Below are 57671 nucleotides of genomic sequence, written 5' to 3'. Positions count from 1 at the left end.
CCGCCGGGCCGTACTGATCATGAATCCGCGGTCGGGCGGCGGAAAGGTGGGCGAACACGGGCTGGTGGAGCGGGCCGAGAAGCTCGGCGCGCGGGTGATCCTGCTCGACCTGGACGCCGATCCCGACCCGGTGGCGCTGGCCCGCCAGGCCGTGGCCGAGGGCGCGGATCTGCTCGGAGTGGCCGGAGGGGACGGCACCCAGGCGCTGGTGGCGCAGGTGGCCGTCGAGCACGGTCTGCCGTTCATGGTCGTGACCGCCGGAACCCGCAACCATTTCGCCATGGATCTCGGCCTGGACCGAGAGGACCCGGCGAGAAGCCTGGACGCCCTCACGGACGGAGTCGAACTCCGCGTGGATCTGGGCGAGGTGGGCGGCCTGCCGTTCGTCAACACGGCGTCCTTCGGGGCGTACGCGGAGATCGTCCAGAGCCCCGAATACCGGGACGCCAAAGCGTCCACCGCCCTGGACCAACTGCCGGACCTGCTGGCGGGCGCCGCGGGCGCCCCGCTGACCGCGCGGGCCGACGAGGAGCCCCTGGAGGAGCCGCAGGCACTGCTGGTCAGCAACAACCCCTACGTACGGGCGGATCCGCTCGGCGGCGGGCGCAGGCCGCGGCTGGACACCGGCACGCTCGGCGTGATCGGGGTCAAGGTGGGCGGCGCCGCGCAGGCCGCCGAAGTCGCTCTGCTGGGCGAACGGGCCAGCGGTATCACGTCGTTGACGTGCCGTCGCGTCGTGATCGAGTCCGACGAGGAGCGGATACCCGTGGCCGTGGACGGCGAGGCACTCACCCTTCCCACGCCCGTCGTCTGCACGGTGCGGCCGGGCGTCCTGCGGGTACGGGTGCCCAAACACCGTCCGGGTGCGCCGTACGTGGCACCGTCGGTCGACTGGCGCCGCATCGTCCGGCTCGCCTTCGCCAAGACACCCGGCCCGCACAAGAAGAACCAGACCCCCGGCGACAAGCACCAGACCCCCGGCGACAAGCACCAGACCCCCGGCGACAAGCACCAGACCCCCATCGACAAGAACCAGGAGCACAGCGATGACTGACGGCTCGCCGCGCAACCAGCGGGTCCCACGAGGTCTGATGCACGATCTCACCGCCCTCGACCAGGCGCTCTACGAGGCCGTGACGGTCACCAGCACCCCCACGCTGGACTCCGCGCTGCGACGGCTGTCCGCAGCGGCGGACCACTCGAAGATCTCGTTCGCGGTCGCCGGTGCCCTGGCGGTGTGGCCGGGGCGATCACGCCGGGCCGCCGCTCTCGGTGTCGCGGCGATCGGTGTCGCCTCGGCGACGGCCAACCTGCTCGGCAAGCGTCTCGTACGACGGCCACGCCCGCACCGCGCCGTCGACTCGCCCTTTCCGGGACGCCACGTTCCCATGCCGGAATCGGCCTCGTTCCCCTCCGGCCATACGGCTTCGGCAGTGGCCTTCGCCGCGGCCGTCGGCCCCGCTTTCCCGGCGGCCACGGTGCCCCTCGGCCTGCTGGCCTGCGCCGTGGGCTACTCACGGGTCCACACCGGCGTGCACTACCCGGGCGACGTCATCGCGGGCGCCGTACTCGGAACAGGCGCCGCGGCCACGGTACTTGCGGCAGCCGGCTGGAGCGGCCTGAACGGCACGGTGTTCCGCCCCTCGGGTGCGAGGCAGTAACTCCTGCAGTTCCTGGCCGATTTCACACGCGCGTTGGCTGCTTCCCACCCTCCGGACGGTCCAGTTCCGACTTCCACCGGGATCATGAAGATTCTGTGCGGAAAAGATGTTTAAGATCTGGATTCTGTACGGAGAGGAGCGCGCGTGAGCGAACTGGCAGGCCCCAGCTGTCCGGAGTGCGGCAAGCCCCGAGCGGCCGACGGCACCCCGACCTGCTCCTGCGCTCGCCGCGCCTCCGACGTCCACCGGAAGTCCCGTACGGCGGAGGCGGCAGCCGCGGAGGACTTCGATCCGGTGCGCATACGGCCGTTCGTCGACATCGATGCCAACTCCGGTGCGGGGGTGGCCTCTACGGACACAGTCGGGGCCGTAGGCGCGTCCCCGGAGACGGAGACGGAGACGGAGACGGAGACGGCGACGGCGACGGAGGCCGAGACCGAAACGGCCGCCACGTCGAAGTCCGGCGCAGAGTCCCAACAGCCGGACAGCGCAGGAGAATTGCCCGAAGGCACTTCGGCCCGACGCCGACGCCCCAGAGCGCTGGTGGTGACCGGCGTGGGAGCCGCGGCGGCCGTCGTGGTGGCCGGCGGCATCGTCGGAGGCCTGTTCTGGTACGACGGACCCTCGCGGGAGGGGTCCGTGTCCGGGGGTGTGCGGGCCGGGCTGCCGCAGGAGCGGCCTTCAGGGCAGGGCCCGTCGTCCAGCCGCGCGTCCCACACCCCGTCATCCTCGGCGCAGTCCTCCGCGACCACGTCCTCCTCGCCCAGCGCGACCTCGGCCGACGGTCGTGTCGCCCCGACGGGGGCCGACGGACCGAGCGGCAGCGCCCCCGCGGCCACGGCCACCACAACTGCCCCTGGCGCGCCGGTGCCCAGCGTCTCGGACGGCAAGGATCCCATCCTCCGCTTCGGCGACAAGGGACCCGAGGTTGTCGAACTCCAGCTGCGGCTACGGCAGATCGGCTACTACCGCGGGGACGCCGACGGCGACTACGACCGCGACGTGGAGAGCGCGGTCCGCGGCTACCAGCTCACCCGCGTCATCCTCAAGGACGAGTCGGGCGTCTACGGCGTGGCCACCCGGGCCTCGCTCGAAGCCGAGACCAAGGAGCCGTGACGCACGGAGTCCTAGCGCGGCCATGACCATGGTGGCCCGGGGCACTCGTAGCCGTATGAAGAGGACAGCGGCAAGGCAGGTGCTGGCAACGACCGTTGCGCTGACCGTGCTTCCGCTCGGTGCGGCGTGCGATGGTCACGGGGGCGAGCGAGCCGATGCCACGGCCCCGTTCGGGGCCGCCGCCCATGAGGTCTCCGGGAAACGCCTCGTCATCACCACCGACAACGGGATGCGGCTCCGACCCGCCGACGGCCACCGGGTCACCGTCGACCGCCACGCCGATGCCGTCTGGTCCCATCACGACGGCACCTGGACGCTCGACCTCTCCTGCTCGGACCGCGCCCGCGACGACGGATCGTGCCCGCGGATGCCGTACGTGTACGTCCCCGACGGCCTGGGCGTCATCGTCAGCGCGCGCAACGCGGGCGTCGACGTGGCCGGCCTCGACGGTGCTCTGGACGTGACGACGGTCAACGGCGATGTGACGGTGACCCATTCGGGACGCGGGGACGCCGCCGTACATCTGCTCACCCGGAACGGCTCGGTCCGCGCGACGGCGCTCGACGCCGGTCGGCTGCACGCGGAGACCACCAATGGCGACGTGACGCTCGCGTGCACCACCGCGCCGTCGAGCATCGCGGCGACGACCACCAACGGCTCGGTGAACGTCACCGTGCCGCACAACGCACCCGCTTACAGGGTCACTACGGGCACCGACAACGGTCGTGCCGCAGTCACCGTCCCCACGCGGGGCGCCCGGCACGACCGCACGATGACGCTGTCCACGGTCAACGGTGACGTCGCGGCGCGCGAGGGCTGAAGCCGGAGGCGTTCTACGCGGACCGCCGGGCGTACACCTCGATTTCGATCTTCATACGGGGGTCCGCCAGTCCGCACACGAGCATCGTGGCCGCCGGCCGGACAGTGCCGAAGCAGCGGCGCAGGACCGGCCAGCAGGGCTCGAAGTCCTCGCGGTCGGGCAGCAGATAGCGCACGCGTACCACGTCCGCGAAGGTGCACTCCGCCTCGGTCAGCGCGGCTTCGACATTGCGCAGGCACTGCTCGGCCTGCTCCACCACATCGTCGGAGATCGTCATGGTGGAGTAGTCGAACCCGGTGGTCCCGGACACATGCACCCAGTCACCGTCGACCACGGCGCGGGCATAGCCGATCTGCTCCTCGAAGGTCGAGCCGCTGAGGATCGCACGTCGCTCTGTCATACCGCGAACGCTAGGTGACCTGGTCCGATACGTCTAATACGGCCACTGGCATCATCTGATACCTCTATGCGTATGGAGCGCCCCGAACTTCCGCTGCAGCAGCTGCACGCCTTCGTCGTGCTCGCCGAGGAACTGCACTTCGGTCGCGCGGCCGCTCGCCTGGGCATCGCGCAACCGCCGCTCAGCCAGCAGATCCGCCGCCTGGAGGACAAGGTCGGCCACGCGCTGTTCAACCGCGACCCAGGAAGCGTCACGCTCACCCCGGCAGGCCTCGAACTGCTGCCTGTCGCACGGCGGGTGCTCGGTGACCTCGCGCACGGACTGGCCGCGGCCCGGGCCGTCGGCAGCGGCCGCGCCGGCACTCTGCGCATCGGATTCGCCGCCTCCCTCGCCCTGACCGTACTGCCCGGGCTACTGCACACGTATCGGCAGCGATTCCCTCAAGTGACCCTGGACATACGGGAGATGACCACCGCGCCGCAGATCGTCGCCCTGCGCGACAACACGATCGACATCGGCCTGCTGCGCGAACCCGCCGCCGAGGCCGACCTCTCCTTCCGCACGGTGCTCGACGAGCCCTTCGTGGCCGTGCTGCCTGCCGCCCACCCCCTGGCCGCCCAACGAACCGTTCAGCTAAGGAAGTTGGCGAACGAGCCCTTCGTGCTGCTGCCCCGTGCGGTCGGCCCTCAGCTGTACGACCGGATCACCGGTCTGTGCGCCACGGCGGGCTTCACCCCACGGACAACCCAGCACGCCGTGGAGTGGCAGACCGTATGCGCACTCGTGGAGACCGGCCTGGGCGTCTCGCTGGCCCCGGCGAGCATCCGGCGCATCCGCCTGAAAGGCGTCGCCTTCCGCAGGATCGAGCCCGGCACGGCCCGCACGCGAGTCGCCGTGGCCTGGCGGACGAACGACCAAAGTCCCCTGGTGGCGCACCTGTTGGCGGTCGTCAGCAAGGATCCGTCACGGCTACCGCCGTCCGGCCGTGCAAGTCAGGTGAGTGACCTGGGATGAAACGCCGAAGAAGGCGCAACGGGCGCGCACCGCCACCCGCCTCAGTGCCTTCCGTGCCGTCCTCGTCCCGCGTCCTTCTCCCTTCCGCACCCGCAGCTGGCTCGGCGCACGACCGTCACGGGGAGCATCACGGAGACGGGCTCGGCGTCGCGTGCGCCGGTCAGGCGTTTGATCAGCAGCTCGACCGCTTCTTCTCCCATGCGGAGCATGGGCTGGCGCACGGTGGTCAGTGCCGGGCGTACCAGGCGGCTGAGCGGAATGCCGTCGAAGCCCGTCACCACCACGTCCTCCGGGACGCGCAGCCCTTGCTGCTGAAGCGCGTGCAGTGCGCCGACGGCCAGCTGGTCGTTGGCGAACACCAGGGCGTCGGGGCGCTCGCCCTCGCGCGCGAGCAGGACGTCCACGGCGCGTTGCCCCTCGGCCTGGGTCATCATCGCCACCCGCAGATCGGGTTCGTCGCTCACCTGCACCCCGCCCGACCGGCACGCGGCGAGGTATCCGCGGAAACGGGCCTCCACGTCCGGTGACTCCTCGGCGGAACCGATGTAGGCGGGGCGACGCAGGCCGTGGTCCTCGATGAGGTGCCGGGTCAGTTCGTGCTGGCCGTCGAAGTTGGCGACCTCGATGTGGTCCAGATGGTCCAGGTGATCGGTGCCTTCGCGAGGTCCGGCGAGCATCACCACGGGCTGCCGGCGGGAGATCACCTCAAGTTCCTGTGTCGGCACGGTCCGGGCCAGCACGGCGAAGCCGTCGACTCGCCCGGCGACCTTGGCCACCAGACTCTCCGGCCCGCCCTCCAGGGACGCGGCGATCAGCAGCGCGTAGCCGTGGCGGCGTGCTGCCCGTTCCATGCCGCGGATGATCTGGTCCGAGTAGAGCGTCGCCGCGTCCTCCTCCTCGGCCTCGATCGCCTCCGCTTCGGCGTCCGGGTCGGAGTAGTCCGGGAAGCAGAGACCCAGGACGCCCGTGGAGCGGCTGGCGAGCCCGCGGGCGTTGCCGCTCGGCACGTAACCGAGTGCGCGCGCCGCCGCCAGTACGCGCTCACGCGTCTCGACGCGGACGGAGTCGGGGTTGCGGTAGACCCGGGACACGGTGGCGATGGAGACCCCGGACTGCTGGGCGACGTCGTACACCGTGGGGGTAGTGCTCACGAAAAGGGACTCCCGAAGCGACGGGTATGCGCAGGCATACGACTGTAAGCGCATTCATTTTAGGTCCCGCCCCTGGGTCGGGCAAGGGACGGGACCCGTGGGACCGTACGCGCCGACCGGTCAGACGCTGAAGCGCTCCTTGCCCAGCAGCGGCCGCACCCGGGAGCGGAACCCGCCTGTGCGGAACGGGCGTTGGAGCAGTCCGGGGGACAGGTGCTGCGCCAGGGCGGCGGTGATCATCCCCTGGTCCAGGGCGAGTACGACATCGCTGACGCGGCCCGTCGTGACGTCGACGGAGTCGCGGAAGCCGTAGCGGTCGTCGAACGCGCCGAAGTCGCGGTCGAGCCCCCTGAGGTTGGCGACGGCCTCGTCCGGTGCCAGGGGCAGGGCCAGGAAGGAGGCGTGGGGGGTGACCACGCCCAGGCTGTTGTAGCCGTCCTCCTGCATGCCGATCGCGTCGACGCCGTACTCGCGGTAGCCGCCCTCGGGGATGCTCGCGGGGGAGAAGCCCCAGTAGCCGTACCTCTCCTCGATCAGACCGTGCTCGATCTGGCTGCGGATGTAGCGCCGGTGCGTGGTGCCCCACGAGTGCGGCGACCACTCCGGTTCGGGCACGAACAGCGGCACCATCAGGGCCTCGAACATCGAGCCGCCCCAGGTGGGGACGAGCTTGCGGCCGCGGTAGGTGTAGTGGCCCTGCCAGACGCGTACGCCGTCCACGGTGACGTAGCCGCCCTCGGGTTCCTGCTCCTGCCCCATGCCGGGCAGGAGGGTGCGGAAGAGGTGCCAGTAGTGGTCGGTGGGCAGGGTGCCGTCGGCCATGCCGTGGTAACTGGCCATGCGGGGTTCGGTGTTGAGGGCGCCGTAGTGGAATCCGGTGGGCTCGCCCTTGCCGGGCTTGTCGGGCCAGTAGCCGCCGAGGAGTTGACCGGGGCCTGCGACAGGGTCGGCCGCGTCGTAGGGGGTGTAGAAGTACGACCAGTCGGCTCCGGCCGGAAGCCGGGCGATGCGCGGGCGCAGGGCGGGGTCGGCGTCGGCGGCGATCCTGAGGCCGGTGACCAGCCAGGCGTTGTCGACGGTGGACAGGAACGGCCGGACGGCGTCCCCGCTCTCCGGCCATGTCGTCAGCACCGAACCGTCGTGGGCGTCGTACCAGTTGAACCAGAAGCCGTGAGCCCGCTCCAGTCTCTCGACGGTCGCCACGGCGCGTCCCAGACGCTCGTGCATGAGCGAGCCGGAGATGACGCCGAGGCCGGCGGCGGCCACCGTGGACCACAGGCCGCAGCCGATGTTGGTCGGGGAGGTCTGCGGCGAGGGGACGGGCGTGCCGCTGCCGCTGACGTCGATCTTGTCGACGGCCAGGCCGAGTTCCGTGGTCATGGCCGTGATCGAACGGTAGGTCGCCTCGAACCAGGTGCGCAGCAGCGCCGTGTCCGAGCCGGTGCGGGCGCCGGAGGCGGTGGCGGCGAAGGCGGAGGGTCCGGTGGCGCCGACGGCCGCTGCCGATGCGGTGGCGGCCGTGAGGAACCGGCGACGGTTCATACGGGATCAACTCCTCGAAGGGGGACGGCGGGACGGGAGCCGGTGGGTGTCAGGGGCCCACCGGCTCCCGGGCACGGGGGAGGCGCGGAGGTGCGTCGGGCGAGGCGGCGCGGTCAGGCGGCGGCGCGCGGGAACAGGCGGGTGCGGCCGAGGCCGCCGAGCCATTCGGCGGACGGTTTGGCCGTGCGCTCGAAGGTCACGGGATCGACCGCGATGAGGCCGAACGTGGCCGCGTAGGAGCCCCATTCGTAGTTGTCCAGGGCGCTCCAGGCCAGATAGCCCCGGACGTCGAGGCCGTCCTCGACGGCGGAGGCGACGGCCGCGAGTGCGCCCGTGTAGTAGTCGACACGACGTGTGTCGTCGTCGGTCGCGATGCCGTTCTCGGTGACGATCAGTGGCATGTCGCGGCCGATGACGTCGGCGGTGTGGCGCAGCGCCTCGCCCACGGCGGCCGGGTAGTACTCCCACCGCGTCAGGGTGCGTTCGGCGTCCTCGGGTGCGGTGACGGGGCCGTCGGGGCCGATCCTGGTGCGGGTGTAGGACTGGACGCCGATGAAGTCGTCGCCGCGGGCCGCTTCGATGAAGACGTCCTCGCGGGGACGGCGATAGGCGGCGGTGACCTCCTCGGCGCCGGGCAGGGCCTGGTAGACCTGGTTGGCGACGGTCCAGCCCACCTGGATGTCCGCGTTGACGGCCCGAACCACCTTGACCGCGGCGTGGTGCGCGGCGATCACCGCTTCGGTGGTCTCCAGGTCGGGGAACGGCAGCCCCGCGGGCGGGAAGCCCTGCTCGCCCCGCTTGGCGAGACCGGCCATGACGGCGATCATGTTGGGCTCGTTGATGGTGCACACATGGCGTACGCCGTCGGCGATGATCGGCGCGCAGTTCTCGACGTAGCGGGCGAACAACTCCACGGCTCCGTCGGCGGTCCAGCCGCCGAGGTCCTCGAACCACTGCGGCACGGTGAAGTGGTGAAGGGTCACCATGGGCCGCAGTCCGCGGGCCAGGGCGCCGTCCACCATACGGCGGTAGTGCGCGATCTCGGCCCGGGAGAAGGCGCCGGGGGCTGGTTCGATGCGGGCCCACTCGACGCTGAAGCGGTAGTCGGTGAAGCCGAGGCGGACCAGCAGGTCCATGTCCTGCTCCCAGCGGTGATAGCTGTCGCAGGCGTCCAGACTCGGTTCGAGGATGCCCGCCGCCGGGTCGTGTTCCTTGCGCCACCAGTCGCTGTTGACGTTGTTCCCCTCGATCTGGTGGGCGGCGGTGGAGGCACCCCAGAGGAAGCCGTCGGGGAAGCGGAGGGAGGTGTGGGTCATCGTCCGTTTCTGTCTGTGTGAGGGGAGCCGGTTCGTGCGGGCGCGTGGTCGCGGCACGGGGGCCGGTACATGTGCGGGTGCGCCGCGGCTATTTCAGGCCGGCGGTGGCGATGCCCTGGGTGAAGTGGCGTTGCAGGACGGCGAACACGGCCAGGACGGGCAGCACCACCAGCAGCGATCCGGCCATGAGCATGCCGTTGCCGCCTGCGACGGTGCGGTTGGGGTCGTTGGCGAACGTCGCCAGCGCGACCGGCAGCGTGTACTTGCCCGGGTCGTTGGTCGCGACCAGCGGCCAGACGAAGTTGTTCCACGAGCCGAGGAAGGTGAAGATCGTCAACGTGGCCAGGGCCGGTCTGACCAGGGGCAGGACGATGCGCCAGAAGATGTACCACTCGCCGGCGCCGTCGATCCTGGCCGCCTCGAGCAGCTCGTCGGGCACCGACTGCATGAACTGCCGCATCAGGAACACCCCGAAGGCGCTCGCGGCGAACGGCAGCACGAGCCCGGCGTAGGTGTCGATCAGGTTCAGCCCGCTCATCAGCACGTACAGCGGCAGGATCAGCAGGTTGCCCGGCACCATCAGGGCGGCGAGCACCGTGCCGAAGACCTTGGTGCGGCCGGTGAATTCGAGCTTGGCGAGCGCATAGCCGAGCATCGAGCAGAACAGCAGATTGCAGACGGTCACGAGGACGGCCACGATCAGCGAGTTCAGGAAGTAGCGCGGCATGTCCAACTGGTCCAGCAGGACACGGAAGTTGCCGAGCGTCCACTGCGTCGGGAGCCACACCGGAGGGCTGGCCGTCAGGTCCTGTCGCGTCTTGAAGGCGGACAGCGCCATCCACAGGAACGGCGCCGCCATCACCAACAGGCCCAGCGAGGCGAGGAGATACAGCGCGGGCCGGCGCACGCGGCCCTCGTGGCGCCGGACGGCGGGCGCGGACTTGACCGGGGCCGAGGCGGTGGGGGCGCTCATCGGGTGTTGTCCTTCAGCAGGCGGAGCTGGAGCACCGTGATAGCCATGATCACCACGAACAGGACGTACGCCATGGCGCTCGCATAGCCCATGTGGAAGAAGTTGAAGCCCTCCCGGTACATGTCCAGGGACACCGTCAACGTGCCGTTGTCCGGCCCTCCTTGCGTCATCACGAAGGGCTCCTCGAAGACGTTCAGATAGCCGATGGTGGTGATGACGGTGGCGTACAGCAGGGTCGGCCGCAGCAACGGCACGGTGATGCGCCGCAGTTCGTGCCAGGGACCGGCGCCGTCGAGCCGCGCGGCCTCGCGCACCTCGGCGGGGATGGCCTGCAGCCCGGCGATGAACAGCACCATGACCGTGCCGAGGTTCCGCCAGACCGCCAGCAGGATCAGCGACGGCATGGCCCAGGTCTGGGAGCCGAGGAAGTCCGGTGCCTTCGTGCCGAGTTCGGCGGCGACACCGGAGACCAGGCCGTCCGACGGGTCGAGCACGAAGCGCCATACGACGGCCACCGCGACGATCGAGGTGACGACCGGGGCGTAGAAGCCGACCCGGAAGAAGGTGCGGGCCCGGTCGATGCCGTTGTTCAGCAACAGCGCGACCAGCAGGCCGAGCACGATGGTCAGGGGCACACCGACGACGACGAAGTAGGCGGTGTTGAACAGGGCCGTGCGGAACGTGTCGTCGGCGAACAGCTTCGTGTAGTTGTCCAGGCCGACGAACTGCGCCTCCAGCGGCTGGCGGACGTCACGCACACCGAAGTCGGTGAAGCTCATCAAGAGCGTCGCCACGATCGGAAACAGCATGAAGACGCCGAACAGCACGAGGAACGGGGTGGAGAACAGCCAGCCGTGCAGATTGCTCCGGCCCAGTGATCGCCGGCGGCCACCGAACCGCCGTTGCGCGCCCGGCGGTTGGGCACTGCCGCCGCGCCCGGTCTTGGTGACGGCCGCGTCGTGCGCGGCCGATCCGGTCACAAGAGACATGCCGACTAACCCACCAGGCTCTCGATCGCGGACTGCGCCTTGTCCAGGGCCGCCTTCGCGGAGGACTTGCCCTGGGTGACCGACCCGATCGCGTCGTCGACCTTCGAGGTGATCTCGGTCAGCTTCGGCTGGGCGGGCAGCGCCTTCGCGGACTCCATCTGCTTGCGGAACACCTTCATGTCCGCGTCCGTGGCGAGCTCACCCGTCTCCCACGCCCGGGTGTTGGCGGGCAGGTCCTTGGAGCGCTTGTACCAGTCGGCCTGTCCCTTGGCACCGGTCAGGTAGCCGACGAAGTCCTTCGCGGCGGCCTTGTGGGAACTGTCCGCCGAGATGGCGAGACTGGACCCGCCGGCCATGGAGACCGAGGACTCGTCGGCCGGTACGGCGGTCACGGCCCACTTTCCCTTGAGTCCGGGGTAGTTGTCGTTCAGCAGGCCCACCATCCATGGTCCGCTGAAGAACATCGGCACGGCGCCGGTGTTGAAGTCCTTCGTGACGTCGTAGCCCGGCCGGAACACCTTGTCGCTGAGGCCCTTGGTGTAGTAACTGCCGTAGTTCGAGAGGGCCTTGACCGCCGCGGGGCTGTTGACGACGGGCTTGCCGTCGTCGTTGAGGATCGCGCCGCCGGCCGAGTAGAGGAAGGGGTAGAAACTCTGCACGGCGTCGAGTCCGCTCGGCTGGATGGAGAGACCCCACTTGGACCCGGCCTTGTCGTGGTACGCCTCGGCCGCCTTCTGGAGGTCCGCCATGGTGGCGGGGGCGCCGTCGACCCCGGCCTTCTTCGCCAGGTCGGTGCGGTAGAAGAGGACGCGGGTGTCGATGTACCAGGGAACGCCGTAGGCCTTGCCGTCGTAGACGCCCTGATCCCAGGCGGACGAGAAGAAGCCGCCCTGCTTGAAGGCCTTGGTGTCGACCGGCTCCAGCGCCCCCATGTCGGCGAACTCGCCCAGGTAGCTGGAGCCCATCTGCGTCACGTCCGGGAGCTTGCCCGCGGCGGCCGCGGCGACCAGCTTCTGGTGCGCCACGTCCCAGCCGACCGGGGTCACCTTCACGGTGACGTTGGGGTGCGCCTTCTCGTACTCCTTGGCGACGTCGCCGAGCTTCTCTCCCTCGGTCCCCATGGCCCACACGGTCAGCGTCTGCTTCGCGTCGGCGCCCACGTCCTTGCCCCCCGAGCCACCGCATGCGGACAGGGTGAGGGCGGACACCGCCACGAGGGCGAGTGAGGCGGTTCCGGCGGCGCGGTGCATAGAGTGCTCCTCGTCGAGCGTGGCTGATGTATGCGCTGTCTGTAAGCGCATACATGACTGTGTTACACGCGTCGGAGGGCTGGCAAGTGGGTCGTTGATTACGCTCTGGTAACGGCTGGGGGGGAGGAGGGGGCGGGGTCAGGGAGGACGCGGGGTCAGGGAGGATGCGTCAGGACGTGTGCAGGCCCAGGTCGGCCGCGACCGAGTCGGCGCGGACGAAGACCGACACCGGGAACTGCTCGTCGCAGTACTTGTTGCCGGACGACACGATGCCGACGACCTTGCCGCCGCTGATCAGCGGTCCGCCGGAATCGCCGGGGCAGATGCTGTCCGTGGTGCCCGGCCGCGGCATACCGCACAGCATCGCCGCCGGGTCGGTCTCGCTGTCGGTGTACGGCTGGCAGTCGGCGACGGGGGAGAGGGCCAGCTCGGCCTGCTTCAGCCGGGTGGCGGTGGTCTCGGGGCCGGTGCGTCCCCAGCCCAGCACGGTGGCCGTCCGGCCGTCTGCGACCAGAGCCGCGTCCTTTGGCCCTGCCACCGGGACGGTGCGATAGGGCATCGGCCGGTCGAGGGTGAGCACGGCGGCGTCGTAGGCGTAGCCGGGCATGCTGTAGCGGGAGTCCAGCCGATAGGAGGCCACCTTGCGCACCGTGCCGCCCGAGCCGTCCACCTTGGTGCGGCCGCCGATGACCCGCAGCGCGGAGACGTCCCCGGCGTTCGTCACGCAGTGGCCGGCGGTGAGCACCTTGGTGGGCGCGACGAGGGTGCCGCCGCAGAACTGGCTGCCGTCGAGTTCGATCAGCATGGCGTACGGCCATGCCTTGGTCGTGGCCGGGCCGCCGCCCTTCACCGCGGAGGCGGGGGCGGCCGCGGCCCAGAGCCCGGCCGCCGTGAGCGCGGCGGTGACGACGGCCGTGGTGCGCGTTGCGGCACGTGCGGATCTGGCGGTACGGAATGAACGAAACGACATGTCGACTTCCCCCTGAAACCTGAACCCTGAACGGCGTGGGGCGAGGCCCGGACGGGCGTCGCATCCCGTGGTCGGTGGTGAGGACGTGCATTGCGCGCTGTTTGGTTTCAGGGCACAAGTACCAGTTGCGGGAAGGGGGTTGGTCGGCTCGCGGTACTCGACGGGCGAGGTCGAAGGCGGACGGCCCCTGGTCACGTCATGTACCTGATGGGTACGCTTGATCGGTTGGCGGTCGGCGAGTGGAACCAGGGTCACCGTCACGACGGCCCGAGAGGCATACGGGGGACAAATGGGTTACGTGCTACTCGCCGTCGCGGCCGTGGCAGCCGTTCTCAGCGCTGCGATCACCGTGCTCGTACGCCGGGAGCGGCGGCGGATGCCGAGCAGTGCTGACACGCATCAGATCGAAGCGACGGCCACCCAGGGTTTTCGCGATGCGCGCCGGCAGGCTCACGCCTACCACCACTTCGCCGATTCCACGGGTGTGAGCGCGCTGCGGGACCGCGACAACGGCTCGCATTGATCGGTTGGCTCCCCTGTGCCCGTCGGCTTGCTCCAGCAGCCGTCGGGTGGCCAGGCGTCGTAGCTTCAGCCATGCTGGCGCAGGGTGGCACCATTTCCTGTTGTCCGTGACAAGGAGGACCGTATGACGACGGATACGGTCGAACGATTCCTGGCAGCCCTTGATCCGGAGCACCGGGAGGCCGTCGGCGCCAGGCCGCGCGAGGAGCAGGAAGACCTCGCTGCGGCATGGGAGAGGGAGCTGGAAACGGACGACGAGCTGGACACGCTGGACGAGTTGTCCCCGCCGGCGGCGGAGGCCGAGGCGGCCCGCCGCGTCATGGACCGCGGGAACGAGTAGGGCTCCGCTCGGAGGTGACGCCCGTGTCGGCCATGGTCGCCCGGCATCGACTGAAACCGCCGCCGACCGGAAACCACCGCCGACACGGAGCGCCGCGTCGGCGTGATCTTTGAATGACGATCAGGCCTTGCCCTTGCTCACGACGCATCCCACTTCCGTCCGGCGGTCACATCGCGCGCGACGCGCTTCCACTCAACTGCGCCGCCGGGCAGTGGCCAGGCCCATGTGGGGCGTTGTGCCGTGTGCAGGGCCTGGAGGCGGTGGGCGAGGCTGGGGCCCGCGATGGCGGCGCCGTCCGGGACCGCGGTGCCGTGGAGGGTGCGGAGTTCGGCGAAGCGGGTCAGTTCGGCCTCGTAGTGATGCACCGCCTGTTCGGTCTCCGCGGCCACCTCGTCGCTCGGTGCCGCACGTTGCACTTCCAGCAGTGGGGGTGTTGTCGACTCGGCGATCGCCGCTGCGAGCCGTGCGTGACCGTCGAGGATGAGATGGCAGTCCAGTCCGCTGACCCACCACAGCAGAACGGGCGGGAGCGTGCCGTCACGGGCCTGCTTGCGGTACGCCTTCACCCGGCCGTCGTCCGCGGCGGGCATCGGGCGCAGCGGAAGGATCTCCCACGAGCCGGAATGGACGAACCAGTCGATGTACCCGTCCGGATGGCCCTCGACGAGCATGCCGTTCCAGTACTCGGCCTCCGGGGCGCGGAGGTGGTTCCAGCGCAGGAGCAGGCTCTCGCGTGTGAGCAGCCATCGTCCCTCGTGCAGAGGGCCGTCCGGGGCGTCGAGCAGCTGCTGTGCGAACCGGTGAGCCCAGCGGTCGAGTTGGCCGCCCAGCGCCCGTGCCGTGTCGGCCCGCAACGGCGGGACGAGTGAGCGGTAGGCGTCGGTACGCCAGAACTCCACCCCGTAGTTGTCCTCGTCGACCACGGCGAGAAGCACCGGCCGCGACTCCTGAACAAGCAGCAGGCGGCGCTCCGCGGTGAACAGGCACAGCCCCGGTCGCCGAGGCGACCGCACCTCCAGGGCCAGACCTGACCACTGGCCGTCGTCTCCCGCGATATCCGTGCGCCGCATACCCAGACGATAGGCGGTGTCAGTTGACCAACCGGGGCCGCGCGTCACCTCGGCCTGCTTCGGACGATCGGCCGGCGATCTCGTGGATGCTGTTCGGGGGCGACGTCCGGCTTGGGCCTGGGAGTCGGACGGTGGCGCGGAGGCCGCCGGTGGGGCGGGGGGTGAGGTCGAGGGTGCCGTCGTGGGCCTGGACGATGCTGTGCACGATGGCCAGGCCGAGACCGACGCCCGCGTGCTCGTCGGCGCGTATGCGTTCCGTCCCGCGTTGGAAGGGTTCGGTGAGGGCCGGTACCAGTTCAGGTGGGAGCGCGGGGCCCGTGTTCTCGACGCGCAACACGCAGACGTGGGGCCGCTGTTCGGTATGGACCGTGACGGTGCCCCCGGCGGGGAGGTTGTGGACGATCGCGTTCTGGACGAGGTTCGTCACCATGCGCAGGATGAGCGCCGGGGAACCGGCGGTCTGCCCCGGCTCTCCGGTGACGTCGAGCGTGACCCGGCGTTTTTCGGCGAGCGGAAGCAGCGTCTCGACGGCCTCTTCGGCCAGGAGCGAGAGATCCACGGGCTCGCGCGTGAAGCTCCTGCGCCCCGCGCGGCTGAGCAGCAGAAGGGCCTCGGTGAGGTCGATCGCCCGCGAGTTGACGGTACGAAGGCGTTCGATGAGCTCGTCCGGGTCCCGCGTGGGGTCGTTGCGGGCGGTGTCCAGGAGGGTCCGGGAGATCGCCAGCGGGGTGCGCAGTTCGTGGGAGGCGTTCGCGGCGAACCTCTGCTGTTCGCCGACGTGGGATTCCAGTTGTTCGAGCATGGTGTCGAACACGTCGGCCAGTTCACGGAATTCGTCCCGTGGACCGGTCATGGCGATCCGGTGGGACAGCGATCCTTTCGCCGCCTTCCGTGCCGCATGAGCGATCCGCGTGAGCGGCGCGAGCATCCGGCCGGCCAGGACCCATCCTCCGACGAGCCCGAACACCAGCAGGAAGGCCAGCGCTATGGCCGCGGCGGGCGCGAAGCCGCGCAGCATGTCGGAGCGGCTGGGCCCGACGATGATCACTGCGCCGAACGCCTTCTGGATGGCCCGCGGATCGGCTTCCGGCAGCCAGCGCAGCACGAACACCCACACCAGGGCCAGCAGGAGAGCGCCGGCGAGGAAGAGGAAACCGGCATAGCTGAGGGTGAGCTTCCAGCGGGCGCTGAGCTCCCGGCGCCTGTTCATGAGTGCCGCCGGGGTGCGTGGTGTGCGCGGCTGCGGTCGGGTTCCCGCAGCCGCGGACCATGACGTACGGCTTCACTCCGGCAGGAGTCCTCTTCGCTCCGGCAGGGCTCCTCGATCAGCACGCGCATGCCTGGAGCCTAGGCAACGCAACGTATCGCCGCCGTATGCGAAGGAGTGGCTACTCCTCGTCCGCCGTGGTCGCCGGCCTGGTCCGGCCGGGTTCCGGTGGGATCTCCTCCTGGGCGCGGATGTGCAGCACGTCCCCGATGAACAGGTCGTAGATGAGGACGCCGATCACTCCGCCGATCAGTGGTCCGACGATGGGGATCCAGAAATAATTGCTGAAGGCACCCGACAGGGTGCCTGGCATCGCCAGGTCCTGCCAGCCCGCCGCCCAGGTGAACAGCCGTGGGCCGAGGTCGCGGGCGGGGTTGATGGCGTATCCGGCGTTGGCGCCGAAGGACATGCCGATGGCGGCCACGGCGAAGCCGATCAGCAGCGGGCCGAGGTTCGCCTTCACCGCGGTGTTGCGCAGGTCGATCAGAGCGACCACCAGCATCACCAGGAAGGCGGTGCCGACGATCTGGTCGATCAGCGGACCCCAGATCCCGCCGTGGAAGTACGGCGCCGGGAAGGTGCCGAAGATGGAGAACGAGGCGAGGGTGTGCCCGTTGGTCTTGGGGCCCTTCATGGCGTCGTCGAAGGTGTTGATCGCGTCGTGGTAGACGGCGTAGACGAGGGCGGCCCCTGCGAATGCCCCGACCAGTTGGGAGATCCAGTAGGGGAGGACCTTGGGCCAGGGGAACTTGCGGCGCACGGCGAACGCCAGCGTCACCGCCGGGTTGATGTGCGCGCCGCTGACCCCGCCGGCCACGTACACGCCGAAGACGACCGCCATCGCCCAGCCCCAGGTGATCAGCAGCCAGTCACCTGCGCCGAGGAAGAATGTCGTGGGCCCGGATGTGCGGCCCGACCCTGGGAGGGCGGCGACCGCCATCGCCACCACACCGCAACCAAAGGCGATCAGGACGAAGGTGCCCAGAAACTCCGCCAGGCACTCACCCCACAAGCCACCCCGGCGCCTGAGCCGGGACGGCTTGAGCAGGGGCTGGATCTCTACGGCCATGTGATCCTCCCGATGTGCGGTTGTGCGCCACGCCGAAGCGCGGTTTGTCTTGTCATAACCCCACTGGACGGCTGCGGCAAGTTCAACGGGCTGCTCACCGGTACCACGGCCGATCGACCTCGGCAGGGTCGTACGCCGCCGGAGGTGAGTGCGCTCGGGGAGAGCCGGCAGCAGATCGGCGAGCCGACGCCAGGCGACGCCACGTACCGTTTCCAGGGCGGCCGACGGTACGGCCGCAACATCGACGTTGACTGTTGCAATATGCAATAGGCTACTCCCGGGTCGGCCGTGCGGCACAGGTGTGTGCGGCGTTCCGTTCACGCGAACCCGGTCCCGCGATCCCGCGGAAGGTTCACACGACGGACCCGCCCCAGCGCCGGTCCGCCTGCTCCCAGGCCTCGTCCCACAGACGCATACGGCGCCGGCCCAGTCCCGCCTGTACGCACTGGACGCCGATGAGCACCACCACGCCCGCACCGCCCGCTGCCGTGAGGCCGACCATGGCGGACTGGAACATCGCATTCGTGGGGGACAGGGGCTCGGCCGTCAGCTGGTTCCGGTCGTTCGTCCACACCCTGACCCGGTCACCCGGGGCGGCCCCCGCCTTCACCCGGGTACGGCCCGTGTGCGGGTGTCCGTCCGCGCCTGTCCAGCGGACCGTCGCCTGTACCCGGCGATCGCTCGTGGGACTCGTCGTGGCCTCGGACTTCGCCGGTTTCACCACCACCGCGGAGACCGGCCGGTGCTCGGCCCGCATCCGGTCGTAGCCCTCGTCGGCTGCACTGCCCGTCACCCACGCCGCCGCCAGGCCGCCCGCTATGGCGCACACCCAGGCCGCGAGGATGATCCACGCTTCCACGACGTCGATACGCCGTCGCAGCGGATTGCTCCGCCACCTCCACATCCGCACGGTCGCGCGGCTCATTGTCGCCACGGGCCGACACCCCCTCGAGAGTCCCGGCGGCACCCTTCTCGGATGTTGCCCTGTGCAATGGTTCCTGAGCGACTGCTACCCGCGGCGGCTCAGCCGAACCCGGCGGCGCCGAAACTCACCGGTCCGCCGGGCTTCCTCGCGGGCCCTCAGCGCGGGGTGGTGGGCGCCGCCTCCCACTGGGCGACCGTGCCGGGCGGCATGCCCGGGATGAAGCCGGTCTCGGGCGGTGTCCCCTGGGTGTGCGAGGCGTCCAGGGTGAGGCGGGAGACGATGCGGTAGCGGTCGCCGCGGTACACGGAGTGGACGTACTCCACGGGCCGACCCTCGGTGTCGTTGGTGAGGCGCTCGAAGAGCAGGGCGGGGGAGAGGTGGGGGACCTCCAGGAGCCGGCCCTCGGCCTGGCTGACCACGGTGGGCTCGATGGTCTGCACGGCGTCGCGCACCTGGACCCGGTGCCGCTCGCGCAGATGCTCGTACAGATCGCCGCTTTCCAGCTCCTGAGCGGTGAGCGCGGGCACCAAGTCCGCGCGGATGTGGAGGTGTTCGATGGCCATCGGGGCGCCGTCGACGAGGCGCAGCCGGGCCGCGTAGACGATGTCGGCGGCGGGGGAGAGGCTGAGCTTGCGGCCCACGCGGGCGCCGGCCGCGATGGTGGTGAACTCCAGCAGGCGGCTGGACCAGGTGCCGGACGCCTGCGGGAGGGTCATGCCGTGGGAGTCGGAGACGAGTTCCTGGGTGATCTTCTCGGGTGCCACGAACATGCCGCGGCCGTGCTCTCGTACGAGGAGTCCCGCCGCCACGAGTTCGTCGACCGCCGCCCGCAGGGTCGGCCGGGACACGCTCAGATCGGCGCACAGGGTCCGCTCGGAGGGGATGGCGTCTCCGGGGCGCAGTGACTCGATCAGCTGCAGGATGTGGTCCCGCACCCGCTCGCGCTTGAGGACCGCTCCCGAGTCGCCAGCCGTCATGTCGCCCGCTCCTGCCCGCCGTGCGTGAACTTTACCTGACCAGTCTCGCTGACTGGTCTCCCCGACCCTTTACCACTGGCTGCCACTGGTCAAGTGCAGTGTAGACGTCCCCTGACGCCGACAGCCGCGTCACAGGGCTGCATCCCGCTCAAAGTCAGTGTGAGCGCGAGGGGTTGACGCCTCTATTGGTCTATGCCACCTTCATCCACCACCGACAGGTCACCTGTCCAGTTGCTCAACTGGTCAGTTCGTTTGGTGCTTTCCCTTCAGAGGTGAACTGTGAAGCTCCGCATGCTTGCAGGTGTGTCCGCGCTGGTGATCGCTGGAGGCCTCAGTGCCTGCAGCGGCGGCTCCGGATCGTCCGGCGACTCCGCCGACGGCACGACGACGATCGACGTATGGCTCATGCGCGACAGCATCTCCGCGCAGTTCCAGAAGGAGTTCGTCAAGGGATTCGAGGCGGCCCACCCGCACATCAAGGCGAAGGTGCAGATCCAGGAGTGGGACGGCATCGGGGAGAAGGTGACCGCCGCCCTCGCCAGCAACGACGCCCCCGACGTCATCGAGACAGGCAACACCCAGGTTGCCCAGTTCGCCCAGAGCGGCGGCCTGCTCGACCTCAGCGACAAGGTCGACGAACTCGGCGGAAGCCACTGGCTCAAGGGCCTGGCCGAACCGGGAGCGTACAAGGGCAAGCAGTACGGCATTCCCTACTACGCGGCCAACCGCGTCGTGATCTACCGCAAGGACCTCTTCAAGAAGGCAGGCATCGACCCCGCCGCCATCAAGAGCCGCGACCAGTGGCTCGCGGCCACCAAGAAGCTCAACTCCTCCGGCACGCAGGGCATCTACCTGCCGGGCCAGATGTGGTACGCCCTCGCCGGATTCATCTGGGACGAGGGCGGCGACCTCGCCACTCAGTCAGGCGGCACCTGGAAGGGCACCCTCGACACGCCGCAGGCGCTGCGCGGCATGGACTTCTACAAGAAGCTCCAAGCCCTCGGCAAGGGCCCCAAGGATTCCGACGAGGCCGAGCCGCCCCAGGGCGAGGTCATGGCCAAGGGGCAGGTGGCGCAGATCATCTCGACGCCCGGCGGAGCCAACGTGGTCACCCAGAACAATCCCGAACTCAAGGGAAAGATCGGCTTCTTCCCGATCCCCGGCAAGACCGCCGCGCGCCCCGGTTCGGTGTTCATTGGCGGCTCCGACCTCGTCATCCCGGCCGCGTCCGGCAAGCAGGACGCCGCCTTCACGTTCGTCAAGGACCTCACCGGCGACGCCTGGCAGCGCAAGCTGGCCGTCGCCATGAGCTACGTACCGAACAGGACGACCCTGGCCGACGCCGTCGCCTCGGACCCGGGCGCCTCCGCCATGGCGGTGGGTGCCGCCGTCGGACGGGCGACGCCCAACACCCCCGGCTGGGCCGCCGTCGAGGCCAAGAACCCCATCAAGGACTACATGACCGCGGTGCTCACGGGCGCCGACGAGACGGCGGAGGCGGCCAGGAGCTCCGCCGCGATCACCGCCGCCATGAAGGGCGGCTCCTGAGCCGTGACGGCCGGCGCCACACCCCCGTGGCGCCGGCATCCCTGCCCGCACCGAGAGGAGAGGACACCGTGTCCGTCACCCGGGAACACAGCGCGGCGCCGGCCCGGGTCCGGCTCCGCCGGCCCACACAGCGCCCCGTGCGGCCGCAGCCGAGCGGCGTACGACAGCGCCGGGGCGCGGGAGCATGGCCCTACCTGCTGGCCGCTCCCACGGTCCTGGGCATGCTGTACCTGCTGGTGTACCCGCTCGCCCGCGCGATCCTGATCTCGCTGCAGGACTTCCAGCTGCGTCAACTCATCCTCGGCCACGCCAAGTTCGTGGGTCTGCGCAACTACCGGACGCTGCTGACCGACGAGCGCTTCTGGCAGGTCGTGCGCCGCACCTTCCTGTTCATGGCCGTCAACGTCGTCCTCATCATGCTGATCGCCACCCTGGTCGCCCTGCTCGTCGAACGGCTCGGCAGCCGGTGGCGGCTGGCGCTGCTCAGCGCGCTCGTCCTGGCCTGGGCGATGCCGGTCATCGCCGCCACCACCGTCTTCCAGTGGCTGTTCCACTCCGAGTTCGGCATCGTCAACTGGGCCCTGACACGACTGGGGTTCAGCTCCTTCGAACGCTATCCGTGGTTCGCCCACGGTCCGGCCGCCTTCACGATCCTGGTGCTGCTGATCGTCTGGCAGTCGGTTCCCTTCGCGGCCATCACCCTGTACTCGGCCCTGACGACCGTGCCGTCCGAGCTGTACGAGTCGGCCCGCATCGACGGCGCCTCGGCCGGCCGCATCTTCCGCGCCGTCACCTTCCCCATGATCCGCCCGATCTTCATGCTGGTGTTCTCGCTGGAGGTCATCTGGACCTTAAGGCGTTCGTGCAGATCTGGGTGATGACCAACGGCGGTCCTGGAGACGCCACCACCATCCTGCCCGTCTACGCCGTCCAGACCGCCCTGTCCAGCCAGCGCTACGACCTCGGCTCCGCGGCCTCGATGGTCAGCGTGCTGTTGATGGCCGGCGTGCTCGTCCTCTACTTCCGCCAGATGTTCCGACAGGAGGGCGAGGCCCTGTGAGCACCGCACGACTCCGCCTCCGACGCGTCCCCCTGCACGCGGCCGCCGTCGTGACGATCGTCCTGTGCCTCTTCCCCGTCTACTGGATGATCACCACCGCGTTCAAGCCCAACCGGGACATCCAGTCCGCGAGCCCCCAACTCCTGCCGCACACCTGGACGTTGGACCACTTCCGTACCGCCGTCGACGCCGACGGATTCGCACTGTTCTGGCGCAACAGCATCCTCGTGACCCTGAGCGCCGTCCTGCTCGCCCTGATCGTGGCACTCGGCGCGTCCTTCGCGGTCGCCCGCATGCGCTGGCGCGGCAGGCGCCAGTTCATGCTGATGGTCTTCGTCGCGCAGATGGCGCCGTGGGAAGCACTGATCATCCCCGTCTACATCATCTCCCGCGACACCGGAATGCTCGACCGGCTGCCCACCCTGACCCTCGTCTACTTCATGATGACGCTGCCGTTCACCATCGTCGTGCTGCGCGGATTCATCGCCGCGATCCCGCAGGAGCTGGAGGAGGCGGCACAGGTCGACGGCTGCACCCGTATGCGCGCCTTCCGCCACATCACCTTCCCGCTGCTCGCCCCCGGCCTGATGGCGACCTCACTGTTCGGCTACGTCACCGCCTGGAACGAGTTCGCCTACGCCAACTTCCTGATCATCAAGCACCAGGACAGCCGCACCCTGCCGGTCTGGCTGTCCTCCTTCCAGAACGTCTTCGGCACGGACTGGGGCGCCACCATGGCCGCCTCCACCCTCTTCGCGCTCCCCGCACTCGTCGTGTTCCTGCTCCTCCAGCGCCATGTGACCTCCGGCTTCGCCGCCGGCGCCGTCAAGGGCTGATCCTCCCGCGCCCTCTGCACCTGCGCACTCCTCCTCAACGCGACCCCCGGAGACAGCCCGTGATCACGCCCCCACCCCACACCACCCTTCTGCCCCGCCCCACCAAGTCCCGCTTCAAATCAGGTCACTTCACCCTCACCCAGGAGACCTGCCTGCGCGTCGGCAAGGGCGCCGAACCGGCGGCCGACCTGCTGCGCACCACCCTGGCAGCCGCCACCGGGCTGCCGCTGAGGACGGCCGCCGACGGAGCCGTCGTACTCGCCCTCGACTCCGCCCTGACCGGTCTGGGCGGCGAGGGCTACGGGCTGACGATCGGACCCGAATCCGTACTGCTGCGGGCCCGAGAGGTCACCGGGCTGCTGCGCGGTGTGCAGACCATCCGCCAACTCCTGCCCGCACAGGCCCTGTCGGCCGCGCCGCAACGCGACACGCCCTGGTCGCTGCCCTGCGCGGAGATCACCGACCTGCCGCACCGGCCCTGGCGCGGAGCCATGCTCGACGTGGCCCGCCACTTCCAGCCCCTGCCATTTCTGCTGCGCTACGTCGACCTGCTCGCCCTGCACAAGATCAATGTGTTCCATCTGCACCTGACGGACGACCAGGGCTGGCGGATGCCCGTCGCCGCCTATCCCAAGCTCACCGAGATCGGCGGCCACCGACTCCAGTCCCTGATCGGCCCGACCGGGGAGCGCTACGACGGCGTACCGCACGGCGGTGCCTACACGCGGGCGGAGCTTGCCCGGCTCGTCGAGTACGCGGCGGCACGCGGCATCACGGTCATGCCCGAGATCGAGATGCCTGGCCACACCCGGGCCGCCCTGGCCGCCTACCCGCACCTGGGCAACCACCCCGACCGCGTCCTGGACGTGTGGACCAGGTGGGGAGTGTGCGACACCATCCTGGGACTCCACGACGAGGTGTTCGACTTCTGCCGCACCGTGCTGGACGAAGTCATGGACGTCTTCCCCTCCCACCACATCCACGTTGGCGGGGACGAGTGCCCCCTCACCGAATGGACACAGAGCTCGGTGGCCGCCACCCGCCTGCGGGAGACCGGACTGAGCGACAGCACCGCGCTGCACCGCTGGTTCCTCGGCGAGGTCGGCGCGCATCTCAGGCTCAACGGGCGGCAGCCGGTCGGGTGGGCCGAGACCGGCACGGAACTGCCGGACGGCTTCACGGTGATGGCCTGGCGTGACCCCGCGCACGCCCTCGCCGCCGCGGGCCGCGGCCACCAGGTGATCAACTCCTACCACCGTGCCACGTACTTCGACTACCCGCAGACATCCGCGGCCGACGAACCGGCAGGCCAGCCCGGAGGCGTCGTCAGCCTGCGGGACACCCACGGTTACGAGCCCGTACCCGAGGGCGCCACCCCGGAGGCCGCCGCGCGCGTCCTGGGCACCCAGGCCCAGCTGTGGACCGAGTACGCCACCACCCGTGAACGCGTCGAATACCTCACCTTCCCCCGCCTGTGCGCCCTGGCCGACGGCAGTTGGAGCGGACCCACTCCGTGGACCGACTTCACCTCGCGCCTGCGCGGGCACACCGCACGCCTCGATGCCCTCGGCATCAGCCGACACCCCTGATCCGCACCCTCACCCGAAGGTCAGACCCCCTCCGGAAGGAACAGCATGAATACGCATCCCACCCCCAGCAGATGGCGCGTCGCCGCAGCGGCAGCCGTGGCGATGGCCACCGCGGCCGGCGGACTCGCCGCCCTGTCCGGCACGGCGCGGGCGGCCGATGAACCCGTGACCGTCCAGTACCGCACCAGCGCCACAGGCGCCACGGCCGACCAGTCCGAGCCCTGGATCAAGGTCAAGAACACCGGCGCGAGCACCGTCCAGCTCTCCGGCGTCAAGGTGCGCTACTACTTCAAGGCCGACTCCAGCAGCGCCAGTTACCGCTTCGCCTGCTCGTGGGCAGTCAAGGGCTGCGCCAACATCACCGGCACCTTCGGCACCCTGGCCCACCCCACCGCCACCGCCGACCGCTACCTGGACATCGGCTTCACCTCGGGGGCGGGCAGCCTCGCCCCTGGCGCGGACACCGGCGACATGCAGCTGCGGTTCTACCGCTCCGACTGGCAGCCGCTCAAGCAGAGCGACGACTACTCCTTCGGCGCCTCCCAGACGTCGTACGCGAACTGGCCCAACATCACCGCCCAGTTGGCGGGCAGCACGGTGTGGGGCGCGGCCCCCGAGGGCAACGACCCGGGCGACCCGCCCACGGACCCCCCGGCCGACGGGCAGAGCCTGTTCGACGACTTCAACTACTCCACCTCCAGCGACCCGAAGATCTCGGAGAACGGCTGGAACGTCCGCTCCAACTCGGGCGGGCCCGGAGTGCCCGGAGCCACCTGGTCCCCGGAGAACGTCACCTTCGCCAGCACGGGCGGCAACTCCGTGATGAACCTGCGGACTTCGACCGCCGGCACCGCGGAGAGCACCAAGCAGACCGAAGTCGTCACCAAGGCGATGAAGTTCAAGAACGGCACGTACGCCGCGCGGGTCAACTTCTCCGACGCCCCCGTGTCCGGCCCCGACGGCGACCACCTCGTCGAGACCTTCTTCACCATCAACGACCTCACGGCGCCGATGGCCGACGACTACTCGGAGTACGACTTCGAGTACCTGCCCAACGGAGGCTGGGGCGAGTCGTCGAACATCCTGTACACGACGTCCTGGGAGACCTACAACCCGGACCCGTGGCAGGCGGTCAACCAGCACACCGAGGGCCGGCAGAGCTACGCCGGCTGGCACGATCTGCTGCTGACCATCGACAACAGCAGCATCAAGTACTACATCGACGGCCAGCTCTTCGGCACCCATGACGCCACGTACCTGCCCGAGCGGCCCATGTCGATCAACTTCAACCAGTGGCTGATCGACCTCGCCGGCCAGACCAGCACGACCGCCCGCTCCTACGACGAGAAGGTCGACTACGTCCTCCACGTCAAGGACCAGGTCCTGACCCCGGCCCAGGTCACGGCAAAGATCAACGCATACCGTTCCGCGGGCACCACGTTCGAGGACACGGTGTCCGGCAGCTGAGGTACGTCCTTTTCACGGGGTCCGGTACGCGCAGCCGGCAGCCCCACGCGCTCATGGCGTGGGCGGCGCGTACCGGACCCTGGCGGGAAGCGTGCGCCCCAGGCGCGCGAGCGGGGACACGGCCATCAGCGCGGGCGACAGCAACATGCCCGCCGCTGCGACCAGGAGGCTGCTGCGCGTGCCCCACGCTTCCGCGAGAAAGCCACCGAGGAGCGAGCCGAGCGGGGTCATCCCCATGCCGACGCAGTTGATCGTCGCGGCCGCGCGGCCTTGCATCGCGTCCGGCGTGACGGTCTGCCGTACGGCCATGATGGTGACGTTCACCAGCTGGCCGAAGGTCCCGAAGACGAAGTTGACGGCGAGCAGCGCCGAAACCGTCGCACCGGACGAGCCGTGCAGTGCGGGCACGCACAGGAACGCGCCGTCGCCGAGCGCCGCCGCGGACACGAGCACGACGCCGTACCCGAACCGGCGCGGCAGACGGGCAGCCAGCAGCGAGCCGAGGAGCGCGCCCGGGCCCGTCGCCGCGAGCGCCAGCCCGACGGCGGTGCCCGACAGGTGCAGATCGCGTGGCAGGAAGAGCAGATAGACGGTCATGACTGCCGCGAAGAAGAACTGGAAGGTGGCCGACGCGAAGCACACGGTACGCAGCGAGCCGTCGCGCACAACGAAGCAGAGGCCCTCATGGATCAACCGCCAGACCCGGGGAGGGTGTTCCGGGCGATCCGGTACGTTCTCGCCGCGCCCGCTCCGGCGGATCGACAGGAACGACAGAGCGAAGAACACGGCGCTGGACGCCGCCGCGATCGGAGCCGACAGCACGGACACCAGCGCACCGCCGAGTGCCGGACCGCCGATCTGCGCGGCGGAACGACTGCCCTCCAGCGCGCTGTTGCCGCGCACCAACTGACCGCGATCCACCAGCCGTACCAAAGACGCCTGGTACGCCACGTCGAAGACCACGGACAGAGCCCCGACAGCGAACGCGACCACGAGCAGCGCCGGCAGCCCGAGCCAACCGAGAAGCCCGGCCACGGCAGCGGCACCCAGGGCCAGTGTCCGGCCGGCGTCCGCCAGCACCATCAAAGTGCGCGTCCTCAACCGGTCCACCCATGCCCCGACGAAGAGCGAGAGCAGAAGGATCGGCGCCTGTCCCACGGCGCGCAGGGCGCCCAACTGGCCGGCGCCGGCATGGAGCGTCAGGACGGCGAACAGCGGAAGCACCACGAGGCTTGCCTGTTCGCCCAGTTGGGACATCGTCTGCCCCACCCAGAGCCTGCGGAAGTCGCCGTCCCGCCACAGGCTCGACGAAACAGGCCGAACGGAGTCGGACACGCCAGGAGAAGAGGACGGCACAGGGGAGACCTCTCGGACGCAGTGACAGGCACACCGCATGACCGAAATGCCGGTGGTGCACAGGGCGTTCGGACGTCCTGTGCACCACCGGTGCCGCGAAAGGGCTGCTGTCAGCGGGCCGCTATTTGTCCTCGGCCGTGACCGCCGACGCGTACACGAGGGCGACGCGGTGGTTGTACTGGAGGGTGTACATCGGCTTGGCGCCGATGACGACCTTGCCGCTGGAGGGGAAGAAGTCGTCCGTGAGGGCCGGGGGCCGGGTGGCGACGTAGGCCTGGCCGGGCGGGACGGTGTACATGCTCAGCGGGGCCTGGGTGGAGGGGGACAGGCCCGAGGGGTACTCGGAGGCGTCGGGGTAGCTGGAGCCGTACACCGCGACCGGGGAGGTACCGGCGGCCTTGATCACCTGCACGCCGTGCGCCGGGGCCGTGTTGCAGCCGTGCGGGTTGTAGAACCACACCTTCGAGCCGCTGTACCAGATGGCGGTCCAGTCGCCGTCCCGGTCGGCGACGACGAACTGCTGTCCCGACTGCGCGGTGCTGCCCCAGTCGTTGATCCGGTCCGTACCGGCCGCGCCCGGGTGGATCGCCTGGTCCCCGAAGAGCGGGGCGCTGTCGCTGGGTGCGGTGCGCAGATAGACGAAGTCGGACGCCTGCGTGGTCTCGGTGCACGCGGTGGTGGCGCCGGTGGGGTCGTCGGACGGGCAGATCTGGACGGTCTGCCGGTTGGCCTCGAAGCCGGGAGCGATGGTGACCACCGAGCCGACGGGACCGACCCCGTGCCGTCCGGTGTGCACCCCGAGCAGGTTCATGAAGTGGTTCCAGTCCCAGGACGGGCCCGGGTCCCAGTGCATCCCGGCGACGAGGGAGGAGTTCGGACCGGCAACGTTGTCGTGGCCGATGATGTGCTGACGGTCGAGCGGGATGTCGTACCGGTCGGCGAGGTATTTCACCAGGTCGGCCGTGGCCTCGTACTGCGCCTCGGTGTACCAGGTGGCGCCGTGCGAGGCGTAGCCCTCGTGCTCGATGCCGATCGAGTGCATGTTGGTGGAGTAGTTGCCCGCGTGGAAGGCCAGGTCCTTCGTGGGCACCATCTGTGTCACCGCGCCGTCCGAGGAGCGCATCACGTAGTGCGCGGCGCTGCCGCCCGCCGTCTGGAAGGCCGAGATGGCGGCGTCGTAGGAGCTCTCCGTGTCGTGTATGACGATGGTGTCGATACGGATGCCGTCGGCGGGACGGTCGGAGACCTGGCCGTTGGACGGAGACGCCGGGACGAAGGTGCAGTCCACGGTGGCGGGACATTCGGTGTTCGTGTCCGCCGCCGACTTCAGATGCAGGTCGGCCAACTGGCCGGTGGCCGGGCGGACTTCGCTGTCGGCCTGGAGCGTGACGCGTTCGCCGTCCTCCGTGGTGCGCGCGGCGCCCTCCTTCATCGTGGCGAAGACCCGGTTGGCGTAGGCGGCGGCACCCTGTCGCTGAGTGGACTGGCTGTACCGGGCCACGGCCGCATACCAGTTGTCGGGTTCGGCGGACGTGCTGCCGATGGCCTTCTTCTGGTACGAGGCGATCAGCGCCGCCCCGCCGCGGATGTTGGCGGACGGATCGGTGCGCAGCTTTTCGGCGGACAGGCCGGTGAGCTTCGCCGCCGCCTGGAGGGTGTGCAGGGCGGGGTCCGCGGCCATCGAGGCCAGATTCCCGCGACCTGCCGCGCCCGCGTCGCCCGAGGCCAGCATGGCGGGGGTGACGTCCGTCAGGTGCATCGGCCCGTAGCCGCCGTCCGTGCTGTGCTGCCCGGAGTGCGCGTCCCAGGCGGACTCCTGGTACGCCACCGCCATCAGCACCTGGCGCGGGACCTGGTACTCGTGGGCGGCGCTCGCGAAGTCCTGCGCCAGGGTGGTCGACGGAGAGTCGGTGTCGTCGGTGGCCAGTGCCGTCACCGGCACGGCCATCGCCCCCGCGACGACCAGCGTGGCACCCGCCGCGATCAGCGCACGACGGCGGAGCCGCGACGCGTTGCCGTGCCCGGCATCTCTAGTGGTCATGTATCAGTCCCCGAAGCTGAAGAGAATTCAATGAGCGGGATCGACCGGGCCGGTGCACGCATGGCTGCGAGCTTCGGTGAAGCCATGTCCTCGCCACTTCGGAGGTGGATGATCCTCCTCCGGGCGAACCGGCGTCAACCTCGGCTGATGGAAGGAGACTTGACGGCTCAGTTCGCCGCCGGCGGGTGCGGGGGGTGGGGATGCGGTGGGTGTGGCGGCGGCGCCGGGATGCTGGACAGGCCGGGTGCGTCCTCCGGCCAGACCAGCAGGACCGGGCAGGGGGCGTGGTCCACGACGAATCGGCCGTGATGACCCAGGCTCTTGGGTCCCAGGCGGCTGCGGTTGCCGTCCCGGGCCACGATCAGCAGCTCCGCGTCCTCGGCGGCGGCGACCACTTCCCGTTCGACACGGCCGGTGCGCTCGACGCGGGTGCACGGGCGGCCGAGCCGGTCGGCCGCCTGCTGCAGCATTTCGCTCGCGGCTTCGGCGGCGAGTTGCTCCACCCGGGGTCCCGGATCGTGTTCGGGGTGGCCACGTCCGAGCAGCCCCGCGAACGCACCGTGCGCGATGGCCGGGAGCTGTTCGTCGGCCACATGCAGCAGCACGACCTCCGACCCCTCGGGCGTGTGGGCGCGCGCCGCGTCCACACAGGCGGGCCAGGTGCCCTCGACGATCCAGACGACGACGGTCATACGGTTCAGCCTCCGGCCTCACGCTCGGCTCCGGTCGCCGGAGGCCGGGACGAACGAACTGTGTCGGCCCCCGCTCAGTGTCGTGATCGCGCACGATACGCGCTCGGTGGTGATCCGGCACGCAGCCGACGACGGCCGTACGAGTGCTCGCACTGCCGCCGATGCCCCTGCCCGGAGTGCGACTCAGCCCCCCTGCGCGGCGAGTTGTTCCACCACCGCGCCGAGCAGCGGGGCAGGCGGGTGCAGCGCGTGCAGTGCGGCGATCTTCGCGGGCAGGGGCTGCGCCGAGGTCACGACGCGCCACATCTCCAGCTTGACCGGGTTGTCCGTCTGGGCCGCGGTGAGAATGCGCTCGATGTTCGCCGTGGAGTGGTCCGCGCTCACCGGTGCCGTGAGCTTCACCTCGACGGTCGTCACGCTCGTCGTGTCGGCCCGCAGGGTGATGCTGAACCGCCCTGCCTCGCCGGTGAGTTCGGCCGGGCGCCCGTCGACCAGGGGCGGTCCGGAGGGCAGGTCAGCGAGGAAGGTGACGGTCCAGGTGCGCGCGGCGGGGACGATGCCTGCCGGACCCTCGGCCGCGCCGATGGTCAGCCGAGCCCGGTCGGCGTCCCACTCCAGCAGCGTGGTGACCGTACGAAGGTTCGTACCGTCGCCCTGCCCGTCGTCCTCGACCAGGGTGAAGGATCCGCTGTCCGTCGGCGCGACGAGCACTTCGAGGTGCTCGGGATTGCGGGTGGCGTCCAGGTCCTGCTCGCCGGCCAGGGGGAGGATGCCGCCGCTGCGCAGCAGGGCGGGCACGCCTGCCAGGTCCCGGTGCAGTTCCACCTGGCGGTCGCCGCTGTAGACGGTGCCGGTGAAGATGTCGGTCCAGGTGCCCGGTGGCAGCCACGCCGAGGTGGAGCCGAGCAAGGTCACGGGATCCCGGGGCGAGGTGACGGGGGCGACGATCAGCTCGCTGCCGAAGGAGAACTGGTTGGGGACCTGGTACGCCTCCTCGCGGTCGGGTTCGAGGTGGTACATCGGACGCACCAGCGGCAGGCCCATGGCGGCGCGGTGGTTCATGGTGTGCAGATACGGCACGAGCCGGTGCCGGAGGCGCAGCGCCTCGCCCATCGCGTGCCGGGCTTCGAGGGGGAACTGCCAGGGCTCCTTGCGGATGAAGGGGTTGTTCGCCGAGTGCAGCCTCAAGACGGGTGAGAAGACGCCGAGTTGCAGCCAGCGCGTGGCGAGCTCGTCGTCCCGGACTCCGCGCGTGTGCCCGCCGATGTCGTGACTCCACCAGCTGTAGCCGATGTTGGCGGCGGTGGCCGTGAACTCCGGCTGGAAGTCCAGGGAGGACCAGGAGACGACGGTGTCGCCGGAGAAGCCGACGCCGTAACGGTGGCTTCCCGGTCCTGCGTAGCGGGAGAACGCCATGGGACGCCGGCCGTCGCGTCCGGAGTCGAGGAAGTGGAAGTGGTTGAGCAGCCACAGCGGGTCGACCCCGGGAACCCGCGACGTCGTGCCCTGCTGCCAGTCGATCCACCAGAAGTCGACGCCCTGGTCCTCCAGCGGGTGGTGCAGGATGCGGAAGTAGGCGTCGAGGAACGTCCGGTCGGTGAGGTCGAAGGGGATCGTGGCCCCGGACGCCGGATCGACTCCGACCGCGCGAGCCATGTCGGGATAGGCGTCCTCGAACGGGCGGACGCCGTCGGCGGGATGGAGGTTCAGAGTGGTCTTGAGACCACGGCGGTGCAGCTCCTCCAGAAACGCCGGCGGGTCCGGGATGAGACTTCGCTCCCACGAGTAGCCGGTCCAGCCGGTGCCGTACTGCGCGGGCACGGAGTCCACGCGGTGCCAGTCCATGTCGATCACGGCGACGGAGAACGGCAGGTTGTCGGCGGCGAAGCGGTCGAACAGCTCCAGATACTCGTCCGAGGTGTAGGCGTGGTAGCGGCTCCACCAGTTGCCCAGCGCCCAGCGGGGAAGCACCGGCGGGCGGCCCGAGAGGTCGTAGAGCGCCTTGACGGCCGCCGTGTAGTCGCGGCCGTAGGCGAAGATGTACAGGTCGAGACGGCCGGGCTCGCGCGGGGCGATCCATCCCTCGGCGTCGAAGAGGAAGGACGCGGAGTCGTCGATGACGGCGATGCCTCCCCGGGCGGTGACACCGTTGTCGAGCGGTGTACGTCCGTCGGCCTCGTCGAGGGTGCGCGCGGTGCCGCCCAGATTGTCCAGACGTTCCCCGAAGTGCCAGCGGCCGCCCGTGGGTGAGGTGACCACCAGCCCGTTCGCGCTGAACTCACGCCGGTCGTACATCAGATGGAACCGTGGAGTGGACACCTCCAGGGCTTCGCCGTCGCGGACGGTGAACTGCGGCGTGGCGAAGTCGCGATGGAGGGCGAAGCTCGACGCCCGGTCCTCGAACGCGCCGTCGTCGGACCACTCCAGGCGCAGCAGCCCGTCGGTCAGTACGGTGATGCGCCACTTGTCGCCACGCAGGACCGAGGAGTCCGGGGCCTGAGGACGGGCCGGGATCCTGCTCAGTGCTGTCATTGCTTCACTGCCCCTTGGGTCACTCCGCTGATCACCCAGCGCTGGGAGAACAAGTAGACAACGACGGTCGGTGCCATCGCCATCAGGTACGAGGCGAAGACGACGTTGTAGTTCGTGCCGAATTTGCTCTGGAAGATGTTCTGGACGACGGGCAGCGTCTGCAGTCCCGGGTCCGCGGTGATGAGCGAGGGCAGCATGAAGTCGTTCCAGGAGGCGAGGAAGGCGAAGATGCCGACGGTGGCGTTCATGGGGCCCAGCAGCGGCATGCGTCGATCATCGGCTGGTGCCCGCTCAACGAGACGCGACAGCAACGGACGGACCGCCAGAGTGTCCTGGACGACGTGCCACGAGCCATGTTCCTCGCCACCAAGGCCGCCGACACCTCCCGGCCCGTCCTCGACACATCCGGCTACTCGCACCGCGTCCCGGAGACCGACATCTACGACTCGCACTGCTACGAACAGGACCCGCGCGTGTTCGGCGAGTTGATGAGCGGACTCGCAAAGGACGCCCCCTTCGTCAACCCCGAGGACGAGACCCCGGACATCACCTGGTCCGTCCCCTACCGCGGACAGCCCTACTTCCGCAGCGAGTTCGGCGGTATCTGGTGGAACCCCGACGAGGCGCAGGCAGCGGGGGAGGACCGTCTCGTGTCGTGGGGATACGGTCAACGCCCGCGCGACGAGGAGGACTTCCACGAGCGCTTCGCGGGTCTGACCGGCGTACTGCTGAACAACCCCGACATGTTCGGCTACTGCTACACGCAGCTCACGGACGTCTTCCAGGAGCACAACGGCATCTACCGCTTCGACCGGAGCGGCAAACTGGACGTGACGCGGGTGAGGGAGGCGCAGCAGCGGAGTGCTGCGATCGAGGATCGATAGGCAGACGGGCTTCAGCGGCCCAGCTGCCAGGAGCCACGGTTGAATGAGGTCGGATCGCGTGGGCACGAGGAGTGCAGGTTCACGTAGAGATCCGTAGAGCGCGGTAGAGAACGGCAGAGAGCGGTGGGGCGAGGATGGGCGATCCAACGGCGGCGGTGCCACGGCCGGGACCGGATGCGCAGGACGGTCCGGAACCGGACGGGCGCGAGGGTGGCGACGCCCCGACTCCACCGCTACGGCCCGGTAATTACGACCCGGCCGACTACACCGGGTATGTGCTGCGCAGCGCCGAGGAGGCCGGCGTATCGCCCCAGCTCGTGATGACAGTGCTGCACAACGAGGCGTACAAACCGCACCACCCCCTGTTGGAGCGGCTGTGGCAGTGGTGGAAGCCCGGCGCGTCGTTCGGGGTGGGCAATATGCACCGCGCCACGTTCGAGCAGATCCGCAGCACGTACGGCCTGTCGAAGTCGTGGCACGACCTTCGCGACGATCCCGCTTTCGCCATCCATGCCGCGGCCCTGTATCTGAAGGACCTCGATCGCAGCCTCCCTGAGCGGCACGCTCGCCGCTACACCCGCGATGAACTGCTGGCTCTGGGCTACAACGCGGGCGAACGCAACATGCGGGCGTTCGCCCGAGGCGTGCCGCCGGGGCCGATGGCGCGGTCGTATCTGCGCCGTTTCCGGGAGAACCGGGGCCGAGCGGCCGATGTCCTGGCGAAGGGCGATGCGTCGCGCGACGCCGCAGAGGGGTGAGTGGTGAGGGGGGCGGCCACCGCTGACCGCCTCCGCACGCGCGGCCGTCAGTGAGATCGGCGGAGACCAGCGTTCACGCCGACTTCTTGCTGCGGCTGCGGTAGGCCCGGGCTGCCATCCGGGTGCTGCACGCGGTGCTGCAGTACAGGCCCGACGAATTGCGCGTCTTGTCGAAGAAGCCCCGGTGACACGAGGGGTCCTTGCACATCTTGAGCCTGGCCCAGCCCCCTCGCGCGGCGAGGTCGGCCGCGGCGGCGAAGAGCGCCCCGAAGCCACCGAGGACACCGTCCTGCGCGGGTACGAGTCGGCAGCCCTCGGCGCTGAGCTGTGAGACGAGGGGGTAGCGCTGGGCGATGCGCTGGATGTAGCGCTCGGCTGCGGGCAGTGCGTCCTGTCCGTCGGCGCAGCCCGAGTGGGCGCGGAAGATCATGATGAAGGCGTCGCGGAGTTCGCGGGCGGCGGCTGCGTCCGCGCCCGTCACGTCGGCCTCGGCATCGAGCAGACCCGCCCGAGCCAACCACGCGGACAGGTCCTCCGCGCCGTTCATGGTCTCCGGGTTCCCGCCCCAAGGAGCGGTGTTGACGAACCCCAGGAGGAGATCGGAGCTATGGCACACAGAAGGCGGGCACTGCTCCGCCCCGGGCTGCTGGGTGGTCACGCACGTCTCCCCTCGTCAAGGGAGAGCGTACATCACATCGAGGGTTGCGTCATCTTCTATGCGAGATAGTGAGTGACGCAGCGCCTTCAATTGGCCGTGGATCGTTTGCCTACGTCATTTTCTAACGTGTTACGGTGATTGCATTGGTGGTGCTGAGGTCGTGCTCGACGGCCGCATCGGGGCACCCGTAAGCATCTGGAGGCGCTCAATGCCATCGCTGCTCGTGATCCTCACCGGAGCGACCAAGTGGACTCAACAGGACGGCCGGCAGCGGCCCACGGGGTTCTGGAGCGAGGAGTTCGTGGAGCCGCACAGGGCGTTCACCGAGGCGGGGGTGGAGGTCACCGTGGCCACACCCGGTGGTCGCCCGTCCGTCGTGGACGAGCTCAGCCTGACCGCGCAGGCCAACAACGGGGACGAGGAGAAGGTCGCGGAACTGCGTGCCTACCTCGACGGCGTCAAGGATCTGCTCGCCGCGCCGCAGCGCCTGGAGGACATGGATCCCGCCGCCTTCGACGGCGTGTTCATTCCGGGCGGCCACGGGCCGATGCAGGACCTGGCCGTCAACGAGGACGTGGCTCGGATCCTGCAGGCACTGCTCCCCGACTCCTCGAAGGTCGTGGCAGCGCTCTGCCACGGTCAGGCGGCCTTCCTGCCCGCGGGGGATGCCGACGGGCAGTGGTTGTTCAAGGGTCGCCGTCTGACGTCCTTCACCGACGAGGAGGAGACCCAGACCGGCCTCGCAGCCAACGCTCCCTGGCTCATCGGCACCCGCCTCAGGGCGGCCGGCGCTGATTACGCAGCCGGACCGGCCTGGTCCTCGCACGTGGTCGTCGACGGCAATCTCGTCACCGGCCAGAACCCCGCCTCCGCTGCCGACGCGGCAAGCGCCGTCCTCAAGGAACTCGAGGCCCGAGCAGGGACAGCGGCCGCCTGACAGCACGTCCTCATGCGCCGGTCATGCTCAAAGTGCCGGTCATGCTCATCGATGTTGAAGAGAGCAAGGAAATGACGGAACTACTCGACCTCGCGCTGGCGGCCCACGGTGGTCTGGAACGGTGGAGGGAGGTCGCTCAGTTGCAGGTCAAGGCCAAGGTGGACGGTTCGACATGGGCCAGTGACGGTGTCCTCGCGCGTACCGTGGCCACGATCGAGACACGAGCGCAGCGCCTGACCTTCGAACCCTTCGGTGCGCCGGACCGCTCCAGCAACTTCGCTCCTGACCGCGTCGAAATCCTCAATGCCGACGGCAGCGTATACGCCGAACGGGAAGCGCCCCGAAGCTCATTCGCGCCCAATTCTGCGTGGGACCAGCTGCACAAGGCGTACTTCGCCGGCTATGCGCTGTGGAACTACATGAGCACCCCCTTCCTGTTCGCCGGGGACGGTTTCCAGGTCGACGAGATCGACCCATGGCAGGAGAACGGCGAGACGTGGCGAAGGCTCCGCGTCCAGTTCCCCGACCACATCGCCACGCACAGCCCCGTGCAGGTCTTCTACTTCGACGCCGAGGACCACCTCCTGCGCCGGCAGGACTACAACGTCGACGTCCTCGGCGACAACTACCCCGCGGCGCACTACAAAACGGACCACCGGACCTTCGGCGGACTCACCTTCCCCACCCGGCACAGGGTGGTTCCCCGCAACCCCGACAACACATCCCGCCCGGGCCCGATCATCGTCGCCATCGACATCGAGTCTGTATCTACGTCTACGTCTACGTCCGCGACGGTGGGCTCGTCCTGAACCGGCGTGGCTGGGCAAGGCCCGATGGAACCCGCCAGGCGATCACGCTGCAGCGCATCGCGGGCAACACCGCGGTGCGCCAGGTCGTCGGGGAGAGCGCCGGAGCCGGACCGGAAACTTATCGCCTGGGCCGATGAGATCGGCGTAGCGGCCCGGTCATCCCTCACGACGACCCCGGCGTGAAGGAAACTGCGATCATGAAACTGACCACTGTCACGAACGTCTCCCTCGACGGAGTGACGCAGGGACACCGACGGATCGATGCGGACGCCGGGCGCGAGGCCGGCGCGCCGGACGGCGGCGGCACCGGCGGATTCGAGCGCTACGGATGGGCCCCGCCACTGCTAGACGACGAGGCCTCGACCTTCATCGGGCAGACCTTCCAGCGTGCCGACGCGTTCCTGTTCGGCCGGCGGACCTACGAGATCTTCGCCGGCTCCTGGGGAGCCGGCATGGATCCGGGAAACCCCATCGGAGAGGCGTTGAACGCCCGGCCCAAGTACGTCGCCTTGACCACCCTCACGGACCCGCAGTGGGCGCACACGACCGTGCTGTCCGGTGACATCGCGGGCGCCGTCGGCGAGCTGCGCGCCCAGCCGGGCGGTGAGCTGCAGGTGTGGGGGAGCCTCACCCTGACCAGTTGGCTGCTCGAGCACCGGCTGATCGACGAGTTCGTCCTGCTCACCTACCCCGTGGTCGTCGGCCAGGGCAGGCGTCTCTTTCCTGCCAACGGCCCGGACCTGGGGCTCGAGTTGGTCGACCTGCGGTCCACCCCGAAGGGGCTGACACTCCAGACCTACCGCACCACCGGTCGCCCGGAGTACGAGGCGGACACGCATTGATGCGTGCGCCAGGGGTCCACCGCTGTGATCAGGGGGGCAACCGCTGTGATCAGTGGTGTCGTACCCCTTGACGCGCCCGCACACGTGAACGAAGAATTGCCGCCATCTTGCTGACAACGTTGTCGCAACCGTCGGAAAGGTGCCGCGAGTGTCGCACGGGTCCCCGCAGATCAACCGCCGCCGCTTCGTTCAGCTGCTGAGTGCCTCGGCCGCTCTGGCGACGCTTCCCGCCGCTGTCGGCGCCAACTCCGCTCGTGCTGACGGACGTTCCTCCGTAGCGCCGGACGCGGTGGCCGAAACGTACTACCGCGTTCTGCTCAACCACACCCACTGGTCCGAAACCCAGTGGGATGCGGCCCGCGGCTACTACACGGACAAGGACTTCGGCTTCGCCGTGGTGCTCGGCAACGCCGTGCTGCTGACCCGGGGCAGTTACGACAGCGACCGTGCTGGAATCGACGAGCAGACGCTCAAGACCCGGACCCTGGCCACCATCAAGCACTTCGCCGCTTCCAACCGTCTCACTGGGGGCACCCAGTGGGGCCGGACCCTGTTCTTCGACACCACCTTCCAGCTGTACTTCGTGCTGGCGGCGCGCCTGTTGTGGGACGACCTCGACGAGACCACCCGCAACAACGTCGACACCATCACCCGTGAACAGGCCGCCTACACCACGAGCCTGGGCACGGGCAACGACCCCAACTCCGGCAGCTGGACCCCGAACGGACTGCTCGGCGGACATGTGGGAGACACCAAACTCGAAGAGATGGGCGTCTACGCCCAGTCGTTGGCCCCCGGCCTCGCCTGGGCCGCGAACGACCCGCGCCATGCCGACTGGGCGAAGGCGTTCGGAGCCTGGTCCCGCAACGAGACCGGCCTGCCGCAGGCCGACCTGGCCAACCCGACCCGCGTCGACGGCGTTCCCGTGTCCGCCAACACGGCCCGCAACCTGTACGACACGTTCATCGTCGAGAACCACGGCTCCTTCGGACCGCACTACCAGGAAGAGCTGTGGCGCACCTCGGGCCGCAACTCCATCCACTTCATCACCGCCGGCCGGCCGCTGCCGCAGGTGCTCACGCATCAGCCGAACGCCGACCCGCTGTGGCGCACCCTGCTCGGCGTGATGAGCGACGCGGGCGAACCGCTGATGCCCATGGTCAACGACCGCGAACACCTCTACGGCCGCGACGTCATCCCGCTCGCCTTTCTCGCGCAGGTCGGCAAGGACCGCGCGGCGGCACGGGCCGAAGTGGCGCTGGCCGAGCGGCTGGAGGCGTACCAGAAGTATCCGCCCGAGTACCGGCTGGCCAAGTTCTCCGGCGAGCCGAAGTACGAACCGGAGGCCCGCGCCGAACTGGCCATCAGCTATTTGCTGCATCTGTGGGCCGCCGAGCAGGGGCACACCGTCCGTCCCCTCTCCCAGGACGAACTGTTCGAACAGGCCGCAGGGGTCACCGACTTCGGCACCGGACCCGGCCTGGTGTCGCACCAGTCGACCGCCGCATGGGCGGGAGCCGTCACCAAGCCCGGCTTCGTGAAGTTCGCCTGGCAACCCGCCCACGACGACTGGCTGTTCAAGCTCAGCGGCGCCACCCCGATGTTCCTCCCCACCTCCACGGCCCAAGTGACGACTCGTCAGGTACGCACCTACAGCAGACTCCGCGACGGGTTCGACGGCAGCGCCACCATGCTGCACCTGAACACCGGCTACGCGGGCCTGACCACACTGCCCTCGGGCGCCGTCGTCTACGCCACCACGGGCACCGCCGCCGGCGAGGGCCACCTCGAGGTCCACAACCTGACCATGCCGGGCATGGCCGGCCTGACGGGCTCGCGCACGTACCGCTTCGAAGAAGGCAGCACCTCTGTCGCCGCCCAGGACACCGGCACCACGGCCGCGACACCACGCGTGGACGAGGTGACCTTCGCACGGACCGAGGTGCGGCATCTGCGCATGCTCGGTGTGCGGCCCGATCCCACGTACGGCTACTCGTTGTACGCCTTCGAAGCGCGCGACGGAGCAAGCGGCAGCGACCTCGCGCAGGGCGGTACGGCCACCGCCTCCTCCTTCGACCCGGGCAAGGAACCGGCCCTGGCCGTCGACGGCAACGCCACCAGCCGATGGGCGGTCTCCCGCGCCGACCGCCCCCGCGCGGACAGCTGGCTGGCCGTCGACCTCGACGACGTACACGCCGTGGACCGCGTGACGCTGCGCTGGGAGGCAGCCGCCGGGCGCGCCTACACGGTGCAGGGCTCGACGGACGGCGAACAGTGGACCGACCTCGCCTCCTGGCCCGCGCCCGACGTCTCCAGCAAGGGCGGCTGGCTCGACGTCGACGGCCGCGCAGGCCTGATCGTGCGGGGCTCGAAGCTGCCGCTCGCCGTGTACGGCGACACCGTCGTCCTCGCCGACGGCCCGGCAGCGCCCCTGCTGGTCGAGGGACTCCCCGGCACCTCCGCCGACAGCCTGCGCCAACTCGCCCGCCGCGCCCAGCCGCAGGCCCAGGACGACGCCGTACGCGTCGCTCTCACCGAAGGCCATCTCAGCCTGTTCAACCTGTCCGAGCGCCAGGTCACGACACGCGTCGACATCCCGCAGTCGGGCTCGCAGCGGGTCGTGTTCGAGGGCCGTCAGACACTGACCACCTCCGGCAGCTCCTACGAGGCCGAACTCGATGCCGGCACAGCCACATTGCTGCCGCCCCGGCTGACCCTGCGCGCGCTTTCCGGTGGTCGGCTGCCCGCGGGACTGCGGGCCGAGGTCACCGACGCCGCCACGGTGCGGCTCACCGGTCCGTCGTGCCGCGTACGGGTGGGCGGGCAGGGCCACAGCGAGGTGGCGGTGGTCCGCGCGGGCCGAACCACCACCGTCACGCTGCACCAAGCCACCGCCTACCCTGTCGACGACCTGGCATTGGGGCGCACGGTATTCCCCACCAACCCCCTGCCGCCCGGCATGACGGCCCCTTCCGCCGCGGTGGACGGCGATCCGAACACGGCATGGACGCCCGGACCCGACGGCCGCATGGTCGTCGACCTGGGGTCTCAGCTCAGCGTCCGCACCATCCGCACGGCGTGGACCACGGGCCAAATCCCCGCTCTGCGTGCGGAGTTCAGCAGCGACGGCCTGACCTACACACCGGCCGGGCAGCTGACCGGACACGGCCGAACCCGTCAACTCACCACCGACGCCACCACGCGGTACGTGGCATTGACCACCGACGCGCGAGGGAGCAACGGCGCCCGGCTGATCAGCCTCTCGTTGAACTGAACTGAACTGAACTGAACTGAGCTGAGCTGAGCTGAGGTGCGGACGTACAACCACCGGGGGTGCCCATGTGTCACACACATGTCACCCCCAGGTCAACACCCAAGGACCCGCATGCCCCGCACCACCCGCGTCACTGTGACAGCTGCTCTCGCCGGCCTCCTCATCGCAGGTGCAGGCGCCTGCTCAGGCAGCGATGACAACGCTTCCGACAGCAAGGTCAAGCCCGAGAGCAGCGCCGCAGCCGAACCCAGCACACAGCCCAGCGCTGAAACCAGCGCGGCCGAGAAGGCGCCCGGCATCCCTCCCGTGCCCGACGCCGCCACGCGCGCCCAACTGCTGCGGGCCCTCGCTGCCGCCAACCCGGACATAGTGAAGTACGAGGACAAGGCCGTCGACGCCGCTCGCAATCAGTGCGGCGCGATCAACGGGGGTGCAAAGAAGCTCAATTGGACCGCGTCGCAGCGATTCACCTACAAGGACGTCACCACCACCGAGGCCCAGGGCAAGCAGATCAACGAGGCGCTCACGCAGCTTCACTTCTGCCAGGCCTGATGTCCAACCGTGCCCCCTGCGTCCGGTCCGACGCCGGCCCCGTCTCCACCTCGACCTCTCCGGGCTCCACCGTGAGGCAGAGGTCGCGGTCGATCGAGGCCAGCGTGGAGCGGTCGATCGTGAACACCGCCTCGGCCTCGGCGCCGGGAGCGATGTCGAGGTGGACGAAGCCGCGCAGTTCACGGACGCGTGGCCAGGACGTGCCGCCGGACAGTCGGCGGACGTAGAGCTGGACCGTTTCGTGAACCTGCCGGGACCCGGTGTTGCGGACGGTGACCCGGCAGGTCAGGTCCGGGGCGTCCACGGTGACTCGGCGGGTCGAGAGACGCGGTAGCCCGTATTCGACACTCGTGTACGAAAGCCCGTGGCCGAAGGCATGGCGTGGCAGGGCGCTTTGGTCGACGTAGCCGCGGTAGCGGTGGTCTTTTCCGTTGTAGTAGACGGGCAGTTGGGCGGCCGAGCGAGGGACGGACACGGAAAGGCGGCCGCGGGGCTCGCAGTTGCCGAACAGCACGTCGGCCACGGCTCGCCCGCCCCGTGGTCCCGGATACCAGGCACTCAGCACGGCCGACGCGGTGCCGGTGAAATCGGGCAGAGCATGCGGGCGGCCCTGAATCAGGACCACGACGACGGGTGTCCCGGTCGCCGACACCGCGTCCAGCAGGGCGAGTTGTCCTCCCGGCAGGGCGAGGTCCGCCAGGTCGACGCCCTCACCGCAGGTCATGCCCGACGGCGTACCGGAGCTGGTCACGGCCGCTCCGTTGGCGTCGAAGACGGTGTCCCCGCTACGAGCGCTGGAGCCGCCGAGCACCAGCACGGCCACGTCCGCCTCGGCCGCCAGAGCGATGGCCGCAGGCACGCCGGAGACGTCGTCACCCACCAGCTCGCAGCCGCGGGCGTAGACGACTTCCGTGCCTGATCGGGCCGCCGCGCGGATGCCCTGGAGGACGGTGATGCCGCTGCCGGGCCGTTGGGGCGCGGTGTAGTCGCCGATCTGCTGCGCCAGGGAGTCGGCGTTCGGGCCGAGCACTGCGATCCGCCGAATGGAATGGGACAGCGGGAGGACGCTCCCGTCGTGGGAAAGCAGCGTCACTGAGGCGCGGGCGATCCGCTCGCTCAGGTCACCCAGGTCACCCAGGTCACCCAGGTCACCGCTATGCTCGCTGTCGCCTGTGTCCGACGGCACGGTCCGCTCGAAGAGCCCGAGGCGGAACTTCAACGTCAGCACCCGCGCCACCGCCGCGTCCAACGCCTCCTCCGCCACCAGCCCACGGCTCACCGCTTCGCCCAGCGTCGTGAAGGAGGTGTCCCACAGACTCAGGTCGCATCCGGCGTCGAGCGCCAGAGCCGCCGCTGACACCGGATCACCGGTCAGCCGTACCAGACGGTCCACCGCCGTGCCGTCCGCCACGACGATGCCGTCGAACTCCCAGCGCTCGCGCAGCACTTCGGTCAGCAGATACCTGCTCGCGACGCACGGCAGGCCGTCGAACTCGTTGTAGGCAGCCATCACCCCGGCCGCCCCTGCCACCACGCCCGCCCGCGCGGCCGCGAGATGGATCTCGTGCAACTCGCGGACCCCGAGCTCGGTCTCGGCGCTGTTGCGGCCGCCGACCGTGGCGCCCTGACCGGCGAAATGCTTGAGCACCACGCCCACTTGGGACCGCCGGGCACCCTCTACCAGGGCCTCGGTCAGCCGGGCCGCGAAATACGGGTCCTCCCCGAAGCACTCCTCGGCACGCCCCCAGCGCGGGTCGCGTACCAGGTCGAGGGCCGATACGAGGGCCAAGTGCGCGCCCCGGGCGCGTAGTTCGGCAGCGGCGGCCGCGGCCGCCTCGGCGTACAGCCCGGGATCCCAGGTGGCACCGACCGCCAGGTTCACCGGGAGTACGGTGCCGTCCAGGGCCTGGTGGCCGTGCGGCATCTCCTCCACCAGCAGGACCGGGATGCCGAGCCGGGTGTTCTCCCTGACGTGCCGCTGTACCTCGGCGGCCATACGTGCGCCGTCCTGAGCGTCCAGTCCGTCCTCGAAGCCGACACCGGACCAGGCGTCCGCGCGCTGCAGCCCGTACAGCGCACCCATGCCGTCGAAGGCGGCGACCTCCTTGCGGAACGCCGCGGTGAGGCGATGTGCGCCGTCCGGGGTCCGCTCATAGGCGTCCCAGCCGTACATCCGCTGGTTGACCTGGCCGACCTTCTCCGTGAGGGTCATACGGCCCAGCAGGTCGCGGACCCGGTCCGCCACCGGGGCGGCCGGGTCCATATAGCGGGGGACCGTCATCGCAGTTCCAGGACGGCGACACCGTACGCGTCGAGAGTCACGTCCATGACCGGCTCGCCGTCCTCCAGGCCGTGCAGAGTGCCCTCGGCGACCGGGCGGACCGTGAGCGGTTCGGGGCTCTGGCTGACCAGCCACACGAAACGCCGGCCGTCGGCGTGGACCAGGACGTCCGCCGAGACGTGCGGGTCGGCGACCGTGACAGGGCGCCGAATGCCCGCGACCTCCGCCAGAGCCTCGTAGAGCTGATGGGTCGCGTCCGGGTTGGCACGCGGAGTGCGGGCCGCCATGTGCTCCAGGGGATACGTGGCCAGGACCGTGCGCCCGGCCCCGGTCTCGTGCACGATCAGGGCCGGGCGGCCATGGGCGTCCACGGCCACCACGCGGCCCTCGCGCGGCACCACGGGCAGATAGGCGCGGCTGTCCTCGTTCCCGGCGACCGGCACACGCAGCACCTCACCCGCGCGCAGCGCGCCGAAGTCCTCGGTGAACGTCATTTCCAGGACATCGTCCTCGATCGGCTCGGCCACGCCGTACGACAACTGCAGCTCCACACCGAACAACCCGTCGAGGTCGTCGAACCAAGGGCCACGCGTGGCCGGGTGCTCGCCGGAGCAGAACGACAGATATACGGTGGCGCCCGCATCGGCCCGGCGGGCCAGTTCGCGGCGGGTGCGGGTGGTGAGCTGGCGGGTGGCCGGCAGGAGGTAGAGCGACGCGGTGCCGGGCAGGCCGTCGGCCTCGCGGGTGAACCCCACCGGCAGGTCGGCCGCGCGCGTGGTGACGTAACTCTGGTGCAGGGACGTGAAGATGAGCGGCCGGTCGGCGGGACGGCTGTAGGGGTAGCCGCGTTCGAGGAACGCGGGCACCACCAGGGCTGCGTCGGCATCGACGCGGGCGCAGTGGGCGAAGTCGACCTTCTTCAACACGTCGGCGAACGCGGCGAGTTCGCGCAGGGGCTCCTTGGGCGCGCCGAGGGAGTCGGTGATGCCGAAGTGCATCTCGAAGGGGTGGTGGTCGTAGGGTGCCTGGTCCCACAGGTCGTCGTAGTCGGTGTTGTTCCAGGCGATCCAGCCGGTGGCTCCGCCGAGCAGTGAATTGTGGAGGGTCTGGCGGTAGAAGACGCCCGCGTTGGCCGCAGAGACGGTGTCGGTGGACAGGCCGAACTCCTCCAGTACGACGGGCTGTCCGGTCACCGACGCCAGCTCGCACTCGAAGGCCGCACGGTAGTGCTGGCGCGGCCGGTCGGTGTCGGAGCGGTAGACGTGCGGGCCCACGAAGTCGACGTACTCGGCCGTCTCCCGCAGGGAGAAGCCGTTGTCGCGGCCGGTCACCTCGATGCCCCACGCCCCATCGCCCAGCGAGACGGGCTGGGTCGCGCCCGACGCGCGCACCGCGTTGCACATGGCCTGCGCCCACGCGGTCACCACGTCCGAGGACGGCGGATCCACCTGGTAGATGCGCCCGTACCCGGGCATCTCGTTGGTGATCAGCCAGCCCGTCACCGCCGGATGATCCTTGAAGCGGCGGGCCATGCGCTGCACGAACCAGGCCTGTCGGCCCACCATCCACACGTCCTCGTACAGGTCCCGGCCGCCGCGCCACGCCGGATCCCAGTTCTCCCCGGACATGTGCCCGACGATGAACGTGGGCACCGTCCCCATGCCCGCTTCCTGATGCGCGTCGAGGAAGTCCTCGAACCGCTCGCACAACTCCTCGTCCACCCGGTGCGGTTCGGGGTGGAAGTCGGGCCAGTAGAAGAAGGACCGGGTCATGTTCAGGCCGTGGTCGCCGAGCACCCGAAGCTCTTCGCGGACGGTCTTCGGGTCGTAGTTCCGCCACATCAGCGGACCGCCGGTGCGTGACCAGAAGTTGGCGCCGAGCCAGGGCAGGACGTCGGGCTGGTGGGTGAGCTGGGCGCTGTGGCGTCGCATGGTCCTTCTCAAGTGGGGGTTCGATTACGGGTGTTGCGTGGTGAGGAGAGGATCAGCCTGATCGGTCAGGTCCGCCGGGGGCCGGACCGGTGGACTCGCGTACGACGAGCCGCGGCCGTCCGGTCAGGGCGGGCTCCTCCACGTCCTCACCGCACAGGGCGAGCAGCATGCGCGCGGCGGCCGCGCCGACCTGCTGTACCTGCTGGTCGACCGTGGTGAGGCGGGGGTGGAGCCAGCTGCCCAGCGGCAGGTTGTCGTAGCCGACGACGGACACGTCCCGGGGGACGGTCAGCCCGGCGCGCTGCGCGGTGCCGATACCGCACACCGCCATCGAGTCGTTGGCGTAGACGATCGCGGTGGGGCGGTCGTCGGCGTCGAGGAGGGCCTCGGTGGCGCCGACCGCTCCCCGCTCGCTGAAGTCGGTGTGCAGTACCGCGAAGGGGCGCAGCCCGGCCCCGCGCAGAGCGTCCTCGAAGGCGGCCCGGCGCACCCGGGTGTGCTGCAGTTCCGGCGGCCCGGCGACGTAGGCGATGCGCCGGTGGCCGAGCCCGAGCAGATGCTCCACGGCCTCCGTGACGCCCGCGCCCTGGTCGCGCAGTCCGACCCGCGGGACGACGGCCGTGTCGTCCGGCGATCCGAGCAGCACCGCCGGCAGACCGAGGCGTGCCAACAGACCGGGCCGGGTGTCGTCGTCGCGGGCGTCGGTCAGTACGGCACCGTCCACCCGCCCTTCGGCCGCGAGCCGTTCGTAGAGCGCGTGCTCCTCGGGCGGGCCGGTCACCAGATGCAGCAGCAAGCCGTAGCCGCGCGGGGCGAGTTCGCCCTCTATGCCGGTGATCAGCTCACTGAAGTGGGGGTCGGACCCCAGCACATCGGTGGGCCGCCGCACCACCAGGGCCAGGCTGCGGGTACGCGCGTTGCGCAGGGCCGCGGCCGGAGCACTGGGCGACCAGCCGAGCTCCAGCGCGGCATCGAGAATGCGCTGCCGGGTCGCCTCGGAGATACGGCCCTTGTGGTTGAACGCCTGCGACACGGCCGCGGTCGACACTCCCGCCGCTGCCGCGACCTCCTTGATGGTGGGGCGGCGCCCCGCCCGCTCGGCGTAGGCGCTCACATCTTCACCGCGCCGCTGACCAGGGCCTGTTGCATGCGCTTCTGCAGGATCGTGTAGACCACCCAGACGGGGATCAGGGTCAGGACGGTGCCCGCGGTGAGGACGCCGTAGTCCGTGCCCGTGATCGCCTTGAGGGTGGGGAGCGCGACCTGGACCGTGCGCTGTGCGGGGTCGGGGCCGATGATGACCAGGGAGTAGAGGTATTCGTTCCAGAAGGTCAGGAAGTTGAGCAGCAGGACGGTGGCGATGCCCGGCAGGCACATCGGGGTGTAGACGTGCCGCAGCACGGCGAAGGTGGATGCCCCGTCCAGGCGGGCGGCCTCCTCCATCTCCGCGGGGATGGTCCGCATGAACTGCACGAGGATCACGACCGAGAGCGGCAGCGCCGTCGCCGGCAGGAACAGGACCATGAACGTCCGTGTGTGGAACAGGCCGGTGGCCGCCGCCAGGAGGAAGGTGGGGAACAGGGCGGCGAACGTGGGGATCAGGAAGCCCAGCGAGAAGACCTTCTCGATGACCCCCGAAAGGCGTCCCGTCGATCGTGCGAGGGCGAACGAGGCGGGTATGGCCAGCAGCAGGGTGAGCGCGAGCGAAAAAACCGTCACCAGCGCGGAGTTGACGACCGCGAGCCCCAGGTCGGCGCTGTCGAAGGCGGTTCGGAAGTTGTGCAGGCCGAGGGAGCCGGGCAGGGCGAAGGGGTGGGCGAAGATCTCGTCGTTGGTCTTGAACGCCGAGGCGAGGAAGTAGTAGAGGGGGATCACGAGCAGGACCGCGTACGTCCAGACCAGGATGTGGGCCGGGAGCCAGCGTTTGCCGAGCTTCATGATGCTGCTCCGATCAGTAGGTCTGGCGGAAGACGCGGCGGATCGCGAGGAGGCCGACGAGCCCGACGAGGAAGAGGAAGACGCCGACGGTCTGGCTGTAACCGAGGTCCGCGGCGATGAACGCCTTCTGGTAGACGAGGAAGGACAGTGTGGTGGACGACGTGCCGGGACCGCCCTGCGTCAGCAGCAGCACGTTCTGCGCCGAGCCGAACAGCGTCCACAGGAACTGAAGCATCGTCACCACGCCGACGTAGTCTCGGATCACCGGGAAATGCACCGTCCACATCGTCCGCCAGTGCCCCGCCCCGTCCAACTGCGCGGCCTCGCCGAGCTCGTCCGGCACGCTGCTCAGTCGCGCGGCGAACAGGACGGCCGTGAAGCCGATGCCGCTCCAGACGTCCAGGGCGATCAGACACGCCAGCGCCGTGGAGGGCGAGGCCAGCCAGGCGTCGGTGAGGGAGCCCAGTCCGACGCTCTGCAGCGCGCCGTTGACCAGGCCGTCCGGCGACAGGGCCGCGTAGAAGACCATGGCCTTCGCCGGGGTCGAGATCAGGCCCGGGATGAACAGCAGATAGCGCAACAGGCGGTGGCCCGGCGGTCGTTGGGCGACGTAGTAGCCGAGCATGTACGAGCACACGATCATCACCGGCAGTGCGACGGCGAGTTGGACCGCGGTGTTCTGGACCGCGTCCCAGAACATCGGGTCGTCCCATACGGTGCGGACGTTGTCGAGGCCCGCGAACGACACCGGTTGCAGCATGCCGGGCCAGTGCAGGGCCGCGATCACGAAGATGGCGAGCAGCGGCCCGACCATGAAGACCAGGTACCAGACCAGGGCGGGTACGGCGAGGACGGTGCCGCCCTGCCGGGGCGTGCGCGCCGGCGCGGAGCGGGAGGAGGGCGGGACGGAGCGGCGGGCCGCGGTGCCGTCCGGTGTCGTCGTCAGCGTCGTCATGCGGTGACTCCCGGAGATCTGGTCGGCAAGGAGGAGGATGGCCGGCGGCTCATGCGGACCGGTACGCGGACTCGAGGGCGGCGCGGACCCTGGCCGCGCTCGTGCCCTTGGTGAACGAGGTGCTGGTCGCGGTGATCAGCGGCTGGGTGGCGGCGGGCGGCACGTACACGTCGGGCAGCAGAACCTCGCTCACGTCGGAGCCGAGGCGCTGGGCCGCCGCCACGAGCGGGAAGCCGGTGCTGACGGTGTCCGTGCGCACGGCCATGTCGCGGCCGCTCTCCTTGATGAAGCGGGAGACCATGTCGGGCCGGTACATGAAGCGCAGGAACTTCTCGACGTGCTCGATCTTGCGGACGCCGTTGGGGCTGATCCAGAAGCCGATCAAAGTGAACGCCCGGATGATGGTGGGGTGTTGGTGCGCCGCTCCGTCGGCCAGCGGCCACCCACCGACCTCGGTGTGCCGGGCCACGTCCTTCGGAACCTTCGCCAGCGCGGACGACATCGCCGACTGGATCGCGGCGGCCTGGGTGTTGTACTGCGTGTTCATCGTGTCGGACGTCAGGCCCTGCGCCTTGTCCGCGAAGACACCCGCGTCGCGCAGCGTCGTGAAGTACTCGATGCCCTCGCGGGCGCCGCGGCTGCCGAAGTCCCCGGTGGAGTAGACATGCCGGGCCTCGTCCTGGGACAGGAACGTCTGGATGATCTGGGCGAGCAGCTTCTGGCCGGTCCAGTCGTTGCCGCCGACGGTGACGGGGGCGATGCCCTTGGCACGGAGCTTGCGGGCCGCGGCGATCAGGCCGTCGCCCGTGGTGGGGATCTCGTCGACGCCCGCCCTGTCGAGCAGGGCGCGGTTGAAGGCGACGGGCCAGTTCGTCGCGAAGTAGGGGAAGGCCCGCAGCCTGCCCTTGGCGTCCGTCCACGCGGACAGCGCGGCGGGCAGGACCCGGTCGCGCAGGCCCCAGTCGTCGAGGTACGGCATGACGTCGACCGTGGCGCCGACGTCCGTCCAGGCCAGGGTCTTGTCGTAGAGGTTGACCATCACGACGTCGGCTTCCTTGCGGGCCAGCCGGGACGTCTCGTAGACCTGGCCGAGGTCGTCGCCGTTGATCAGGTTCTTGACCTTGAGCCCGGGGTTCTCCTTGTGGAAGCGGTCCACGGCCGCCAGATAGGTGGGGGAGCCGGGTGCGGTCGTACCGAGCTGGGTGTGGACGACGATCGTGTCCGGATCCGAGTCCGCCGCGGCCAGTGACGAGCAACCGGACAGGGCGGGCAGAGCGGCGGCCGCAGCCAGACCGGTACCGGCGGCGAGCAGGTCGCGCCGGGTCAGCGATGAGCGCACAGCGGGGGTCTCCAACCAAGCGGTTAACGATTGGTTAATCGATGTACCTCGTGAGGTGGGAGGACCCTAGGGAGCGCGGGGGCTCAGGTCAAGAGGGTGATGCCGTGGAGAACGCCAGAACGCCAGCCCCGTCGAAGCGCACGGACATGGGGCTGGCGTTCACAGGACACGCGCCTGTGCGCGTGGTTTCGCCTTACCAGTAGTGCCGACGTCCGCCGACGGCGTGACCCACGGATCCCATGATCCACAGGACGGCGCCGATCACCAGAAGAATGATCCCGATGGTCCAGAGGATCGAGACGCCGGTGAGAAAACCGACTATCAAAAGAATTACACCGAGGGCGATCATTGAGGCCTCCAACCGCAGGGCACCGCTCTTACCGGTCCGGGTACCCGCAAAACCGGGTTCAACTACTCGGATTTTGCGACGCTGCAACGCCGGGATGCTGTTGATCCACTTCGCTGACGACGTCCCGACCGCGCAACAGATGTCACCGCCGAGTCACATCCCCGCGGACCCCACAACTTGCACCGCCCTTGCCCAGTCGTACTCCTCGTCGGTGACAAGCAACAGCCGACTGACAAGGCATCAACCACCAGCGGGGGAAACAGACATGAGCTCGACCGAACGCAACGATCGTCGTACCGCAGGCAAGGCCGCGATCGCGGCGGCTTCCTTCCTGCTGCTGGCGGGAGCGGGCATCATGGCCGCGCCGGCCGCGTTCGCGGGTGCCCCCGGCGGCACCTCGGCCAACGACCGCAACAGCGACTTCAACGGCGACGGCTACACCGACCTGCTGACCGGCGCACCGGAAGGCTCCGTGGACGGTAAGGAGGGGGCCGGTTACATCACCGTCCAGTACGGCGCGCCCAACGGCATTGCCACCAACACCACCGTGCCCAAGGGCCACGTCCAGGTCATCAGCCAGTCCACGAAGGGCGTGCCCGGCACTTCCGAGACCGGTGACCACTTCGGACAGGCGGTCGCGAGCGGTGACCTGGACGGCGACGGCTTCGACGACGCGATCATCGGTGCGCCCAATGAGGACGAGGGCACGGTCGAGGACGCGGGCCGCGTGACCGTCCTGTACGGGTCGAAGGCGGGCCTGGGCGCGGAGCGCACCGCGAGCGTCGTCGCGGCGAAGCCCGCCGCCGGCGCCCGGTTCGGGCACGCCGTGGCCGCCGCCCGCTTCACCGGGGACGTCGACGCCGATCAGCTCGTCGTCCTGGACCAGAAGACGGGCCTTCAGGTGTTCACCTACCACGCGGGGGTCTTGCGGCAGGTCGGCACTCCGCACTCGACCGGTCACACACTGCAGTGGGCCTACCTGACCACCGGTGACTACGACCGTGACGGTTTCGCCGACCTCGTCGTCTCGGGCTACAGCCCCGACGACGACTACGCCAAGGGCTGGTCCGCCTACTACAGCGGCGGCACCGAGGGCCTCAGCTACCGCCGCGACCTGCACGGCGGCCTGGGCACGGCATCCGGCGACATCAACGGCGACGGCTACGACGACCTCGTCGTCGGCCAGCTCAGCGGCGTGGACGAGACCACCGGCGACGCGGAGGCCCCCGGTGGCCTGGTCGGCGTGTACTACGGAGGCGAGGACGGTCCGGCCGGCGCCGAGGGCCCGGGCAGCGGACCCCAGTGGTGGTCGCAGAACTCGCCGGACGTGCCCGGTGCGGGGGAGACGGGCGACGCCTGGGGCAATGATCTGTCCGTCGCGGACGTCGACGGGGACGGATACGCGGACGTGGCCGTCGGCTCGCCCGGCGAGGACGCCGACGGTGCGCCCCGTGCCGGCGCGGTGACGCTGCTGCGCGGCTCGGGCGACGGCCTGACCGGCACGGACGCCCAGTACTTCGACCAGAACACGCCCGGCGTCCCGGGTGCTGCGGAGGAGGACGACGAGTGGGGCGCCCAGGTACGGCTCGTGGACACCGACGGCGACGGCCGGGCCGAACTGGTGGCCGCGGCGCCCGAGGAGAACGCGGGCAACGGCGGCATCTGGGTGCTGCCGGCCGGCGCCGACGGACTCCTCGCGGACGGCTCGTGGACGTACGGCGCCGGCGCGCTCGGCGGCACTGTGCAGGGCAGTCACTTCGGGGAGGTCATCGACGAGTAGTCCGCGGGCCACGGGTGCGCGAACCGCGGCGGCCGGACGCCGTACCCGTGGCGGCGCGTGCGATGCGACGGCCGCCACTGGGGAGGCGCCGATCTCGGACCGGGCCGGTTTGAAGCAGCAGGCAGATCACGTCAGTTCGCGGTCTGCCGCACGATCCCGGCGGATCAGACAGTGAACCGATCCGGATCGGCGGCCTTCCAATCCGTCTCCCAGGAAGCGGGCGGCTCCGCGATCAACTGTCCCGGTTCGAGCCACTCGTACAGTTCCGCGTAGGAGCGCTCGGTGTGCGGGTCGATGCGTCGGCGCAGCATGTGCGGACGCAGCGCTGCGGGGTCGGTGACACCCATGGACGCCATGATCTGCAGGGCGCTGGCCACGGTGGCTTCCTGGAAACGTTGGACGCGCGGTGTCTTGTCGCGGACGTCGAGGGCGCGGGCGCGGCGGGCGTCCTGCGTCGTCACACCGGTGGGGCAGGTGTTGGTGTGGCAGCGCTGGGCCTGGATGCAGCCGACGGCGAACATCATCGCCCGGGCCGCGTTGCCGTAATCGGCGCCCTGCGCAAGGCGTTTGACGAGATCGGTGCCCGTGGCGATCTTGCCGCTCGCCCCGATTCTGATCCGGTCGCGCAGGCCCGTGCCGACGAGGGCGTTGTGCACGACGTGCAGTCCCTCGGTCAGCGGGGCTCCCACGTGGTCGGCGAACTCCAGCGGTGCGGCGCCGGTGCCGCCCTCGCCTCCGTCGACGATGATGAAGTCGGGCGCCGTACGCTCCTCAAGCATGGCCTTGCACACGGCGAGGAACTGTCGGCGCGAGCCCACGCACAGTTTGAACCCGGTGGGCTTGCCGCCGGACAGCTCACGCATCCGGGCGATGAAGCGGACGAGTTCGCGCGGGGTGGAGAACTCCTTGTGATACGGCGGCGAGATGACGGTCTGCCCTTCGGGTACGTCCCGCACCCTCGCGATCTCGGCATTGACCTTCGCACCCGGCAGCACCCCGCCGATGCCTGGTTTCGCGCCCTGCGACAGCTTCAGGGACACGCATTTGACGTGGTCGTGCGCGGCCTTGTCGGCGAATTCGGCGGGGTCGAAATCGCCGTCCTTCGTACGGCAGCCAAAATATCCGGTGCCCACCTCCCAGACCAGGTCCCCACCCGGCTTGAGGTGGTACTCCGAAAGGCCTCCCTCACCGGTGTCATGAGCGAAACCCCCAGCCGCCGCACCGCCGTTGAGAGCGAGGATCGCGTTGGACGACAGGGAGCCGAAGCTCATGGCGGACACGTTCAGCAGAGCCATGTCGTACGGACGGCTGCAGTCGAGTCCGCCGATGCGCACGCGCGGCGGTGTGTCCGGCACCGGGCAGGGCGCCATGGAAGGAACCAGATATTCGTAACCGGGCAGGTATACGTCGCGCTCGGTGCCGTACGGCTGCTCGGCGTCCGTGCCCTTTGCCCGCTCGTAGACAATGCTGCGCACGTCACGGTCGAAGGGACGGCCGTCGAAGTTCCGCTCGATGAAGTACTGCTGCAGCTCGGGGCGGATTCGTTCCATCAGGTAGCGCGCATGGCCCAGAACGGGATAGTTGCGCAGCACCGAATGCCTGCGCTGCACCAGGTCGGCCACGCCCAGCAGACCCAGCAGGACGAGCGGTACGGCGGCCGCGCACCACCAGGGCGAGACGGCAGCCGCGGCCACGGCCGCCGCCAGGCCGGTGACCAGAATCAGAGCGACAATCGCGAAGCGTTTCACCCTTCGCGCATTTCCCTGGAGCGGCTTTCCATTCCCGGGATTTTGCCAAGGAATGTGCAAAACGGCGCCCTGAGACTGCCGAATCGTCCCGTTCCAGATCTCGCCGATACCAGTACTTCGAGGGCGGTCCGACGTCGAGCGGATGCTCGCCGAGGCCGGCGCCCCGCACACGGACGGCGTGTCCTACGTGGAGGCGGTGCGGTGGAGGCATGGATCGCGTCCCGCGAGGACCTCTTTCGTGTTAGTGTCGTTAACATGAAAGCGGCGAGGCCCTACACCATGCGGGCAAGAGCAGCCAGCGCGGAGAGCACCCGCAGCCGCGTACTCGAAGCCGCAGTCCAGCAGTTGAAGGGGCGACTGCGGTCGGACATCCGGCTCAACGACGTGGCCTCGCAGGCCGGCGTCACCGTACAGACGGTCCTGCGGCTGTTCGGAAGCAAGGCGGAGCTCTTTCGCCACGCCCTGGACGAAGTGCTCCAGGAAATGCGCGGCGACCTCGAACAAGCCGAGCCCGGCAACGTGACCGAAGCTGTGCGGACCTGGTTCGACCACTACGAGCAGTTCGGTGACGTGGTCATCGCCAACCTCGTGGAGGAACACGACCCAGCCGTGGCGCCGATCGTCCGCATCGGCCGGGAACTGCACAGGGAACGGGTTCAGACCGTGCTCGAACCACAGTTGCGCCAGTTCTCCGCCGACGAGAGGGAACGGGTCACCGACGCCCTGGTGTGCATGAGCGATGTCTACACCTGGAAGCTCCTGCGCCGGGATATGCAACGCCCGCGGCCCGACGCCGAAGCCACGGTGGAACTGATGATCAACTCGGTGCTGGGGGACAGTTGAGATGGCACGCTTCGTCTTCGTCACCTGGAGCGGCGCGGGAAACCAGACACCCGCCATCGGCCTGGCCGCGACCCTGGCAGACCGCGGGCACGAGGTCACCTTCGCCGGGTACGACGAACAACGAGACCGGTTCAGCTCGCTCGGCTTCGCGTTCCGAACGCTGAAGCACGCCCAAGAGCACTGGCCCACAGCGCCGCCGCCGGACTGGATGCCAATCCTGGCCGACGTCGTCTGGGCCAGCGGGCAGCATCTGCGCGACATCCCCGACCTGCTTGCCGCTGAGCACTATGACGTGATGGTGATCGACTGCTTGATGTTCGCCGCGCTGGCGGCTGCTGAACGGGCGTCGGTTCCCACCGCGGTCCTCGTGCACAGTGCCCCCGGTGCGCTCGTGCCACCGGGCGGCGGTCTGGACCAACTCGCCCTCGACCGCGTGAACGAGGTCCGGACCGAATCCGGCCTGTCTGCCGTTCAAACGCTCTGGGAGACCTGGCAGGGTTTCCCCGTGGTGTGCACCAGCGCTCCCGACCTCGACCCGCCCGCGCATCCCACGCCGGCAGCGGTCGAGTACATGGGGCCGGTCTTCGAGCCCCGCCGAGGCGCTCCCTGGATCCACCCCTGGGGGGCCCGGGACCAGCGCCCACTGGTGCTGGTGAGCTTTTCCACCGGCCCCGCATGGGATCAGACATCCCGCATCAGCCGAACCCTCACCGCTCTGTCCCCCGACTGCCATCGCGTACTGGTCACCGCAGGGATGGCCGACATCAGCCAGGTGCCCGTACGGGGGGATGCCGTCCTCACACCCTTCGTTGCACACGCCGACGTCCTGCCGCACGCATCCGTCACGGTCACCCACGCCGGACACGGCACCGTCATCGCCTCCCTCGCACACGGCGTGCCGCTCGTCGCTCTGCCCAACCCAGCGGCCGACCAACCCGCATTGGCCGAGCAGATCGAACGACTCGGCGTCGGTATCGCGCTCGAGGGCGATACGGCGACGCCAAATCAGATCGCCACCGCGGTCCACACCCTGCTCAACGATGACTCGTACGCACGCAACGCTCGAAGGCTCGCTCACACCATCAGCGCACTACCAGGACCGAACGGCGCCGCAGCAGTACTGGAACGCATCGCGGGCTCTGCCTGACCCCCCAAGGGCCGCAGCAACGCCCTCCTCCTGCCCTGTCTCAGCTGCTGCAACAGCACCCTCCCCAGCAAACCCACTGTGGCGAGGACTCTTGGTCGGCACAAACAGGGATGGTTGACACCGGTCGGACGCCCGGTACGCGAGGAGCGGCACCTGAGGTTCTGCCGACCGTCGCTGTGGTCGTCCTCCACGTCGGCAACGCCGAGGTCGGCGTCCTGAACGCGATCGCCACCGCCGCCTACCCGGTCCTGGGCCTGTTCGCCGGGGTCCTCATGGACCGGATCCGCCGCCGTCCGGCGATGATCGTGGCAGACCTGGTGCGATGCGCGGCCTTCGCGACGCTCCCAGTGGCCGCCGCCTTCGACGCGCTGTCCCTGACCCACCTGTATGTCGTGGCCGCGGTGTCCGGCGTGTTCTCGGTGCTCTTCGACGTGGCCTACCAGTCCTACCTGCCCACGCTCCTGACCGGGGAGCCGCTCGCCCGGGGCAATACGCGGCTGGAGATGTCCAGCAGCGTCTCGCGGCTGACCGGGCCCACCATCGGCGGGGCACTGCAGCAAGGACTGGCCGCGACCGGCGCCCTGGCGGCGAACGCCCTGTCCTTCCTGGCGTCCGTCGTGGGAGTCCTCCTCGTCCGAACCACCGAACCCGCCCCGGCCGCCCACGCCACAAGCACCGGAGTATGGCGTCCGATCGCCGAGGGCCTGCGCTTTCTGTGGCACCATCCCCTGCTGCGCCCGCTCACCCTGGCGGCTGGACTGCGCAACTTCGGGATGAGCGTGGTGCGGACCGTGCTGCTGCTCTTCCTGTACCGGGCGCTCTCGCTCTCCCCGGGCGTCGCGGGCGCGGTGCTGACCGCCGGGGCCGTCGCTGCGGTGGCAGGGGCGACACTGAGCGGTCGGCTCACGCGACGCCTTGGCGTCGGCCGCACTCTCCTGCTGACCGGATGCGAGGGCCTGGCGTGGCTGGCCGTCCCCTTGGCGCTGGTGCTGCCACCGCTCGGCACCGTGGTCACCATCATGGTCGTCTCGTCGTTGTGGCTGCCCATCTGGAACGCCCTGGTCACCACCCTGCGCCAACAGGTCACCGAGCCACGCCTGTTGGGCCGCGTGCACGCAAGCGCCCGGACCATCAACCTGAGCACCCTTCCCCTCGGTGCCCTGGCGGGCGGCGCGCTCGCCCAGCTCCTCACCAACACCTACGGCAACCGAATCGGCCTGACCCTCGCCCTGACCACCGGCGCCGCCGTCGCCGCCCTCTCGCTCCCCACCCTCCTGGCCGGGAAAATTCGCCGGATCCACCACTACGAGGCCTCGGTCCCGACCGCCGAACCGTGAGCTCGGCGGACCGGTTCCGAAGCAGGGCGAGCCGGAGCAGGACGGGGAGAGCACGCGGCCGGGTCTGCGTCGGCAGCCCCGGCCCCGTGCTCGTAGCGACCTAACTCACTGTCGTCACAAGTGAGTTCAGCCGATCGTCCACTTCTGGTTGGCTCCGCCCGTGCAGGTCCAGATCTGCAGTCGGGTGCCGTTGGCCGAGTTGTTGCCCGTCACGTCGAGGCATTTGTTGGCCTGGGGATTGACGATGTCGTTGGCGCCGCTGACCGCCCACTTCTGGTTGGGGCCGCCGGTGCAGTCCCAGAGTTGGACGGTGGAGCCGTCGGCGGTGCCGTTGTCCGTCACGTCGAGGCACTTGCCGAGCGCGCGGATCGTTCCGTCGGAGCCCACGGTCCACTGCTGGGCGGCGGTGCCGTTGCAGTCGTAGAGCTGTACGGGTGTCCCGTTGGCGGAGTTCGCCCCGGCGACGTCCACGCACTTGCCGGCCAGGCCCCGGATCGCCGAGCCGGTGGAGGTGCTACCGGTAGTGACCGACACGGAGTCCACGATGAGTTGCTGGGGGAAGCTGGTGGAGGCGTCGGGGTCGCCGGGCCAGTAGCCGCCGACGGCGAGGTTGAGGATGAGGAAGAAGGGCTTGTTGAAGACCCAGGTCTTGCCGCCGAGGTCGGCGGGGGTGCGCTTTTGGTAGACGTTGCCGTCGACGGTCCAGGTGATGGAGTCGGGGGCCCAGTCGACGGCGAAGGTGTGGAAGTCGTCGGCGAAGGCCTGGCCGCCTGGGAGGGTGTAGGGGGCGCCGATGCCGCCGGAGCCGGAGTAGCC

General features: G+C 69.6%; 49 protein-coding genes and 2 pseudogenes (1 of these 51 running past the window's edge). 23 read left to right on the top strand and 28 right to left on the bottom strand.

Going from position 1 to position 57671, the window contains the following annotated elements; translation table 11 throughout:
* The 4 genes from JYK17_RS06180 to JYK17_RS06165 form a co-directional block, all read left to right on the top strand.
* A protein-coding gene (locus JYK17_RS06180; RefSeq protein WP_234547295.1) for a diacylglycerol/lipid kinase family protein crosses the window boundary here: on the top strand, positions 1–1054 show its 3' portion. Its footprint begins 410 nt before the window's first position; only the last 1054 of its 1464 coding nucleotides appear in the window; its start codon lies off the left edge, out of view; the stop codon is at positions 1052–1054.
* On the top strand, positions 1047–1661 hold the full coding sequence (locus tag JYK17_RS06175; protein ID WP_108015101.1) for a phosphatase PAP2 family protein: 615 nt from the start codon (positions 1047–1049) through the stop codon (positions 1659–1661). The genes JYK17_RS06180 and JYK17_RS06175 overlap by 8 nt, the downstream gene beginning before the upstream one ends.
* Positions 1662–1805: 144 nt before the next feature.
* Positions 1806–2777 (top strand): peptidoglycan-binding domain-containing protein, encoded by a 972-nt coding sequence (locus JYK17_RS06170; protein WP_222809944.1) that lies wholly within the window; start codon positions 1806–1808, stop codon positions 2775–2777.
* Positions 2778–2856: 79 nt separating this feature from the next.
* Positions 2857–3597 carry a DUF4097 family beta strand repeat-containing protein gene (locus JYK17_RS06165; protein ID WP_234547290.1) on the top strand — a complete coding sequence of 247 codons (741 nt, stop codon included), beginning with the start codon at positions 2857–2859 and terminating at the stop codon, positions 3595–3597.
* A 13-nt stretch (positions 3598–3610) separates the two neighbouring features.
* Here JYK17_RS06165 and JYK17_RS06160 read toward each other — a convergent pair whose 3' ends face one another.
* A complete protein-coding gene (locus tag JYK17_RS06160; RefSeq protein WP_108015103.1) occupies positions 3611–3997 on the bottom strand; it encodes a RidA family protein in 387 nt (128 codons plus the stop codon).
* A gap of 72 nt (positions 3998–4069) precedes the next feature.
* On the opposite strand from JYK17_RS06160, the gene JYK17_RS06155 reads away from it, so the two are divergent.
* Positions 4070–5011, top strand: a complete 942-nt coding sequence (locus JYK17_RS06155; RefSeq protein ID WP_108015104.1) for a LysR family transcriptional regulator — start codon at positions 4070–4072, stop codon at positions 5009–5011.
* A 41-nt stretch (positions 5012–5052) separates the two neighbouring features.
* Here the strand turns inward: JYK17_RS06155 and JYK17_RS06150 are convergent, their stop codons facing one another.
* The 7 genes from JYK17_RS06150 to JYK17_RS06120 all read right to left on the bottom strand — a co-directional run bounded on the left by JYK17_RS06150 (position 5053) and on the right by JYK17_RS06120 (position 13202).
* On the bottom strand, positions 5053–6216 hold the full coding sequence (locus tag JYK17_RS06150) for a LacI family DNA-binding transcriptional regulator (RefSeq protein WP_261995442.1): 1164 nt from the start codon (positions 6214–6216) through the stop codon (positions 5053–5055).
* Between the two features lie 66 nt (positions 6217–6282).
* On the bottom strand, positions 6283–7704 hold the full coding sequence (locus JYK17_RS06145; protein WP_222809943.1) for a glucoamylase family protein: 1422 nt from the start codon (positions 7702–7704) through the stop codon (positions 6283–6285).
* A 113-nt stretch (positions 7705–7817) separates the two neighbouring features.
* A complete protein-coding gene (locus JYK17_RS06140) occupies positions 7818–9020 on the bottom strand; it encodes a glycoside hydrolase family 1 protein (protein ID WP_222809942.1) in 1203 nt (400 codons plus the stop codon).
* Positions 9021–9108: 88 nt separating this feature from the next.
* Entirely contained in the window at positions 9109–9993 is an 885-nt protein-coding gene (locus tag JYK17_RS06135) for a carbohydrate ABC transporter permease (protein ID WP_108015108.1), read from the bottom strand.
* On the bottom strand, positions 9990–10982 hold the full coding sequence (locus tag JYK17_RS06130; protein WP_128804217.1) for a carbohydrate ABC transporter permease: 993 nt from the start codon (positions 10980–10982) through the stop codon (positions 9990–9992). The genes JYK17_RS06135 and JYK17_RS06130 overlap by 4 nt, the downstream gene beginning before the upstream one ends.
* 5 nt (positions 10983–10987) lie before the next feature.
* Entirely contained in the window at positions 10988–12232 is a 1245-nt protein-coding gene (locus tag JYK17_RS06125; protein WP_128804218.1) for a sugar ABC transporter substrate-binding protein, read from the bottom strand.
* Between the two features lie 169 nt (positions 12233–12401).
* Positions 12402–13202 (bottom strand): S1 family peptidase, encoded by an 801-nt coding sequence (locus JYK17_RS06120; RefSeq protein WP_222809941.1) that lies wholly within the window; start codon positions 13200–13202, stop codon positions 12402–12404.
* Positions 13203–13521: 319 nt separating this feature from the next.
* Here JYK17_RS06120 and JYK17_RS06115 point away from each other — a divergent pair, with 319 nt between their 5' ends.
* Together JYK17_RS06115 and JYK17_RS06110 are read left to right on the top strand one after the other, a co-directional pair.
* The gene (locus JYK17_RS06115; RefSeq protein ID WP_128804219.1) at positions 13522–13725 is read left to right on the top strand and encodes a hypothetical protein; all 204 of its coding nucleotides are present in this window, start codon (positions 13522–13524) and stop codon (positions 13723–13725) included.
* A 123-nt stretch (positions 13726–13848) separates the two neighbouring features.
* Positions 13849–14064, top strand: a complete 216-nt coding sequence (locus JYK17_RS06110; RefSeq protein ID WP_108015113.1) for a hypothetical protein — start codon at positions 13849–13851, stop codon at positions 14062–14064.
* A gap of 137 nt (positions 14065–14201) precedes the next feature.
* On the opposite strand, the gene JYK17_RS06105 is transcribed toward JYK17_RS06110, so the two are convergent.
* The 5 genes from JYK17_RS06105 to JYK17_RS06085 form a co-directional block, all read right to left on the bottom strand.
* Positions 14202–15134 carry a hypothetical protein gene (locus tag JYK17_RS06105; protein ID WP_108015114.1) on the bottom strand — a complete coding sequence of 311 codons (933 nt, stop codon included), beginning with the start codon at positions 15132–15134 and terminating at the stop codon, positions 14202–14204.
* A 19-nt stretch (positions 15135–15153) separates the two neighbouring features.
* A complete protein-coding gene (locus JYK17_RS06100) occupies positions 15154–16344 on the bottom strand; it encodes a sensor histidine kinase (protein ID WP_222809940.1) in 1191 nt (396 codons plus the stop codon).
* A gap of 178 nt (positions 16345–16522) precedes the next feature.
* Positions 16523–17470, bottom strand: coding sequence for an MIP/aquaporin family protein (locus JYK17_RS06095; RefSeq protein WP_128804221.1), 948 nt, complete (start codon positions 17468–17470; stop codon positions 16523–16525).
* Positions 17471–17822: 352 nt separating this feature from the next.
* Positions 17823–18395, bottom strand: coding sequence for an Rv1733c family protein (locus JYK17_RS06090; protein ID WP_234548418.1), 573 nt, complete (start codon positions 18393–18395; stop codon positions 17823–17825).
* Positions 18396–18550: 155 nt separating this feature from the next.
* Entirely contained in the window at positions 18551–19372 is an 822-nt protein-coding gene (locus tag JYK17_RS06085; protein ID WP_222809939.1) for a GntR family transcriptional regulator, read from the bottom strand.
* Between the two features lie 279 nt (positions 19373–19651).
* On the opposite strand from JYK17_RS06085, the gene JYK17_RS06080 reads away from it, so the two are divergent.
* The 5 genes and pseudogenes from JYK17_RS06080 to JYK17_RS06060 all read left to right on the top strand — a co-directional run bounded on the left by JYK17_RS06080 (position 19652) and on the right by JYK17_RS06060 (position 25872).
* Positions 19652–20920, top strand: coding sequence for an extracellular solute-binding protein (locus JYK17_RS06080; protein WP_128804222.1), 1269 nt, complete (start codon positions 19652–19654; stop codon positions 20918–20920).
* A 137-nt stretch (positions 20921–21057) separates the two neighbouring features.
* A pseudogene (locus JYK17_RS06075) lies at positions 21058–21980 on the top strand (carbohydrate ABC transporter permease).
* Positions 21977–22816 carry a carbohydrate ABC transporter permease gene (locus JYK17_RS06070; protein WP_108015121.1) on the top strand — a complete coding sequence of 280 codons (840 nt, stop codon included), beginning with the start codon at positions 21977–21979 and terminating at the stop codon, positions 22814–22816. Before JYK17_RS06075 ends, JYK17_RS06070 begins: the two are co-directional and overlap by 4 nt.
* 59 nt (positions 22817–22875) lie before the next feature.
* Positions 22876–24405, top strand: a complete 1530-nt coding sequence (locus tag JYK17_RS06065) for a beta-N-acetylhexosaminidase (protein WP_108015122.1) — start codon at positions 22876–22878, stop codon at positions 24403–24405.
* 45 nt (positions 24406–24450) lie between these two features.
* Complete coding sequence (locus JYK17_RS06060; RefSeq protein WP_108015123.1) at positions 24451–25872, top strand: cellulose binding domain-containing protein; 1422 nt, start codon at positions 24451–24453, stop codon at positions 25870–25872.
* A gap of 51 nt (positions 25873–25923) precedes the next feature.
* On the opposite strand, the gene JYK17_RS06055 is transcribed toward JYK17_RS06060, so the two are convergent.
* The 5 genes from JYK17_RS06055 to JYK17_RS06035 all read right to left on the bottom strand — a co-directional run bounded on the left by JYK17_RS06055 (position 25924) and on the right by JYK17_RS06035 (position 32759).
* Positions 25924–27267 carry an MFS transporter gene (locus JYK17_RS06055; RefSeq protein ID WP_222809938.1) on the bottom strand — a complete coding sequence of 448 codons (1344 nt, stop codon included), beginning with the start codon at positions 27265–27267 and terminating at the stop codon, positions 25924–25926.
* Between the two features lie 82 nt (positions 27268–27349).
* A complete protein-coding gene (locus JYK17_RS06050) occupies positions 27350–29269 on the bottom strand; it encodes an N-acetylmuramoyl-L-alanine amidase (protein ID WP_222809937.1) in 1920 nt (639 codons plus the stop codon).
* Positions 29270–29436: 167 nt separating this feature from the next.
* Positions 29437–29961, bottom strand: coding sequence for a universal stress protein (locus JYK17_RS06045; protein WP_222809936.1), 525 nt, complete (start codon positions 29959–29961; stop codon positions 29437–29439).
* Positions 29962–30144: 183 nt separating this feature from the next.
* The gene (locus JYK17_RS06040; protein ID WP_222809935.1) at positions 30145–32493 is read right to left on the bottom strand and encodes a TIM-barrel domain-containing protein; all 2349 of its coding nucleotides are present in this window, start codon (positions 32491–32493) and stop codon (positions 30145–30147) included.
* Entirely contained in the window at positions 32490–32759 is a 270-nt protein-coding gene (locus JYK17_RS06035) for an ABC transporter permease subunit (RefSeq protein ID WP_234548542.1), read from the bottom strand. The genes JYK17_RS06040 and JYK17_RS06035 overlap by 4 nt, the downstream gene beginning before the upstream one ends.
* Between JYK17_RS06035 and JYK17_RS06030 the strand changes: the two are divergent.
* Positions 32757–33377, top strand: a pseudogene (locus JYK17_RS06030) (beta-galactosidase); the annotation flags it as partial. The gene JYK17_RS06035 and the pseudogene JYK17_RS06030 overlap by 3 nt on opposite strands.
* A gap of 134 nt (positions 33378–33511) precedes the next feature.
* Positions 33512–34135 carry a transglycosylase SLT domain-containing protein gene (locus JYK17_RS06025; RefSeq protein WP_108015128.1) on the top strand — a complete coding sequence of 208 codons (624 nt, stop codon included), beginning with the start codon at positions 33512–33514 and terminating at the stop codon, positions 34133–34135.
* 73 nt (positions 34136–34208) lie between these two features.
* Here the strand turns inward: JYK17_RS06025 and JYK17_RS06020 are convergent, their stop codons facing one another.
* Positions 34209–34751, bottom strand: coding sequence for a CGNR zinc finger domain-containing protein (locus tag JYK17_RS06020; RefSeq protein WP_222809934.1), 543 nt, complete (start codon positions 34749–34751; stop codon positions 34209–34211).
* Positions 34752–35001: 250 nt separating this feature from the next.
* Here JYK17_RS06020 and JYK17_RS06015 point away from each other — a divergent pair, with 250 nt between their 5' ends.
* From JYK17_RS06015 to JYK17_RS05995, 5 genes are all read left to right on the top strand, one after another.
* Positions 35002–35730, top strand: coding sequence for a type 1 glutamine amidotransferase domain-containing protein (locus JYK17_RS06015; RefSeq protein ID WP_108015130.1), 729 nt, complete (start codon positions 35002–35004; stop codon positions 35728–35730).
* A gap of 41 nt (positions 35731–35771) precedes the next feature.
* Positions 35772–36539, top strand: coding sequence for a hypothetical protein (locus JYK17_RS06010; protein ID WP_128804230.1), 768 nt, complete (start codon positions 35772–35774; stop codon positions 36537–36539).
* 197 nt (positions 36540–36736) lie between these two features.
* A complete protein-coding gene (locus tag JYK17_RS06005) occupies positions 36737–37381 on the top strand; it encodes a dihydrofolate reductase family protein (protein WP_222809933.1) in 645 nt (214 codons plus the stop codon).
* Positions 37382–37529: 148 nt separating this feature from the next.
* Complete coding sequence (locus JYK17_RS06000) at positions 37530–40655, top strand: discoidin domain-containing protein (RefSeq protein WP_222809932.1); 3126 nt, start codon at positions 37530–37532, stop codon at positions 40653–40655.
* 111 nt (positions 40656–40766) lie between these two features.
* Positions 40767–41207 (top strand): hypothetical protein, encoded by a 441-nt coding sequence (locus tag JYK17_RS05995; RefSeq protein WP_234547276.1) that lies wholly within the window; start codon positions 40767–40769, stop codon positions 41205–41207.
* Here the strand turns inward: JYK17_RS05995 and JYK17_RS05990 are convergent.
* From JYK17_RS05990 to JYK17_RS05960, 7 genes are all read right to left on the bottom strand, one after another.
* Positions 41179–43488, bottom strand: a complete 2310-nt coding sequence (locus tag JYK17_RS05990) for a glycoside hydrolase family 3 N-terminal domain-containing protein (protein ID WP_222809931.1) — start codon at positions 43486–43488, stop codon at positions 41179–41181. The two genes, JYK17_RS05995 and JYK17_RS05990, sit on opposite strands and share 29 nt — an antisense overlap.
* Positions 43485–45419 (bottom strand): glycoside hydrolase 5 family protein, encoded by a 1935-nt coding sequence (locus JYK17_RS05985; protein ID WP_108015135.1) that lies wholly within the window; start codon positions 45417–45419, stop codon positions 43485–43487. The genes JYK17_RS05990 and JYK17_RS05985 overlap by 4 nt, the downstream gene beginning before the upstream one ends.
* Before the next feature lie 52 nt (positions 45420–45471).
* Positions 45472–46533 carry a LacI family DNA-binding transcriptional regulator gene (locus JYK17_RS05980; protein ID WP_222809930.1) on the bottom strand — a complete coding sequence of 354 codons (1062 nt, stop codon included), beginning with the start codon at positions 46531–46533 and terminating at the stop codon, positions 45472–45474.
* Positions 46530–47357, bottom strand: a complete 828-nt coding sequence (locus JYK17_RS05975; RefSeq protein ID WP_222809929.1) for a carbohydrate ABC transporter permease — start codon at positions 47355–47357, stop codon at positions 46530–46532. The genes JYK17_RS05980 and JYK17_RS05975 overlap by 4 nt, the downstream gene beginning before the upstream one ends.
* A 13-nt stretch (positions 47358–47370) precedes the next feature.
* Entirely contained in the window at positions 47371–48312 is a 942-nt protein-coding gene (locus JYK17_RS05970) for a carbohydrate ABC transporter permease (protein WP_222809928.1), read from the bottom strand.
* A 49-nt stretch (positions 48313–48361) separates the two neighbouring features.
* Positions 48362–49651 (bottom strand): ABC transporter substrate-binding protein, encoded by a 1290-nt coding sequence (locus tag JYK17_RS05965; RefSeq protein ID WP_222809927.1) that lies wholly within the window; start codon positions 49649–49651, stop codon positions 48362–48364.
* A 193-nt stretch (positions 49652–49844) separates the two neighbouring features.
* Positions 49845–50000, bottom strand: coding sequence for a DUF6131 family protein (locus JYK17_RS05960; protein WP_164932332.1), 156 nt, complete (start codon positions 49998–50000; stop codon positions 49845–49847).
* A 265-nt stretch (positions 50001–50265) separates the two neighbouring features.
* Between JYK17_RS05960 and JYK17_RS05955 the strand changes: the two genes are divergently transcribed.
* Positions 50266–51780 (top strand): FG-GAP-like repeat-containing protein, encoded by a 1515-nt coding sequence (locus tag JYK17_RS05955; RefSeq protein ID WP_128804238.1) that lies wholly within the window; start codon positions 50266–50268, stop codon positions 51778–51780.
* Between the two features lie 164 nt (positions 51781–51944).
* Here JYK17_RS05955 and JYK17_RS05950 read toward each other — a convergent pair whose 3' ends face one another.
* The gene (locus tag JYK17_RS05950) at positions 51945–53528 is read right to left on the bottom strand and encodes an FMN-binding glutamate synthase family protein (protein ID WP_108015141.1); all 1584 of its coding nucleotides are present in this window, start codon (positions 53526–53528) and stop codon (positions 51945–51947) included.
* A 201-nt stretch (positions 53529–53729) separates the two neighbouring features.
* Between JYK17_RS05950 and JYK17_RS05945 the strand changes: the two genes are divergently transcribed.
* The 3 genes from JYK17_RS05945 to JYK17_RS05935 all read left to right on the top strand — a co-directional run bounded on the left by JYK17_RS05945 (position 53730) and on the right by JYK17_RS05935 (position 56855).
* Positions 53730–54371, top strand: coding sequence for a TetR/AcrR family transcriptional regulator (locus JYK17_RS05945; RefSeq protein WP_146191748.1), 642 nt, complete (start codon positions 53730–53732; stop codon positions 54369–54371).
* Between the two features lies 1 nt (position 54372).
* Positions 54373–55518, top strand: coding sequence for a glycosyltransferase (locus JYK17_RS05940; RefSeq protein WP_222809926.1), 1146 nt, complete (start codon positions 54373–54375; stop codon positions 55516–55518).
* Positions 55519–55694: 176 nt separating this feature from the next.
* Positions 55695–56855, top strand: a complete 1161-nt coding sequence (locus tag JYK17_RS05935; protein WP_222809925.1) for an MFS transporter — start codon at positions 55695–55697, stop codon at positions 56853–56855.
* A 126-nt stretch (positions 56856–56981) separates the two neighbouring features.
* Here the strand turns inward: JYK17_RS05935 and JYK17_RS05930 are convergent.
* The coding region (locus tag JYK17_RS05930; protein ID WP_222809924.1) for a lectin at positions 56982–57671 on the bottom strand (690 nt) is incomplete at its 5' end.

Origin of the sequence: Streptomyces plumbidurans (assembly GCF_019857225.1) — a bacterium.
Taxonomy (GTDB): domain Bacteria; phylum Actinomycetota; class Actinomycetes; order Streptomycetales; family Streptomycetaceae; genus Streptomyces; species Streptomyces plumbidurans.
This window is presented reverse-complemented; position numbering and strand designations above follow the sequence as displayed.

Excerpts from the sequence above, each read along its gene's own strand:
- JYK17_RS06175 (WP_108015101.1), top strand. The coding sequence starts at position 1,047 with ATGACTGACGGCTCGCCGCGCAACCAGCGGGTCCCACGAGGTCTGATG.
- JYK17_RS06160 (WP_108015103.1), bottom strand. The coding sequence starts at position 3,997 with ATGACAGAGCGACGTGCGATCCTCAGCGGCTCGACCTTCGAGGAGCAG.
- JYK17_RS06155 (WP_108015104.1), top strand. The coding sequence starts at position 4,070 with ATGGAGCGCCCCGAACTTCCGCTGCAGCAGCTGCACGCCTTCGTCGTG.
- JYK17_RS06150 (WP_261995442.1), bottom strand. The coding sequence starts at position 6,216 with ATGCGCTTACAGTCGTATGCCTGCGCATACCCGTCGCTTCGGGAGTCC.
- JYK17_RS06145 (WP_222809943.1), bottom strand. The coding sequence starts at position 7,704 with ATGAACCGTCGCCGGTTCCTCACGGCCGCCACCGCATCGGCAGCGGCC.
- JYK17_RS06140 (WP_222809942.1), bottom strand. The coding sequence starts at position 9,020 with ATGACCCACACCTCCCTCCGCTTCCCCGACGGCTTCCTCTGGGGTGCC.
- JYK17_RS06135 (WP_108015108.1), bottom strand. The coding sequence starts at position 9,993 with ATGAGCGCCCCCACCGCCTCGGCCCCGGTCAAGTCCGCGCCCGCCGTC.
- JYK17_RS06130 (WP_128804217.1), bottom strand. The coding sequence starts at position 10,982 with ATGTCTCTTGTGACCGGATCGGCCGCGCACGACGCGGCCGTCACCAAG.
- JYK17_RS06125 (WP_128804218.1), bottom strand. The coding sequence starts at position 12,232 with ATGCACCGCGCCGCCGGAACCGCCTCACTCGCCCTCGTGGCGGTGTCC.
- JYK17_RS06120 (WP_222809941.1), bottom strand. The coding sequence starts at position 13,202 with ATGTCGTTTCGTTCATTCCGTACCGCCAGATCCGCACGTGCCGCAACG.
- JYK17_RS06110 (WP_108015113.1), top strand. The coding sequence starts at position 13,849 with ATGACGACGGATACGGTCGAACGATTCCTGGCAGCCCTTGATCCGGAG.
- JYK17_RS06105 (WP_108015114.1), bottom strand. The coding sequence starts at position 15,134 with ATGCGGCGCACGGATATCGCGGGAGACGACGGCCAGTGGTCAGGTCTG.
- JYK17_RS06100 (WP_222809940.1), bottom strand. The coding sequence starts at position 16,344 with ATGAACAGGCGCCGGGAGCTCAGCGCCCGCTGGAAGCTCACCCTCAGC.
- JYK17_RS06095 (WP_128804221.1), bottom strand. The coding sequence starts at position 17,470 with ATGGCCGTAGAGATCCAGCCCCTGCTCAAGCCGTCCCGGCTCAGGCGC.
- JYK17_RS06090 (WP_234548418.1), bottom strand. The coding sequence starts at position 18,395 with ATGAGCCGCGCGACCGTGCGGATGTGGAGGTGGCGGAGCAATCCGCTG.
- JYK17_RS06085 (WP_222809939.1), bottom strand. The coding sequence starts at position 19,372 with ATGACGGCTGGCGACTCGGGAGCGGTCCTCAAGCGCGAGCGGGTGCGG.
- JYK17_RS06060 (WP_108015123.1), top strand. The coding sequence starts at position 24,451 with ATGAATACGCATCCCACCCCCAGCAGATGGCGCGTCGCCGCAGCGGCA.
- JYK17_RS06055 (WP_222809938.1), bottom strand. The coding sequence starts at position 27,267 with ATGCGGTGTGCCTGTCACTGCGTCCGAGAGGTCTCCCCTGTGCCGTCC.
- JYK17_RS06050 (WP_222809937.1), bottom strand. The coding sequence starts at position 29,269 with ATGACCACTAGAGATGCCGGGCACGGCAACGCGTCGCGGCTCCGCCGT.
- JYK17_RS06045 (WP_222809936.1), bottom strand. The coding sequence starts at position 29,961 with ATGACCGTCGTCGTCTGGATCGTCGAGGGCACCTGGCCCGCCTGTGTG.
- JYK17_RS06040 (WP_222809935.1), bottom strand. The coding sequence starts at position 32,493 with ATGACAGCACTGAGCAGGATCCCGGCCCGTCCTCAGGCCCCGGACTCC.
- JYK17_RS06035 (WP_234548542.1), bottom strand. The coding sequence starts at position 32,759 with ATGCCGCTGCTGGGCCCCATGAACGCCACCGTCGGCATCTTCGCCTTC.
- JYK17_RS06025 (WP_108015128.1), top strand. The coding sequence starts at position 33,512 with ATGGGCGATCCAACGGCGGCGGTGCCACGGCCGGGACCGGATGCGCAG.
- JYK17_RS06015 (WP_108015130.1), top strand. The coding sequence starts at position 35,002 with ATGCCATCGCTGCTCGTGATCCTCACCGGAGCGACCAAGTGGACTCAA.
- JYK17_RS06010 (WP_128804230.1), top strand. The coding sequence starts at position 35,772 with ATGCTCATCGATGTTGAAGAGAGCAAGGAAATGACGGAACTACTCGAC.
- JYK17_RS06005 (WP_222809933.1), top strand. The coding sequence starts at position 36,737 with ATGAAACTGACCACTGTCACGAACGTCTCCCTCGACGGAGTGACGCAG.
- JYK17_RS05995 (WP_234547276.1), top strand. The coding sequence starts at position 40,767 with ATGCCCCGCACCACCCGCGTCACTGTGACAGCTGCTCTCGCCGGCCTC.
- JYK17_RS05990 (WP_222809931.1), bottom strand. The coding sequence starts at position 43,488 with ATGACGGTCCCCCGCTATATGGACCCGGCCGCCCCGGTGGCGGACCGG.
- JYK17_RS05985 (WP_108015135.1), bottom strand. The coding sequence starts at position 45,419 with ATGCGACGCCACAGCGCCCAGCTCACCCACCAGCCCGACGTCCTGCCC.
- JYK17_RS05975 (WP_222809929.1), bottom strand. The coding sequence starts at position 47,357 with ATGAAGCTCGGCAAACGCTGGCTCCCGGCCCACATCCTGGTCTGGACG.
- JYK17_RS05970 (WP_222809928.1), bottom strand. The coding sequence starts at position 48,312 with ATGACGACGCTGACGACGACACCGGACGGCACCGCGGCCCGCCGCTCC.
- JYK17_RS05960 (WP_164932332.1), bottom strand. The coding sequence starts at position 50,000 with ATGATCGCCCTCGGTGTAATTCTTTTGATAGTCGGTTTTCTCACCGGC.
- JYK17_RS05955 (WP_128804238.1), top strand. The coding sequence starts at position 50,266 with ATGAGCTCGACCGAACGCAACGATCGTCGTACCGCAGGCAAGGCCGCG.
- JYK17_RS05940 (WP_222809926.1), top strand. The coding sequence starts at position 54,373 with ATGGCACGCTTCGTCTTCGTCACCTGGAGCGGCGCGGGAAACCAGACA.